Source organism: Peribacillus sp. NPDC097675, from assembly GCF_050277655.1.
In the GTDB taxonomy this organism is placed as follows: Bacteria; Bacillota; Bacilli; order Bacillales; family DSM-1321; genus Peribacillus.
Genome location: NZ_JBNNSK010000005.1, coordinates 209,347 through 267,017 on the forward strand (window position 1 = coordinate 209,347; position 57,671 = coordinate 267,017).

The 57,671-nt window shown below is 41.2% G+C and carries 56 protein-coding genes and 1 riboswitch (2 of these 57 only partly in view); of the genes, 16 read left to right on the plus strand and 40 right to left on the minus strand.

Features of this window, described 5'->3' with window-relative positions; all coding sequences use genetic code 11:
• The 3 genes in view from ACQKL5_RS09850 to ACQKL5_RS09860 are tightly spaced (at most 11 nt apart) and all read left to right on the plus strand, a layout consistent with a single transcriptional unit that may run on beyond the window.
• A protein-coding gene (locus ACQKL5_RS09850) for an iron-containing alcohol dehydrogenase (RefSeq protein ID WP_427608362.1) crosses the window boundary here: on the plus strand, positions 1-858 show its 3' portion. 291 nt of this gene lie to the left of the window's left edge; 858 of the gene's 1,149 nt are visible here — the last part of the coding sequence; the start codon falls outside the window, past its left edge; it ends in the stop codon at positions 856-858.
• An 11-nt stretch (positions 859-869) separates the two neighbouring features.
• Positions 870-2,468 (plus strand): GAF domain-containing sensor histidine kinase, encoded by a 1,599-nt coding sequence (locus ACQKL5_RS09855; protein ID WP_427608365.1) that lies wholly within the window; start codon positions 870-872, stop codon positions 2,466-2,468.
• A gap of 1 nt (position 2,469) precedes the next feature.
• The gene (locus ACQKL5_RS09860; RefSeq protein WP_427608367.1) at positions 2,470-3,897 is read left to right on the plus strand and encodes a sigma-54-dependent transcriptional regulator; all 1,428 of its coding nucleotides are present in this window, start codon (positions 2,470-2,472) and stop codon (positions 3,895-3,897) included.
• Positions 3,898-3,948: 51 nt separating this feature from the next.
• On the opposite strand, the gene adhP is transcribed toward ACQKL5_RS09860, so the two are convergent.
• The gene (gene adhP / locus ACQKL5_RS09865) at positions 3,949-4,962 is read right to left on the minus strand and encodes an alcohol dehydrogenase AdhP (RefSeq protein ID WP_427608491.1); all 1,014 of its coding nucleotides are present in this window, start codon (positions 4,960-4,962) and stop codon (positions 3,949-3,951) included.
• A gap of 273 nt (positions 4,963-5,235) precedes the next feature.
• Between adhP and ACQKL5_RS09870 the strand changes: the two genes are divergently transcribed.
• Positions 5,236-5,532, plus strand: coding sequence for a DUF3892 domain-containing protein (locus ACQKL5_RS09870; RefSeq protein ID WP_427608369.1), 297 nt, complete (start codon positions 5,236-5,238; stop codon positions 5,530-5,532).
• A gap of 118 nt (positions 5,533-5,650) precedes the next feature.
• Here ACQKL5_RS09870 and ACQKL5_RS09875 read toward each other — a convergent pair whose 3' ends face one another.
• Positions 5,651-6,466 (minus strand): hypothetical protein, encoded by an 816-nt coding sequence (locus tag ACQKL5_RS09875; protein WP_427608371.1) that lies wholly within the window; start codon positions 6,464-6,466, stop codon positions 5,651-5,653.
• A gap of 186 nt (positions 6,467-6,652) precedes the next feature.
• A riboswitch (PreQ1 riboswitch) is annotated at positions 6,653-6,697 on the plus strand.
• Positions 6,698-6,704: 7 nt separating this feature from the next.
• On the opposite strand from ACQKL5_RS09875, the gene ACQKL5_RS09880 reads away from it, so the two are divergent.
• From ACQKL5_RS09880 to ACQKL5_RS09900, 5 genes are all read left to right on the plus strand, one after another.
• Positions 6,705-7,190 carry a QueT transporter family protein gene (locus tag ACQKL5_RS09880; protein ID WP_427608373.1) on the plus strand — a complete coding sequence of 162 codons (486 nt, stop codon included), beginning with the start codon at positions 6,705-6,707 and terminating at the stop codon, positions 7,188-7,190.
• A 112-nt stretch (positions 7,191-7,302) separates the two neighbouring features.
• Positions 7,303-7,959: a TVP38/TMEM64 family protein gene (locus tag ACQKL5_RS09885; RefSeq protein WP_427608375.1), complete on the plus strand. Its 657-nt coding sequence runs from the start codon at positions 7,303-7,305 to the stop codon at positions 7,957-7,959.
• 106 nt (positions 7,960-8,065) lie between these two features.
• Positions 8,066-9,697 carry an ATP-binding protein gene (locus tag ACQKL5_RS09890; protein ID WP_427608377.1) on the plus strand — a complete coding sequence of 544 codons (1,632 nt, stop codon included), beginning with the start codon at positions 8,066-8,068 and terminating at the stop codon, positions 9,695-9,697.
• A gap of 340 nt (positions 9,698-10,037) precedes the next feature.
• The gene (locus ACQKL5_RS09895) at positions 10,038-11,666 is read left to right on the plus strand and encodes a copper resistance protein CopC (RefSeq protein WP_427608379.1); all 1,629 of its coding nucleotides are present in this window, start codon (positions 10,038-10,040) and stop codon (positions 11,664-11,666) included.
• Between the two features lie 19 nt (positions 11,667-11,685).
• Positions 11,686-12,342 carry a YcnI family protein gene (locus tag ACQKL5_RS09900; RefSeq protein WP_427608381.1) on the plus strand — a complete coding sequence of 219 codons (657 nt, stop codon included), beginning with the start codon at positions 11,686-11,688 and terminating at the stop codon, positions 12,340-12,342.
• 44 nt (positions 12,343-12,386) lie between these two features.
• Here ACQKL5_RS09900 and ACQKL5_RS09905 read toward each other — a convergent pair whose 3' ends face one another.
• From ACQKL5_RS09905 to ACQKL5_RS09930, 6 genes are all read right to left on the minus strand, one after another.
• Complete coding sequence (locus ACQKL5_RS09905; protein ID WP_427608383.1) at positions 12,387-13,388, minus strand: S8 family peptidase; 1,002 nt, start codon at positions 13,386-13,388, stop codon at positions 12,387-12,389.
• Positions 13,389-13,689: 301 nt separating this feature from the next.
• The gene (locus ACQKL5_RS09910) at positions 13,690-14,196 is read right to left on the minus strand and encodes an SEC-C metal-binding domain-containing protein (protein WP_427608385.1); all 507 of its coding nucleotides are present in this window, start codon (positions 14,194-14,196) and stop codon (positions 13,690-13,692) included.
• 180 nt (positions 14,197-14,376) lie between these two features.
• Entirely contained in the window at positions 14,377-14,988 is a 612-nt protein-coding gene (locus ACQKL5_RS09915; protein WP_427608387.1) for an AmiS/UreI family transporter, read from the minus strand.
• Between the two features lie 184 nt (positions 14,989-15,172).
• Positions 15,173-15,742, minus strand: coding sequence for a nitroreductase family protein (locus ACQKL5_RS09920; RefSeq protein ID WP_427608389.1), 570 nt, complete (start codon positions 15,740-15,742; stop codon positions 15,173-15,175).
• 12 nt (positions 15,743-15,754) lie between these two features.
• Positions 15,755-16,927 carry a toxic anion resistance protein gene (locus ACQKL5_RS09925; protein WP_427608391.1) on the minus strand — a complete coding sequence of 391 codons (1,173 nt, stop codon included), beginning with the start codon at positions 16,925-16,927 and terminating at the stop codon, positions 15,755-15,757.
• Positions 16,924-17,577, minus strand: coding sequence for a 5-bromo-4-chloroindolyl phosphate hydrolysis family protein (locus ACQKL5_RS09930; RefSeq protein WP_427608393.1), 654 nt, complete (start codon positions 17,575-17,577; stop codon positions 16,924-16,926). Before ACQKL5_RS09930 ends, ACQKL5_RS09925 begins: the two co-directional genes overlap by 4 nt.
• A 259-nt stretch (positions 17,578-17,836) precedes the next feature.
• Between ACQKL5_RS09930 and ACQKL5_RS09935 the strand changes: the two genes are divergently transcribed.
• Entirely contained in the window at positions 17,837-18,154 is a 318-nt protein-coding gene (locus ACQKL5_RS09935; protein ID WP_427608395.1) for a hypothetical protein, read from the plus strand.
• Between the two features lie 32 nt (positions 18,155-18,186).
• On the opposite strand, the gene ACQKL5_RS09940 is transcribed toward ACQKL5_RS09935, so the two are convergent.
• From ACQKL5_RS09940 to ACQKL5_RS09975, 8 genes are all read right to left on the minus strand, one after another.
• The gene (locus tag ACQKL5_RS09940) at positions 18,187-18,693 is read right to left on the minus strand and encodes a DUF6933 domain-containing protein (protein ID WP_427608397.1); all 507 of its coding nucleotides are present in this window, start codon (positions 18,691-18,693) and stop codon (positions 18,187-18,189) included.
• 104 nt (positions 18,694-18,797) lie between these two features.
• On the minus strand, positions 18,798-19,538 hold the full coding sequence (locus tag ACQKL5_RS09945) for an ABC transporter ATP-binding protein (protein ID WP_427608399.1): 741 nt from the start codon (positions 19,536-19,538) through the stop codon (positions 18,798-18,800).
• Positions 19,535-20,686 carry an ABC transporter permease gene (locus tag ACQKL5_RS09950; protein ID WP_427608401.1) on the minus strand — a complete coding sequence of 384 codons (1,152 nt, stop codon included), beginning with the start codon at positions 20,684-20,686 and terminating at the stop codon, positions 19,535-19,537. Before ACQKL5_RS09950 ends, ACQKL5_RS09945 begins: the two co-directional genes overlap by 4 nt.
• Positions 20,686-21,903 (minus strand): ABC transporter permease, encoded by a 1,218-nt coding sequence (locus ACQKL5_RS09955; protein WP_427608403.1) that lies wholly within the window; start codon positions 21,901-21,903, stop codon positions 20,686-20,688. Before ACQKL5_RS09955 ends, ACQKL5_RS09950 begins: the two co-directional genes overlap by 1 nt.
• 15 nt (positions 21,904-21,918) lie before the next feature.
• The gene (locus ACQKL5_RS09960; RefSeq protein WP_427608405.1) at positions 21,919-23,766 is read right to left on the minus strand and encodes a hypothetical protein; all 1,848 of its coding nucleotides are present in this window, start codon (positions 23,764-23,766) and stop codon (positions 21,919-21,921) included.
• 455 nt (positions 23,767-24,221) lie between these two features.
• Positions 24,222-24,449: a hypothetical protein gene (locus ACQKL5_RS09965; RefSeq protein ID WP_427608407.1), complete on the minus strand. Its 228-nt coding sequence runs from the start codon at positions 24,447-24,449 to the stop codon at positions 24,222-24,224.
• Between the two features lie 173 nt (positions 24,450-24,622).
• Complete coding sequence (locus tag ACQKL5_RS09970) at positions 24,623-25,333, minus strand: GDSL-type esterase/lipase family protein (protein WP_427608409.1); 711 nt, start codon at positions 25,331-25,333, stop codon at positions 24,623-24,625.
• Positions 25,334-25,481: 148 nt separating this feature from the next.
• Positions 25,482-27,173, minus strand: coding sequence for a methyl-accepting chemotaxis protein (locus ACQKL5_RS09975; protein WP_427608411.1), 1,692 nt, complete (start codon positions 27,171-27,173; stop codon positions 25,482-25,484).
• Positions 27,174-27,402: 229 nt separating this feature from the next.
• On the opposite strand from ACQKL5_RS09975, the gene ACQKL5_RS09980 reads away from it, so the two are divergent.
• The 4 genes from ACQKL5_RS09980 (at position 27,403) to ACQKL5_RS09995 (ending at position 29,880) form a co-directional block, all read left to right on the plus strand.
• Positions 27,403-27,606: a DUF1657 domain-containing protein gene (locus ACQKL5_RS09980; RefSeq protein WP_427608413.1), complete on the plus strand. Its 204-nt coding sequence runs from the start codon at positions 27,403-27,405 to the stop codon at positions 27,604-27,606.
• 101 nt (positions 27,607-27,707) lie between these two features.
• Positions 27,708-28,718, plus strand: a complete 1,011-nt coding sequence (gene spoVAD / locus ACQKL5_RS09985) for a stage V sporulation protein AD (RefSeq protein WP_427608415.1) — start codon at positions 27,708-27,710, stop codon at positions 28,716-28,718.
• A 78-nt stretch (positions 28,719-28,796) separates the two neighbouring features.
• Entirely contained in the window at positions 28,797-29,003 is a 207-nt protein-coding gene (locus tag ACQKL5_RS09990) for a DUF1657 domain-containing protein (protein ID WP_427608417.1), read from the plus strand.
• A 16-nt stretch (positions 29,004-29,019) separates the two neighbouring features.
• Positions 29,020-29,880, plus strand: coding sequence for a DUF421 domain-containing protein (locus ACQKL5_RS09995; RefSeq protein WP_427608418.1), 861 nt, complete (start codon positions 29,020-29,022; stop codon positions 29,878-29,880).
• A gap of 8 nt (positions 29,881-29,888) precedes the next feature.
• On the opposite strand, the gene ACQKL5_RS10000 is transcribed toward ACQKL5_RS09995, so the two are convergent.
• Positions 29,889-30,437 carry a YitT family protein gene (locus ACQKL5_RS10000; RefSeq protein ID WP_427608419.1) on the minus strand — a complete coding sequence of 183 codons (549 nt, stop codon included), beginning with the start codon at positions 30,435-30,437 and terminating at the stop codon, positions 29,889-29,891.
• A 167-nt stretch (positions 30,438-30,604) separates the two neighbouring features.
• Positions 30,605-31,978: a 23S rRNA (uracil(1939)-C(5))-methyltransferase RlmD gene (gene rlmD / locus ACQKL5_RS10005; RefSeq protein ID WP_427608421.1), complete on the minus strand. Its 1,374-nt coding sequence runs from the start codon at positions 31,976-31,978 to the stop codon at positions 30,605-30,607.
• A gap of 221 nt (positions 31,979-32,199) precedes the next feature.
• Here rlmD and ACQKL5_RS10010 point away from each other — a divergent pair, with 221 nt between their 5' ends.
• A complete protein-coding gene (locus ACQKL5_RS10010; protein WP_427608423.1) occupies positions 32,200-32,370 on the plus strand; it encodes a hypothetical protein in 171 nt (56 codons plus the stop codon).
• Between the two features lie 55 nt (positions 32,371-32,425).
• Here the strand turns inward: ACQKL5_RS10010 and ACQKL5_RS10015 are convergent, their stop codons facing one another.
• From ACQKL5_RS10015 to ACQKL5_RS10090, 16 genes are all read right to left on the minus strand, one after another.
• Positions 32,426-33,001 carry a GNAT family N-acetyltransferase gene (locus tag ACQKL5_RS10015; RefSeq protein ID WP_427608424.1) on the minus strand — a complete coding sequence of 192 codons (576 nt, stop codon included), beginning with the start codon at positions 32,999-33,001 and terminating at the stop codon, positions 32,426-32,428.
• 64 nt (positions 33,002-33,065) lie between these two features.
• Positions 33,066-33,980: a diacylglycerol kinase gene (locus tag ACQKL5_RS10020; protein ID WP_427608426.1), complete on the minus strand. Its 915-nt coding sequence runs from the start codon at positions 33,978-33,980 to the stop codon at positions 33,066-33,068.
• 181 nt (positions 33,981-34,161) lie between these two features.
• Positions 34,162-35,085 carry a hypothetical protein gene (locus ACQKL5_RS10025; RefSeq protein ID WP_427608428.1) on the minus strand — a complete coding sequence of 308 codons (924 nt, stop codon included), beginning with the start codon at positions 35,083-35,085 and terminating at the stop codon, positions 34,162-34,164.
• Positions 35,082-36,155 (minus strand): NINE protein, encoded by a 1,074-nt coding sequence (locus tag ACQKL5_RS10030; protein ID WP_427608429.1) that lies wholly within the window; start codon positions 36,153-36,155, stop codon positions 35,082-35,084. Before ACQKL5_RS10030 ends, ACQKL5_RS10025 begins: the two co-directional genes overlap by 4 nt.
• Positions 36,148-36,612 carry a hypothetical protein gene (locus ACQKL5_RS10035; protein WP_427608431.1) on the minus strand — a complete coding sequence of 155 codons (465 nt, stop codon included), beginning with the start codon at positions 36,610-36,612 and terminating at the stop codon, positions 36,148-36,150. Before ACQKL5_RS10035 ends, ACQKL5_RS10030 begins: the two co-directional genes overlap by 8 nt.
• Positions 36,609-37,151, minus strand: a complete 543-nt coding sequence (locus tag ACQKL5_RS10040; protein ID WP_427608433.1) for a sigma-70 family RNA polymerase sigma factor — start codon at positions 37,149-37,151, stop codon at positions 36,609-36,611. The genes ACQKL5_RS10035 and ACQKL5_RS10040 overlap by 4 nt, the downstream gene beginning before the upstream one ends.
• 148 nt (positions 37,152-37,299) lie before the next feature.
• Positions 37,300-38,727 (minus strand): Asp-tRNA(Asn)/Glu-tRNA(Gln) amidotransferase subunit GatB, encoded by a 1,428-nt coding sequence (gatB, locus tag ACQKL5_RS10045; protein ID WP_427608435.1) that lies wholly within the window; start codon positions 38,725-38,727, stop codon positions 37,300-37,302.
• A gap of 12 nt (positions 38,728-38,739) precedes the next feature.
• Positions 38,740-40,200: an Asp-tRNA(Asn)/Glu-tRNA(Gln) amidotransferase subunit GatA gene (gene gatA, locus ACQKL5_RS10050; RefSeq protein WP_427608436.1), complete on the minus strand. Its 1,461-nt coding sequence runs from the start codon at positions 40,198-40,200 to the stop codon at positions 38,740-38,742.
• A gap of 12 nt (positions 40,201-40,212) precedes the next feature.
• Entirely contained in the window at positions 40,213-40,503 is a 291-nt protein-coding gene (gene gatC / locus ACQKL5_RS10055) for an Asp-tRNA(Asn)/Glu-tRNA(Gln) amidotransferase subunit GatC (protein WP_427608438.1), read from the minus strand.
• A 257-nt stretch (positions 40,504-40,760) separates the two neighbouring features.
• Entirely contained in the window at positions 40,761-41,930 is a 1,170-nt protein-coding gene (locus ACQKL5_RS10060; protein WP_427608440.1) for a CamS family sex pheromone protein, read from the minus strand.
• Positions 41,931-41,942: 12 nt separating this feature from the next.
• On the minus strand, positions 41,943-43,949 hold the full coding sequence (gene ligA, locus ACQKL5_RS10065; protein ID WP_427608441.1) for an NAD-dependent DNA ligase LigA: 2,007 nt from the start codon (positions 43,947-43,949) through the stop codon (positions 41,943-41,945).
• A gap of 101 nt (positions 43,950-44,050) precedes the next feature.
• Positions 44,051-46,300 (minus strand): DNA helicase PcrA, encoded by a 2,250-nt coding sequence (gene pcrA, locus ACQKL5_RS10070; RefSeq protein WP_427608443.1) that lies wholly within the window; start codon positions 46,298-46,300, stop codon positions 44,051-44,053.
• Between the two features lie 69 nt (positions 46,301-46,369).
• On the minus strand, positions 46,370-47,053 hold the full coding sequence (locus ACQKL5_RS10075; RefSeq protein ID WP_427608444.1) for a heptaprenylglyceryl phosphate synthase: 684 nt from the start codon (positions 47,051-47,053) through the stop codon (positions 46,370-46,372).
• Positions 47,054-47,287: 234 nt separating this feature from the next.
• A complete protein-coding gene (locus ACQKL5_RS10080) occupies positions 47,288-47,602 on the minus strand; it encodes a YerC/YecD family TrpR-related protein (RefSeq protein WP_402971321.1) in 315 nt (104 codons plus the stop codon).
• Between the two features lie 12 nt (positions 47,603-47,614).
• Positions 47,615-48,646: a DUF3048 domain-containing protein gene (locus ACQKL5_RS10085; RefSeq protein ID WP_427608446.1), complete on the minus strand. Its 1,032-nt coding sequence runs from the start codon at positions 48,644-48,646 to the stop codon at positions 47,615-47,617.
• A gap of 53 nt (positions 48,647-48,699) precedes the next feature.
• Positions 48,700-50,445 (minus strand): adenine deaminase C-terminal domain-containing protein, encoded by a 1,746-nt coding sequence (locus tag ACQKL5_RS10090; protein WP_427608447.1) that lies wholly within the window; start codon positions 50,443-50,445, stop codon positions 48,700-48,702.
• A gap of 142 nt (positions 50,446-50,587) precedes the next feature.
• Between ACQKL5_RS10090 and ACQKL5_RS10095 the strand changes: the two genes are divergently transcribed.
• Positions 50,588-50,845: a YgaP-like transmembrane domain gene (locus ACQKL5_RS10095; protein WP_427608449.1), complete on the plus strand. Its 258-nt coding sequence runs from the start codon at positions 50,588-50,590 to the stop codon at positions 50,843-50,845.
• Positions 50,846-50,899: 54 nt separating this feature from the next.
• Here the strand turns inward: ACQKL5_RS10095 and purD are convergent, their stop codons facing one another.
• The 6 genes in view from purD to purL are tightly spaced (at most 27 nt apart) and all read right to left on the minus strand, a layout consistent with a single transcriptional unit that may run on beyond the window.
• A complete protein-coding gene (gene purD, locus ACQKL5_RS10100; protein WP_427608450.1) occupies positions 50,900-52,159 on the minus strand; it encodes a phosphoribosylamine--glycine ligase in 1,260 nt (419 codons plus the stop codon).
• A 19-nt stretch (positions 52,160-52,178) separates the two neighbouring features.
• Entirely contained in the window at positions 52,179-53,714 is a 1,536-nt protein-coding gene (gene purH, locus ACQKL5_RS10105) for a bifunctional phosphoribosylaminoimidazolecarboxamide formyltransferase/IMP cyclohydrolase (RefSeq protein WP_427608451.1), read from the minus strand.
• 19 nt (positions 53,715-53,733) lie between these two features.
• Complete coding sequence (purN, locus tag ACQKL5_RS10110; protein WP_427608453.1) at positions 53,734-54,312, minus strand: phosphoribosylglycinamide formyltransferase; 579 nt, start codon at positions 54,310-54,312, stop codon at positions 53,734-53,736.
• Positions 54,309-55,337, minus strand: a complete 1,029-nt coding sequence (gene purM / locus ACQKL5_RS10115) for a phosphoribosylformylglycinamidine cyclo-ligase (RefSeq protein WP_427608455.1) — start codon at positions 55,335-55,337, stop codon at positions 54,309-54,311. The genes purN and purM overlap by 4 nt, the downstream gene beginning before the upstream one ends.
• Positions 55,338-55,364: 27 nt before the next feature.
• Complete coding sequence (purF, locus tag ACQKL5_RS10120; RefSeq protein WP_427608457.1) at positions 55,365-56,780, minus strand: amidophosphoribosyltransferase; 1,416 nt, start codon at positions 56,778-56,780, stop codon at positions 55,365-55,367.
• Positions 56,765-57,671 carry the end of a phosphoribosylformylglycinamidine synthase subunit PurL gene (gene purL / locus ACQKL5_RS10125; protein WP_427608458.1) on the minus strand. 1,316 nt of this gene lie beyond the right edge of the window, so the window shows 907 of its 2,223 coding nt (coding positions 1,317-2,223); its start codon lies beyond the right edge, outside the window — the gene reads right to left on this strand; it ends in the stop codon at positions 56,765-56,767. Before purL ends, purF begins: the two co-directional genes overlap by 16 nt.

Sequence of the window (57,671 nt, forward strand, 5' to 3'; positions counted from 1 at the left end):
AGCGCACTGGATGTCGCCAAAGGAATTGCATTATTGGCATCGAATGGCGGAATCATCAGTGATTATGAAGGCGTCGACAAAGTACATTCCCCTCTTCCACCCATGGTCATGATCATGACTACTGCTGGATCGGGATCGGAAGTTTCTCAGTTTTCAGTGATTGTCGATTCGTTCCGCGAGAAAAAGATGACGATCATTTCAAAGTCACTTGTTCCCGATATTGCAATTGTCGACCCGTCTACATTAACAACATTGGATCCAGATATGACTGCGGCAACGGGAATGGACGTCCTGACTCATGCTATTGAATCCTATGTTTCTATCGCAGCCACACCACTCACCGATGTTCAAGCACAAAATGCCCTTTCCACCGTCTCCAGATATCTACGTCCATCCGTTGCTTCCAAGCACAATGAAGAAGCAAAAGAAGCGATGGCAATGGCTAGCCTGCAAGCCGGACTTGCCTTTTCCAATGCCATTTTAGGAGCTGCTCATGCGATTTCCCATGCCATTGGCGGCAAATATCTGCTCCCACATGGTGAAATCAATGCAATCCTCCTTCCACATGTCATGGATTTCAATCGGATTGCTTCCCCCAGGCGATTCAGCCAAATGGCAGATATCATGGGGATTGATACAAGGACTCTGTCAGAACTCCAAGCCGGCACAGCTGCCATATCCTTTGTAAGGGAGTTATCACAAGATATAGGCGCACCTAGAAATTTAGGTGACGTCGGTATTACACCTGACATGATAGAAACTATTGGAATGACTGCAATTGATGATGCCTGCATGATCACAAATCCTCGTGATATGTCCCTAGAACAGATTAAGCAATTGCTCCTTACAGCCCTATAGGAGGTGCCATCATGAACAAGAATGAAATGATAGATTTAATGACAGGTGTGAAATCTTCGAAAAAGACATATTACACGGAACTAAAGAAAACCGTCGATCAGTTAAAAAAGAAAAATCTACAACTGGAAATCATGAATGATATTACCAAAACCATGAATATAGACATGGACATTCAGGAGATTTTGCAACTTGTAATCGAAAAACTCAAACGACTGATATCATTTGATGACAGTCATTTTGTTGTTTTATATGAAGAAGAACCAACCCTGCTCCATATGTGCCCAACTGGCCGATGCGAAATGGAAGTGGTATCAAGAAGCCAATTTCCCTTAAAGGACATTCATCTTCTCCAGGTGGAAGACAACATACTTCCACCCTACCTAAAAAAGGAAAGACTGCTGTCGCTTCAGATTAAAACGCTCTTATTTGTTCCTTTGTGCGGAAAGAGTAAAGAAATCGGGATTTTAATCTTCGGTAGGAAGAATAACAAAGAATGGCTTGAAGAGGAGTTGGACTTTCTAGTGCAATTATCCAAACAGCTAGCACTAACGTTCGAGAATGCTCAGCTCTATAAGGAACTGCTTCATTCCAAGCAGGAATGGGAGGATACCTTCAAAGCGGTAGAAGATATGATCATCGTCTTTGATCGTGAGGGTCGAGTCCACAAATCCAATGACGCAGCCAAGGATTTTTTTGATTTAATTGCTTTGATGGAAGCCTCACAAGTTCTCATACAAGAAACCTTTTCACTAGATAAGCCGAGGTTTCAGGAAATTCACCTTCAGCATGGTGCCATTATGGAAATGCACGCTTACCCCATACTGAATAAGGAACGGCAAGTATACGGAGTCATTTCTTATTATAAAAACGTCACTGAAAGGAGGAAAATGGAGGCCCAACTACTGCATGCCGACAAGCTGGGAGCCATCGGCGAAATGGCGGCCGGAGTAGCCCATGAATTAAATAGTCCATTAACAGCCATCCTTGGAAATTCTCAGCTTTTATTGAGAGATACTCTTCCCGAACACCCTGATTATGGCCTTTTAACCGATATTCAAAATTGTGGAGACCGGTGCAGGCAAATTATTAAAAGCCTGCTTACCTTTTCACGGCAGGATGAATACAAGTTCCACTATTACTCCATTAATGAAGCAATCCATCAAGTTATGAACCTGTTGAAATTCCAACTCGAGAAGAAACAAATTTCCATTCACCTCTCGTTGCAGGAGGGTCTCCCCCATCTCATGGGAAGCCAACAACAAATTGAACAGATTATCATCAACTTGTTATTGAATGCCAAAGATGCCTTGGACGACAATAAAGGTGCAGCTAACAAATTAATAACCATCCATACTTATTTAGAGGAGAACTATATGGTGGTTCAGGTGGCTGATAATGGAACGGGAATGGAAACCGAGCGCCTCCCTCTCATTTTCCATCCTTTTCATACAACAAAAGACCGAGATAAAGGAACAGGATTGGGGTTGTCCGTTAGTCTTGGGATTGCGAAAGACCATGGAGGGAAAATTGACGTATGGAGTACTCCTGGACAAGGAAGCACATTTTTCCTAAAGCTTCCCTTGCCGACAGATACTGAGAGGAGATTATAGCATGTTTCATTTACTCGTTGTGGACGATGAGAAAGAAGTTGGTACTTTTTTATCCCGCCTTTTTACGATGAAAGGATACACGGTACACGTCGTAAACAGTGGAAAGGACTTTCATGCAATCGATTTTGACCAGCAACATTATGATGCGGCCATGATTGATTTAAAGCTTCCGGATTGTGACGGCCTATCCCTCTTGCAGCATCTCAAGTTAAAACAACCTCGTTGCAAGGCACTCATCATGACAGGTTACAGCACAGTCAAGACGGCTGTACGTGCAATGAAACTTGGGGCAAGCGATTATATGGAAAAACCCTTTGTTGACATTGATATATTGGAAAGGCAGCTCGACAACCTCTTGAACGAGAACACAGATTCAAATCAGCACTTCATTCAGAAACTGGCCCAGGACTCCGGTCTCATCGCAGGAGAAAGCTTATTAATGAAAGAACTGACTGAAGTGGCCTTCAAAGTCGCACAGAAACCGGTTAATGTCTTAATCGAAGGGGAAACGGGAACTGGTAAAGAGGTACTCTCCCGCTTCATTCACTCAGCAAGCCCACGTAACCACGAGCCATTTATCGCGATTAATTGTGGAGCGATTTCAGAATCCCTGCTTGAAAGCGAACTATTTGGCCATGAAAAAGGAGCCTTCACCGGTGCCACTCAAATGCGAAAAGGATTCTTTGAAATAGCTGGGAACGGAACCCTCTTCCTTGATGAAATTGCGGATGCCAGCCCGGCTATCCAAGTCAAGCTATTGCGGGTGTTGGAAACAAGGGAGTTTATGCGAGTCGGAAGCAGCGGGACATTACGGACAAACGCCCGATTGGTGGCCGCCACTAATGAAAACCTTCAGCAGGCAGTAGAGAATAATAGATTTCGGGAAGATCTATTTTATCGCCTGACTGTTGTCACTCTTGAAGTCCCGGCCTTACGTGATAGAAAAGAGGATATTCCCCTTCTCGTTGAACATTTGGTTGAAAGAAACGGTCAGCCGGCTATTACCTTTTCTCAAGGCGCCATCGAAAAATTACAGCTATACGACTGGCCCGGGAATATCCGTGAGCTATCTAATGTCATCACGAGAACCCTTACCCTCGCAGATCATGAACAGGAAATTACAGCAGAGGATATTGTTCTGCCTACCCAAGTTAATTCATCCAAGAAGCCAACACCAATGGAACATTCCTTACCTGAAAACCATCTTGAAGAATGGCGGAAGAAGCTGATAGCAGAATTCAACGAAAATGATGAACTGACGCTTGAAAATATTCTCTTGGAAATTAAGCAGCTCGAAACCACCATTGGAAAAGAACTCGTCCTGCAAACCCTGCAAAAAACGTATGGAAACCGGAATGAGGCAGCCAAGCGTCTGCAGATTTCCATGAGGAAATTACGTTATATCCTAAACGAAAAGAGTCATAGTTGACATTAAGTTTGAACAAGGGTGCCCCATTAATAGGACACCCTTCCTTAATATCTATTCTAATGTTAAAACGATGCGGCCGTTAATTTCACCCTTTTCCATCATTTTAAACACATCATTGATCTCATCAAGCGGTCTTGTTTCAATATTCGTCCGCACTTTACCATCTGCCGCAAATTGAAGCGATTCTTGTAAATCTTTTCTAGTACCAACAATTGACCCTCTAACCGTTACACCATTTAATACCGTATCAAAAATCGGAATTGGAAGTTCGTCATTCGGTAATCCGACTACAACGAGTGTCCCACCTCTTTTGACAGAACTGTAAGCCTGTTCAAAAGCCTTTTTCGTAACGGCAACCGAAATAGCTGCTTGTACTCCACCAACCTTATCCTTAATCGCTTGAACGGGATCGCCCTTCAAGCCATTCACCGTATAATCTGCTCCTAGTTCTTTTGCCAGCTCAAGCTTATCGTCTTGAATATCGACGGCAATTACATTAAAGCCCATCGCTTTCGCATATTGAAGCGCGACATGCCCAAGACCCCCAATTCCATAGATGGCCACCCAATCACCCGGTTTTGCTTCTGACACTTTTAGAGCTTTATATGTCGTCACACCTGCACAGAATATAGGGGATACTTCCGCAAAGTCCAGCCCCTCTGGAACCTTGACGACATACTTTGCCGGTGCCTTACAATACTCTGCATACCCACCATCAACTGAATACCCTGCATTTAATTGGTCCAAGCAGAGGGTTTCTCGGCCGGTCAAACAGTATTCACACTCGCCGCAAGCCGAATAAAGCCAAGGAATTCCGACTCGGTCACCCACTTTCAAGGTTGTAACACCTTCTGCTACCTTCTCGATAATACCTACCCCTTCATGTCCTGGAATAAGTGGTAGCTTCGGTTTCACTGGCCAGTCACCATGTGCGGCATGAAAATCTGTATGACATACGCCACAAGCTTTAATTTTAACTAAAATCTCACCATATTCTAATTCCGGAATGGGCACATCTTTAATCTCCAGCTCTTGATTAAATTCATTGACGACCGCTGCCTTCATTGTTTTAACATCCTTCAAAGTTTTAGTTGCCACTGTATTTGTCCCCTGGTTTTCATTCATGATTAATTTTCCTCCCTCAGCTAAATGTTTTATCACTTTCACTTATATATAATGCAAGTGCCATGCCAAGATTAAAAATGGATTAAATTAAGGTAAGAAATAAAAACGGGCCGAAAATACGGCCCATTTTGACAGAAAGACGGCTGAATTTTGACGTAATCCGGTTCGTATATTGCTGGAAAAATGGTTAACCCTATATAGAGGAGGTGTACAATGGACACATTTGAAGAAGCGTATGAATCCTATAAACAACAAGCCACACCACAAGCTAACAAACAAATTGGAAACGATAAAGAGGAAATTGTCGCCGTAAGGAAAAACGACGAAGACAATATTATCGCCATAAAGACAAGTACAGGGAGAGAACTTGATTATCCAACAGCACTTTCGGAAGCAAAAGCCGGGGCACTCGCCAATGTTGACGTCTTTCATAAATATGGTCGGGATATATTGCGAAGCGAGCCGGATGGCATAAAGGAAAATAACCTGGATGAACTGCCGGATTTTTGACGTCCATGAAATCTATATATATAAAAGAAGAACCTGCATAACGACGGGTTCTTCTTTAACTGCATGGAACTGCCTTCGCAAATATTCTAGTGAGTAGGTAGAGCATTATCCTATCGAACTAGTACCTTTCATAATGATAGGTTTCGGAAATTTCCAATAATTTACCACAAGTTTGGACCACTTCTATGATTTCAATCCAAGACATATCCAACCCGAGTTCATTGGCATGCGAAATCTTATCCCGTAACTTCCGAATGGCATTGGCATCTTTCTTCCCCTTACTCTTTGAAGGAATTTGAAAAAATGTTCTCAATTCTTTATCCTTGAGAATAATGTCAAATTTATCACTAATTTGCAGACATTCAATTAAGTTAATTTCCTCATTTTTCTCCACTCTTCTCTCATATAATTGTCTTGCTTTATGAAGACGATCGTCGCTGATCATCGGGTACCAGTTTGTCCCCCCAAATCGATGCAAGATAATATCACTAAGTCTCATTTCCAAAAGAGTGATATAACCAAATATCAACATTCTGATCGGTGGTTTTTGGAGGTCAGCATGCGTGATCAACTTTTTTATCGAATTATTCTCCAGCACAAATACCCGTGTCTTCTTCTTGAAAATATGTAATAGTTGAATCAAAGGCGTTGAATCTGATACAAGCTCCCTTGGAGAAAAAACCTTCATGTATTCCGAAATTCCCCCTTCACCAAGTTCATGTCTATCGATGTACCCAACGATCTCCCCCTCATCTTCTACCGCCAATGTATCAAAATGCTTTTCTACCATTTTATTTTTGATGGGAAGCGCCAGTTCATCTTTGTTGCAGAATTCCAATTCTTGAGCGATGCTCTTGACCGTTATATTTTCCTCGTACAGATTTTTGAGACTGTGATAACTACTATCGTTATGTGTAAACTTTACATTGAACATGAATGACCCTCCATCGTTGCATATATCCCTAATTTGCCTAATTCATCACTTGTATGAATAGTACCATTCTTTCACCACGTTAAAGCTAATCATCCTCCCTTTATCCTGAATATCCCACATTACGCATACCTTTTGAAATTGACGGAACTAGCCTTTATACGATACTATTAAACTTCGGACAAAAGCCTAAACGTGGTTCGTAACCATCCCACGATAAAAAACTAGGGAGAGAGAAAAAATGAATATTCGTACCCTTGCGATAAATGGTCTTTTAGCAGCCATATATATCGCTGTCTCATTCGTGTTTCAACCGATTATGTTTGGGGTGCTCCAATTTCGCATACCCGAAATGTTAAACCATCTTATTATCTTTAATAAAAAATATATATACGGCATAGTCGTCGGCGTGTTCATATCGAACTTGTTCTTTTCACAGCTAGGGGCATATGATTTAATTTTCGGGGTCGGACAATCTCTAATAGCCTTATTGCTTGTCATCTTTTCTTCCCGTTTCATAACGGGCATTAAGGGTCGAATGGCCATGACCATCTTCGTATTCACGTTAACGATGTTCCTGATAGCCATGGAATTGAATATAGTCTTAGGTGTACCATTCTTATGGACCTGGGCAATTACAGCTACCGGAGAGTTCCTCGTCCTACTGGTCGGTGCACCCATCATTTATATAATGAATAAAAGAATTCATTTTGGAAAGCTGCTTTGAAATCCCTGCATACAATGTAAAAGAACATTCATTTTCCAAAAGAGCTGTCTGCTAGATGCAGCGGCTCTTTTTTTCACCCATACCCGGAAAAATGATAAATGGTGGTGATATGTTGAAAAAAATATTAACTTTACTCGTCCTTTTGATTGTAATAACCTTCATCGGACTGAATTCGGAATTGTTCACAATGATCTGGAATAGCGATTTGGAATCCGTGATAGCCATATTGACAGAAAACCTTCTCCTTACCTTTATTGTGACGTTCATCTTGATGATTGTTCAGAACTCCTTTACTGTCATTCCCCTGATTTTACTCTTAACAATTAATGTTACAATTTTTGGCTTTACATTCGGATATTTATGGAGTTGGCTTACAAGCGTCGCCGCATCAGGGGTCATTTTCTATGGTGTCAGACACTGGTTCCAGGCATTGATTTTAAGAAAGATGGGAAATGATTGGCAGGAATCCGTTATGGATCATGGGTTCATGTACGTTTTTACAGGTCGAATTTTCCCATTCATTCCGACAAGTTTAATAAATCTGGCAGCGGGGGTTAGCTCCGTCACCTACAAAGATTTCTTAATGGCAACCGCATTAGGCAATCTCATTTACTTTTTCTTTCTATCTTTAATCCCATACGGACTACTCTCCATAGAAATGAATCAATATACATTAATTGTAATCGGTTTCCTGCTCTTAGTCTTTATCCTTCTCTTTAAACGCTTCAAGAAAAAAAAGAACCTAACATTCTTAAACAAAAACAGGTAAGCTTATACCTGTTTTTTATGAGGAATCATATATTTTTTCCCTAGAATTTGTTAAAATGTGTATGTATTTCATCTTTGTAAATGTCGGAAAATTCAGGGAGACCTATATGTCAAAACGCATCATATTAGTAACTTACATTCTTTCTGGAATGACCACATTAATTTTTTTCAATTACTACCTTACTAATACTTTACATGATAAAGAGGCATCCATTCTGCTCCAGAGGGTAGAGGGATTTGTATTTGTCCTATTAATCGGATTGATTTTATTTCTCTATCTATCTAAAAGAGAAGAGTTTAAGCAATTAAAAGAAGAGGAACAACTTCGAAGTACCCTCATTAACTCAATGGTTGACTTTGTTAACTTTAAAGATGGAGAGGGCAGATGGCTAGAATCAAATACCGTCGGGCTTCAATTATTCCAATTGGAGAATGTCGATTATAAAGGAAAAAAAGATAGCGAGCTTGCTGAATACTCCCATTTTTACAAAGAATCGTTGATTTACTGCGAAAACTCCGATCAAGAAACATGGGAAATGGGGGAAATTACGCGTTGCGAGGAGAATATCCCGCTTCCTAACGGTGATTTCAAGACCTTCGATACCATCAAAGTCCCATTGTTCTATGAGGATGGTTCCAGAAAAGGTCTGGTCGTCATAGGCAGGGATATTTCTGAAAGAATCGCCGCGGAAAATCAATTGCTCGCTAGTGAACAGCGCTATAAATCTTTATTTGAACACAATCCATACCCGGTGCTCATGCTTGACCTAAAAGGAACCATCACAACTGTCAATCCTAGGTTCGAAACCGTCACGGGGTTCCATAACGAAGAGGTTCAGGGCGCCCGATTTGCCGATTTTAATTTTTCCACCGAAGCTAAAGAACTTATCCATTCTTCCTGTGAATATGTAAGAGAAAAACAAAAAGGAATTAAAAAAGGAAAAGATATCGAGTTTGTTACCAAAAACGGGAATTCTATCTTACTTTCATGTACGTTTGTACCGATGTTGGTAGGGAACGAATTAGCGGGCATCATCACTTATGCAAAAGACGTTACACAAATTCGCGAAACAGAGAGACGTTTGCGAAGAACCGAGAAACTATCCATTGTCGGTGAACTAGCAGCAAGTGTCGCACATGAAGTGCGGAATCCGTTAACTTCATTAAAAGGTTTCGTTCAACTATTGAGTAGTAGCGATCATCCCCATGAACAATACTATACCATCATGCTTAGCGAGCTGGACCGCATAAACTTGATTGTTAGTGAATTGCTGGTTCTAGCGAAACCGCAAGAGCTCACATTCAGCGAAAATCAAATCGTTGAGTTGATGGGTGAAGTTAGAGACTTGCTTAAAATGGAGGCCAATTCTTCCTCCACACAAATTTCTATACAGGTTAAAAATGAAATACCGCTTATCTTATGTGAAGCAAACCAGCTTAAACAAGTATTCATAAACATGGTGAAAAATGCATTGGAAGCATCGGCATCCCATATCGCAATCGGAATTGAGAAAATCAAGGATTCAATTACCATCACCATCAAGGATAATGGCTGTGGAATAGAAAAAAACCGCATGAAACACCTCGGAGAACCGTTTTATTCATCAAAAGAAAAAGGAACAGGGCTCGGTTTGACCGTTAGTTGCCGTATTATTGAAGCACACCAAGGAAAGGTACACTTTAATAGCAAATCAGGCCATGGCACCGAAATCAAAATTGAATTACCCATGTACAAATAGGACAAGTACTTTTGTCCTTTTTTGCTTGAATAAAATAAACTAAAAGTTGAAAAATCTATTGATTTCCTCCCTAATAGTAGATTCTGTTAGTCCCTTCCCCCTTAATACAACGGCTGGAACCAACCTTTCAAAATGGAAATGGTGGTGTATTCTCACTCATAGATTAACTAAAAACCTTCAATTGATACTCTTAGTGATTAATGACCAACCTACGAGTAAATAATATAAATGATTACAAACAGAAAATGTAGCAAGATTCTCTTACTTTTTCATTGTTATTTCACAATTTCATTTTATACTAGTTCATAGAATCTTTACGAAAGGGTGATGGCACAACAAAATGAAGAATTCCATATGGCTGTTTGTCAGTATACTCGCCTTGTTTATCTTCCCAATAACGGTATTTGGGCACGCAACGGTTATAAGCTCTAACCCTAGTCCAAATGAGAGTTTAGACACTATTCCTGAAAAAATCAGCATTCAGTTCAGTGAAGACATACAATCTTCATTTTATTCATTAAAAGTTATCAGCAAAAACAAAAACGAAATACCACTTCAAGATATCCAAGTTTCTGAAAAGACTCTTGAAGCAACGTGGTCAAGTTCTTTGGATGAAGGAAGTTATATCATTAAATGGAGAGTGGTTTCTAGTGATGGCCACCCTATCGAAGGCACCATTCCCTTTCAGTATGGTAAGTCACATACCCCGTCGGATCAAGTGAATGCAGAAGAGGAAGCAGGTTTCCCCAGTTCCGTTCAAGTTTTTCTGCAAAGCATTCAATATCTTTGCTTTGCTGCTCTAACTGGTGTACCTTTTTTCTATTTATCGTTATCAAAAAGTCCTATTCCTAATCAAATCTGCAGGAGAGTCCGACGCTACATTTGGTTATCGTATTTTGGATTGGCGATTTCCATTCTGTTGAGCCTACCTTTAAAGGTTACGATTGATGCTCAGGTGGGTTGGCAGCACGCTTTCAATGGAACGTATCTAAGTGAAGTCCTCCAGTCTACCCAGTTTGGAGTTATATGGTTAATAGAAATGATGTTGCTACTCGTTTTATTTGTAGCCATTTTCTTCATGATTAGAAATCAACTCAACAAGCTTTCTCTCATGCTACCTTTGGTCTTTGTTTCCTCCATGATGGTTTGCAAAGCATGTATCGGACATACAACGGATACGAGTAATCAATATTGGGCTGTTTCTATGGACTTTTTACATATATTAGCCATGTCTTTATGGCTAGGCGGTTTATTGGCCATACTGGTGATTCTGCCAAAATCCTATAATCCCAAAGTGGCTGATGATAATAAAACATTTTATTGGTTGGTCATTCAGAAATTTTCCTCCTGGGCCATACTATTTGTGAGTGTTCTTATAGTCACCGGCCTTTATAGTAGCTTTCAACATGTCTCAACCTTATATTCCTTACTACATACAACCTACGGACAATTATTACTAAGTAAAATTGGACTTATGTTGATTATGATAGGGCTTGGCGCGTTGCATTTAGTCCGTGGGAAAAGAAAAACGAAGAAGAAGTTGGGCCTCACTACAGGAATAGAGTTTAGTGTGGGAATTATCGTTCTTATTATTGCTGCTCTTTTAACGAATGTACAGACAGCCAAATCTTCTCCTGGTCCCATAGAGCAAACGGAAATCACCGAAAATAATGTTCAGGTGACATTATCCGTAACCCCCAATAAAACCGGGGATAACTACATTCAAGTAGAATTAAAGAAGGATAAAAGCATTCCTTATACAAATATCGAACAGCTTACATTGACTATGGAATCTTTGGATGGAGACGTTGGAAAAATAAAATTGCAACTTCAAGAAGGAAATGAGGGTCTGTTCAAATCCAAATCAATTATACCCATGTCAGGAAAATGGAAGGTGCATGTTCATGGGTTAACGAAGGATCTCAGTTCTATTGATGCAGATTTTCTAATTTTAGTCGGGAATTCATAACAAGAAGGGAATTTTAAACATGAAAAATCGCACAAAGCTTTTTGCCTCTACATTAGCAGCCCTTTTCCTCTTTGCTGGATCAGCTCATGCCCATGTGACGGTCCAACCAAGCACGTCCGCACCTGAAGCTTGGGAAACCTATACACTGAAAGTGCCAGTTGAAAAAGATTCATCCACCAAGAAAGTCGCTTTAAAGGTTCCTGAAGGTACCGTATTTTCAAGTTACCAGCCAATACCCAATTGGAAGGTGACAACGGATAAAGACAAAGAAGGGCATGTCAAAACGGTAACCTGGGAAGCTACGGGTGATGGAATTACAGCAGGACAATTCCAACAATTCACGTTTGTCGCCCAGAATCCCGATGAGGAGACTCAGGTAGTTTGGGATGCCTTTCAATACTATGATGATGGGGAAATCGTCGAATGGAGCGGGGAAGAAGGTTCCGACCTGCCACATTCCATAACGGAAATTACAGCAACTTCCAAAGGCGGTAAGGAATCAGCAAGTCATGAACATGCCTCAGAAAGCAATCAAATGCATTCCGATTCTATAGACCAATCAAAGGAGTCCGCAGAAAAGGATAACAGCCAAACATTGGTCATCACTCTTGGGGTCATATCTTTGATTATCTCCATTTTGGCCCTTTTGGTGGCCTTGCGAAAGAATAAAAAATAATAGAGTTAGGAAGAGGCCTCCAGATATTTGGGGCCTCCTTTATTTTAATATTCGACGACCATTGTTTTACTTGGTAATTGAAGACTGTCAGATTCAATGGTAATTCTGATTTCATTCTTTGCACCGTGCTCGACCATCGCTAAATTCAGCAGTCCATTTCCTTGCGCTTTCTTATTGATCCCCAGGTCTTCCGTATTTTTCACCAGCTGGGCGTATAGTTCTGCTTCCGTTAACTTACGACCGAATTCTCTTTCCATAATAATTTTCAAGAGAGCCGCAGCCCCGCTCACATGTGGCGTGGCCATTGATGTCCCACTGAGCTTAGCATATTTACTTCCAGGGTATGTGGAGAGAATTTCAACCCCCGGAGCCACCAGGTCAATTTCGTCATTCGTATTCGAAAAGTCAGCCATGTTCCGGCTTAAATCCACAGCGCCCACTGCCACAACTTCTGGATAGGCTCCGGGATAGTCTAACTCATCCGTATCATGACGCCCATCTCCACTATTTCCTGCTGCACACACGACCAGAATATTGTTCTGTATCGCTTTTTGAATGAGTTCATGTTCCCTATCATCTGGAGGACCTCCAAGAGAAAGCGAGATGATGGAAACCTTTTCTCCCTGCGGCCCCTGCCAATTAATGGCATACTCTAATGCCCCGTTAATCCAATTGATATCTCCCTGACCTTTTCCATTTAAAGCCTTCAAGGCGAGAATACTCGCTTTAGGAGCCACACCTACGACACCCACATCATTATTAATGGTCGCTAAAACCGTTCCACTGACATGTGTCCCATGCCCGTTATCATCATGATAATCCCCGGTTTCGGTAAAATCCTTGCCATCAATGATTCTATCCTTTAAATCTGGATGCCCCTTATCTATACCTGTGTCGATGACAGCTATGACCACGCCTTCACCATAATTGCTCGGCTCCCAAATTTCCGGAGCTTTAATAAGGACCACACCTTCGGGTATTTTCTCTTTCGGCGTTTCCATCACTTCTAGAACTTTGTAAGGAATTAATCTTTTTTCTCTCGACATTTGACTACCCCTTCCTTCGTACAAATTTTGACTGTCCTCGGTGAGGGAGTTCTATCCCATCTGGTTGTCGCTAACCATTAAAGAGATGGAAAAATCTCTTCCACTAATATATACCAGATTTTTGGAAATAAAAAATAGTTTTTCAGAAAATTGAATCCAAATAACTACCTTTATTATCCATTTTTCATACCTGTTCCTTAATTATAGAACATATGTTCCTAAAATACCACTGTGATATCCAATTTATTCAAAAAAAAAAAAAAAAAGACTGACTTCTAATGAAGTCGGCCTCTTGGATGGTTTAAGCAACGCCACAGCATTTTTTATATTTTTTCCCGCTACCACATGGACAAGGATCGTTTCTACCTATGACAGGGTCTTTATGGACATGAGGCATTTTAGCCGCTTTTGCACTCTCGATAATAATCTCTGTCCCTTTTTTCTTCATTTTCTCGTAACGTTGTTTAAACAGTTCCATAACATCTTTGCTATATTTCAACGTATCTTCGGCGATATCCATCGCCTTTTGTTTGGAAATATTGTAATCCTCCAAAACAAATTGATTGTCACGGAAAGAAACCCGTATCCCAAAATGCTGTCCTGCTTGATTTTGGTCTTTCTTTTCCTCAACGAATTCTAGATACACTTCCTGGCAGTCACATGTCTGGTGCATGCAATAATAATCATATATCCAATACGTTTTATCTTCATATTTACTTTTTAGCGCGATACCATTTTCAACACCAAAGACATCCAGATATTTAATCGCTTTTCCATCAAGAATTTCAAATGGATCAATCGTCCTCATCTATAGACACATCCTAATTCATCAAAAATTTATTTACCTTATGTATTGTACAACCTAAATCCTAAACCGTCACTTGAAATGAAGCAGATAAAGCCACATCCTTACATGATAGTGAGGGCACACAAAAAGAGCAATACATCAGCTTTTTCAAACTAGCGCACCGCTCTATTAACTATACTGCTATATCTTTTGTAGGATCTTTTTTCTAGATAACGCTACATACCCCAAATACCCAATATATATAAAAGAAGCAATCAATACAAAGGACCAAGCTTTGTAGACCGTTAGATTATCAAAGACACCTGTAAGGGTCAATAATGATGGAATCGTCAACGTAACCCATGATAGAATCAACGATACTTTCCCAACAAAATCGGAAATGTGTAATTTTTTAGTATTGATCAGGTAGAACATTCCCCAAAGGAATGACCATAACAACCAGTTCAACCCCTTTACTATATCGCCGTTTTGAGAAAGTTCGACAGTTGCGTACACAAGTGACAAAATGGACACCCATAAGGAGAAGTACCCGAGACCACTACCATCCATCCCTTTTAAAATCGTTATTCCTAAATACAAGTAAGTGAAACCAAATAAGAAAATCGATGCATTGCCTAAAGACATTGCATTGCTTGGTTCGGAAACAATAATTAAATAAAAAGCTCCCAGTACTTGAAACGAGCCAACAAATAAATTAAATACCGCAACATTTTTGGCATCCGCTTTTCCTAAAGTCATCTTGCCATTCAAGAATAAAGTGGCCCCCGCAAGAAGTAATATTATATTTCCCATATCCATCCCCCCCTTCTTTTAAAAACACGCTTGTTAAACAGGATTATTTCATTTAATGAGAGTATGCTGTTTCGACCCTTTTAGGTTTTCTAATATAGTATCTAACCACTAACACGATATTACTATATGATTCAGTTTTAAAAACTAATTGGAAACAAAAAAAAGAAGCGTCTCCGCTTCTTTTTCAAACAATCCAAGTCGTCAATTGATCAATTGGTGTTTTTTTAGCTGGCTTCGGCTCCATATCCGGGTATCCTAAATAAATAAAAGCGACAATTTCTCCTTTTCCAGATAAACCGAAAAATTCCTTCACCTTATCATGATAGGCGATTTTACCCGTTCTCCACACCGCCCCCAATCCCAACGAATGTGCCGTTAAAAGCATATTCTGAACCGCACTGTTGACCGCTCCGTACTCTTCAGCTACGATAACATTTTTCTTATCAGTAGGTTCTATGCCTACTGCAATAATTACTGGGGCCCTTAGTGGATTTTTCTTGGCCTTTTCCATTTTACTTATCAAGTTTTCTGGCGTATCCTCCATATTTTCAAGTTTGGTTATATCCTCAAAAACCTGACCGAGCCTATTTCTTCCTTCACCCATCAGCACGAAGAATCGCCAAGGCTCCGTTCGAAAATGATTAGGTGCATACGTTCCCGCTTCAATGATTTGTTCGATAACTTCTTTAGGAATAGAATCTTGCTTAACCAACCCAATACTTCTTCTCGTTTTGATGGCTTCAAAAGCATCCATGAATATTCCCCCTTAGCCTTTTATCTCCAATAGCTTCTGTTTCAGTTCATTCTCCATCACTGCAAGTTCCTGCTCCGCATGACGGCGTTTATGTCTTCCTTCTTCTTGAATTCTAAGTGTTTCCTCAAGAGTGGAAATTAAATTGGCCTGTGTGTTCTTCAATGTCTCAATGTCTACAAGTCCCCGCTCATTTTCTTTCGCCGTTTCGATTGTATTGACTTTCAACATCTCCGAATTCTTCAAAAGCAAATCATTCGTCGTCTTGGATACCTGCTTTTGTGCTTCAACCGCGTGGCGCTGCCTTATCAAAGTCAATGCAATAGCCACCTGATTTTTCCAAAGTGGTATGGCCGTCATGATCGACGATTGTATTTTCTCGACAAGGGCCTGATTCGTATTTTGAATCAACCTGATTTGCGGTGCACTTTGAATCGTGATTTCACGGCTCAATTTCAAATCATGCAGTCTTTTATCCAGCCGTTCAGCGAATTGTCGCATATCATTGACTTCCTGAAACTTCATCTGATCATTGCTCAGTTCAGCAGATTTTTTTAGAGCTGGGATGGTTTGTTCATACAATTCTTCAAGCTTGATTTCCCCTGCTGCAATATAGACATTCAACGCTTGGAAATACTCCTTATTCGTTTCATAGAGCTTTTCCAGGATGACGATGTCCGATAGAAGGACATTCTTGCTACGGTCAAGCTTTACGCTGATTCGGTCGATTTGGGCTCCTGTTTTCTGGTACTTCGAAAGTGCTTCCTGTACCGACCCCGACAGTTTACCGAACATTCTTGCGAAAAATGAAGGTTTTTCAGTTTTAAGCTCATCTGGGCTTAGTTCGTTTAATTTCTTCATCAAATCACTGATGATGTCGCCTACTTCACCTACATCCTTCTTTTGCACGTGTTCAAGCATTGAATTGGAAAAGGTCAGTAACTTTGATTGAGCTGGCGTTCCATAAGAAATCATGGCCTGATGATTCGTAGGGTCAATCTGCTTGGCAAGCTGATAGGCCTTCTCCCTGTTCTCCTCCGGAATCACATCGATCAGTTTGACCGGCTTTACTTCCTGTGGAGATAACGTATCTGGCTGTTTTACCTCGGCAAAAGGATTGGCTAAAAGGTCATCCATTAAATTAGAGTTACTGGCATTATTCAACAAATCGGAATCCTTGTTATTCATTTTAGCCTCCTGCTTTCATCTATTTTTGATTCTTTTCGTGTTTGAATGGTCTGTTTTGCAACGTCCAATTCAAAATTGAGGATATCAATATCATCGGAAAGGACTTTATATAAATCTTTCTCTATCGTTTTATTTAATTCCTTTAACGTCTTTCTGGTTTCGCTTAAAGAGAGCTCAAGCTCCTTATTCTTTTTCGGTTGTTGTGCTAAGAAAACGTACTTCTCTGCCAATTCCGTAGCGGAATCCAAATGGGAATAATAAAAAGGCTCTGCCTTGTAAAATCGCTTTGGCTCTTTCTTAGTCAGACTATATATTCTCCTGATCATCTTGATCATATCGGTCCTCTGTTTGAAGGAAGAGAGGTGGCGAACGGAAATCAGGGCTTTTTGAACACGCCATATCTTTGGCTTTGCTTCCTCAATATTCTTCTTTATATATTGATACTCTTTTCTTGTAAGTTGATGTTTCTTCAAAAATCGTGAAGTGAAATAGAGTGAACCCAACCAGTATGTGAGGCCACCACCGACCAGTGAAAAGACTACCGAAAGCAAAAAGGATTGATCTAATGAAAAAAAGCTAATCAGTCCCACTAGCATGATCATCGGGATTGCAACCACTATCGGAACAACATCAGCAAGAAATCGATTCATTTATTATTATCCTCCTGACTTACACTCTTTTCTATATATACGGATGATTGCTATATTGGTTTCATAACGGAAGAAAGATTTTCAACTTACTCTAAACGATATAGGAACTTGGTGAGTTCTGCAAATTTATAGAAATGTAAATCTTCACCCAAGTATTTACTTTCCCTCAATACCCCTTAGGCATCCGCATTGTCATTTTGTTTTAATTTTCATACGATATTAGATATCGGTCTATCCAGCTTTAAAGGAGGGTAAAAAAATGAAACATCATGGTTTTTATCCAATCCCCCGACAAAACGGAAACCACCATAACCTGGAGTTGAACTTAGAAACTAAACTAGTCCAAACCCATAATATTGAAAGAAGAATTCAAGAACTTGAACAAAGAAATGAACGCCAACAGCTGAAAAAAATCAGCCAAGTCCATCATGATGTCTCACGCGTGAACTCTGCAGTGGAACGTGTGAATCAAATGGTAGATTCACTCAGTAAAAAAAATGACCAGCGTACGAGATCAATCAAGAAAAATCCGTGGGATGACGAGATTACTCCATTTAGCTATTCTAAGGACGACTAATGCAAAAACAGCAGGGTTCAACACCTGCTGTTTTACATTTTCTCTAATTGCTCTTTCATTAAGTTTATTGGATAGCCGGATGATCTTAAATAGATAAATCGATTATTGTAATGGTTAATTTCTTTAATGTCCGCAGCCGCTATGTCCCTTCCCAATGGATAGTCATACTGTATGCTTAGAATAACTTCTTTCAAGTATCCCAATGTACTACGATTATTTGTATTAGTTATGATCATTTCTTTACCCTTTTCCAAATAGGAATTGATTATCTCGGGGTCGATTTCTTCTGCGATTAAACTTTCCCGTACATGTTGTACCAATAATTCCTGGAAGTTCAGAAAGTCCTTCTTCTTTACACCCACGATGGTTACACAATAAAGAGTCAGGTCATTCATCATCGTGAGGCAAGTATATCTGCCAATCTTAAATGAATTGACATGCCATCTATCCATTTCCCCCTCCTCCATCCCTTCCCTAAAGGGCACTGCTTTTATATCCAGATTTTTGAGAACCTTTTGGGTTGCTCCTACTAGGAACATACTTCCCTCACCTGCCTTAATTGATTTATTTATCTATTAATCAAACGTTTGATTAATAGATGTAAACTTGCTACTGCTCCATTACATATTAACATCTCACATTTTCAAAACACATCATCTGTCTTCCTCAATAGCCTATACACCACTTCTTCTATCCCGATATTGTAGTACCCTTCTTCTCGGAACCTCCCGGCCGCTTGCTTCAAAGTCCCGGTGAATTTCATGACCCCTTTTTGTAACACGCCTATCCGATCACACAGCTTCACGATTTCACTCATATCATGGGTAATGTACACAATCGTCTTTCCTTGTTCTGCTAATCTCTTCACATATTGATTGATCTCAAGCTTAGATTGAAGGTCAATTCCCACAGTGGGTTCATCCATTAAGAGAATATCTGGATTGTGAATCAAAGAAACGGCAATGTTCAGTTTCCTTTTCATTCCTCCTGAAAGGCTCGATACCCTTTCATCCCACTTATCCTGAAGCTGTACGGCATCACATAGTTCCAATAGATGTTCTTCCGTTACTTTTCCCTTTACAAACTTACTCCAAAAGCGAAGATTTTCTTTGACCGTAAATTCTTCCCATAAGGCGATATCCTGTGGGACAAACCCGATAAGTTGGCGAATTTGCTTTTTCTGCTTTTTTAAATCCAGCCCATTTATCTCTATACTCCCACTTGAAGGCTGCAATACGGTAGCCAGAATGGAAATGAGCGTTGATTTCCCTGCCCCATTCGACCCTAAAAGTCCAAAGATTTCCCCTTTTCCTATTTGGAAGGACACATCATCGAGTAATATATTATCTCCATATCGCTTTACGATGTTCTTAATGATTATCATCTGACCTTCAGCCCCCCATTTGTCGTTTTCCAAAGAAACGCTATACAAACACCTGAAAATATGACTGTCATTCCAATCTCGCTAAACGACGTATGTGCGGGATAGGCTGTAGCCCACAAAATTTTCTGGGGAAGCCCAAGGGACAAAAATTCAAACACTGGGGAAATATCACCTATCGGAAAAAAACTTCCTCCAGCAATAGCTAGTATGAAGGCCACTAATGAGCCAACCACATAATAACTCCCCAGATGGCGCATCCGACTCGCTATCCACATGCTGATGCTAGTTGTAAACAGGATAAAAAAAATCACTCCAAAAAACAGAAGAAAATGGACCTCCATAAGTTGAAAATACCTTAAGGCGTATAAACTGCAAGCAGCCTGAAGAACGTGAAAAAGAATATAGGCTCCTGACGTCTGTCTTAAATAAGAAGCGAGTCCTATATTCGTCGTCATCATTCTAGGGAATAAAATAGATCGTTCTTTCACAACCCAATCTGAAGTAATGAAGCAGGAAAGCATTGTAAAAAAACTCCAAACCCCTAGGTAGGAGGTAAATATAACATCTTTATTTTCTGTTCCAGGTATATTATCTTCACGGACATAGTTTATGGTCATCAATGGATTTGGATCCAACTGATTTTTTGTATACTCAAATGCTTCATCCCATACTTCCGACTCTATGCCTTTTTCTTGCTGATAGAGTTTTTCGACTCGATTGGCAGCTTTCACAGAACTTGTCAGCTTCGTAACCTCACTTGCTACAATTTCACGGATAATCCCAGAAGCAATAGAAGATGGCGAGGTCCACAGTTCGATGGTCTCTTTTCTTTCATCATTTATAATATGGGTCTGAAACCCTTTTTTAAAGACGAATATACTATCCACCTCATTGCGGGAAAGAAGAGTATCCGCGTCATCGAAAGAAGTCTCTTTCACGACGATTCGTTCCTGTACCTCCATTTGTCTGATGATGTTTCTCGAAAAATTGGTTTGATCTTCATCTACGATAGCAATTGGCACGACCAATTCCTTTTGCTGCTTCTCAAGCAATGAACCCATCCCGATTGCCGCCACGATAGGTAGCACAAATAATAAGAGGGTAATAGGCTTGAACATATGCTTAAACTTCTCCATCATTAATCCCATTACCTACTCCTCCTTATTTGTAAAATACCCTTTGTTATGAATACACAACACAGAGATAAAACCAGCAGCCACAAACCGATTTCAGTAGCTGAATAGACTGCCTCCTCCTGTTGCAGGGCGAACATGAATTTGAGAACCCAACCATTTAAAGAAAATAGATTCAGGCTTTGTAACCACTCGGGAAAATATATGGCAGGTATGAAGTGTTCACCGATGATGGCCCCTAAAAGAATAAGGCCCATACCAGCAAACTGATAAAATCTTTCATTCCATACCATTGCTTCCACCAATACAAAAACTGATATAAATACAAATACAGCCACTAATGTACCGCAGAGCCATAAACCAACCTCCGCCGGATCAATCTTCCCCTTCCAAAGCAAATAGGAAAGCGCAATGAACATGGAACTGACGGAAACCATGATGTATGTCGCAAGCATTCTTGATAACGTCGATTGAAAATAAGAAAAACCCATTCCCAAAAGCCGGTTTTCAATGGCTTCATTTCCATTGCTTTTCAATAGTAGAAGACCCAAAAAACTCCATATCATGATGAGCAGGACATAAAGAGAGATAGCATAATAGTGTAGTAGACTCTCTTGAAAGAGATTGTTCTGCTTTTTCTCCTCAAAGATTTCCCCACGGCTCAATACATGAAGGGAAAAGGATAGGATATCCCTTTTGAACTGTTTCTTTTGACTGCTCTCAGGAAATTCTGCCTCTTCCATGAAATAATCAATCGTATTGATCCCGCCTTGTGCAGCTGAAGTAAAGTCAGCCGCACTTTCCATCACATGACGGACAAGCTCGGACTGAAGCGGTCTTTGGCTGTTTCCTGTAACCTTCACAGGTGTATGGATGCCCCGTGCTACATCTCGGCTAAATCCTTTTGGAATGTAGATAACTGCCGCTACTTTATTATTTTGGAGAAGTTCATATCCTTTTTGTTGATTAACTTCCATGGTGGACATGATCCCGTTCAAATGTGGACTATCCGTGAGCTGCTTGATGACTAGCTTTGTTTCTACGGTAGGATCTTCATTTATCACCGCAACCTGAAATGCTTGGACTCGGCTCTCTTCTTTTAAAAATTGATTTCCAATCACAGCCGCACCCAATAAAAAGAAAATAGGAGTCAGCCACAATGCTGCGGCCGCTTTCCTATTTTTCAACACTACCTTTACATAAAACGAAGTAAAAACAAATGTGTTCCTCATTAAAACTCACCCTACTTACATTGCATCATCGGAATCTTCATCTTCAAAATTATAATAACCGTCATAACTCGTTTCATCGATATTACCGTAATCATACATGTCTTCCGAAATGAGACCATATTTAATACCAAGCTCCATTAGATTTGTTCCAACCTCTTGTTGAATGGCATACATCTCATCAGGGGTGATGTTCACAATACTTAACCCCTCACCAGAATCAAGCTTTAAGTCTGGGAAATCCGCTTCATCTTTTAGCTTCGTCTTAAAATCCATGTTGACTGTAACACTGCCTGACTCTGAAGCATCTTCTAATCCGACTGTTGCCTCAAATTTCGAATGAGAATAATCATCCTTTACGTTTAGGTCGTTCATCTGATTAACCGTACCCTTCAGTGCAGATGGAAAATCCGAGAACTCCTCGCCGTCAAAAGCCAAATTAAATTTCCTGGTGATGTCCTGTTTCTCTCCAACTTCTCCATTGATATCGCTATCCATTGTGAACTTGATTTCTTCTGCCTCCCCAAACTCTTTAAACGTAAATCTAGCTTTGAGAGTTTCAGTCCGCTTCTCTTTTTTTACGGCCACATCATTTGTTACATTGAGCTTTATGGCTGTATCCTGATCACCATGAGGAGCTAAATCAATGCTGAATGCTTTGAACTTCTGATGGTTCCCATAGGGAATGTTTTTGCTTTTCATTACTATATTGACTTGCTCAGAGCTATCCCCGATTGACGTCGTTACTTTGCGGTCAATGATTTGCTCTTTCTTATCTATTAATATGGTCGAAGTGAACCCTTTAGCAAAGCTGATGTTCTTCAACTCACTCTTTGTGTCATTCAAGCCATCAACCAATTGTTGCTTCATATTTTTTGTATCTAGCATCTCTTCTTCTATTTGTTCGGCTACGGCAGCAGCACTTGCCACTTTTTGTGCACGTTTCACCAGCATGCTATGAAGCTCTTTATCTTTGATTAACTCATCCATAAAATCATTGGTTAATTTTTTTGTTTCCGAGGCTGATAGTTTAAGAGTGATCTCCCTTACCTTCAATGTCTCACCTTCGTGCTTATATTCCACACCTTTTTCCACCTTGAAATTTTCATTATCCAATCGGTCCATCAGGAAAATACCATAACGTTTTTGTAAATGTTCCTGTTCCTTATCCGACAATTTCAGATCCTGCCATTCAAGTTCAGATACTTCCAATGTTTCCGGTCCATCATATAACGGGTCCATCATCCGCATGAATTTCCCATATTCATTGAAGTTCAAGAAAAAGAACTTATCATAAAGCATAGGAACCTTTATTCCCGCTTGTTCCTTTGATTGGAACATTTCCATTTCCATCGCTTTTTCTTTATCGAAATTTAATGCCATTGTGTAATGGCCTTTGTTCTTTTTGGGATCTTGTTCCGTTTTGGCGGATATTGATGCCTGGCTCAATAATTCCTTCACCATCTCGAAGTCTGGATCACTTCCTAGTGAATCCATGTTAACATCCCCACTAAGTGTCATTTCTGAACTGGAAGGTTGCTGCATAGTTTTCTCTTGGAATTCCATTGAATCGCCGTACTGATCCATCCACTCATCTTTCGCGTGTTGGTACGTTTTATATTCTGAAAGTAGATATAATTCTTTCGGGGATTTATGAAGAATAATTGCTGTAGCAGCACTAGAAATAAGAATGATTGTTATAATGGCTGTAATGATCAACGTTCTTTTTTTAAATCGATTCTTGGAGGGCTCTGCCTCCGGTTGTTCTTGTCTCATTTCTGAAGCGGCTATTTCTTTTTCCGTGAGTTGTTCCTCTCCAGCTACTAACGCACCACATGATGGACAAACCTTTGATTCTGCATTCACCGGTCTACCACATGATTTACAATTTCTCATTATCTATTCCGCTCTCCCTTTTCTTGCTTTCGACTCCATATATTCCTAAATATTTAGTCCTTTATCATCATAAACAAGATATTTCTATAATTCTATGTTTTCGACAAAAGAAGACAAATCTTATAGGAATAACGGGTATGAGTACCTATTTATTTTTCATATCACCTTCTTTCAAAAATATCCTCGCAAGATTACGCTAGCTAGCCACATAACCTGCTACACTACCTCTTATACTTATGTAAATACTCCCTGACATTATCACTGCAAATCACATATATAAAGAATATTTTACCAGTTATATATCCATATTTTTACATAGTCAAACCTATTTCTTTGGGTCAGGTTCAATAACTATGTTGCTATGCATTCAGTGAAAAAAAACCATAAAAAAAACAGGAGTACATAACACTCCCATTTTTCCTCATTCAGATTATAAGCTGCTTTAATTTTTGGTTTCTTACTTCTTGTTCTTCTTCAGAAGATAAATCATACTTTTTTAAGAGGTGAAAGATTTCATTCAAGGTTTCTTGCTTCTGTTCTTCTTCAAGTAACCCCTTCAATGCTTCACCTATCGATTTTGGTAAAAACTCTTGTTGACTTTCAAGCTTCATCCTGACATCTTGCCGGGAATGGTTAAGATTACATGCTCCCATTTATCACTCACTCCTTACTGCTTTATTGTCCTATGATACCCAAGCATACTACCGTTTCACCTCATTAATCAAACGTTTGATTAAATTAGAGATCCCACTCTATCCTTTATTCCTTCAACAAAAAAGCCAACATTAGGCATGCTGACTTTAACGTCTTTGGAATTGCTAAACTTTTACTTCTTTTTAGTTATTCCTTTCCAAAACTCTTTGGCAATCACCTTGTATCCTGATTTACTCAGATGGATATCCTGCTTATTGGGGATATACTCTTTATATTTTTTATTAATTTGGGTTTCTGTCGATATGTAGGTATCCCCATTTTTATTTGCCACTGTTTTGATTTGTTCATTTAATCCTTTCAATAATGGTAGGAGCAATTCTTGTTGTTCTTTCGGATAATAAGGGAAGGGATTATAATAGCCCATCACATATACCTTGGCCTTAGGGTTCAATTTATCAATCGTGCTAAGAATGATTTGCATATTGGCACTGACCGTACCTATCGCGTCTGATGCATTGAAAGGGTCAGTTTTAATTTTACCAAGAAGATCATTTGCACCGATATCAATGGTGATATGGGTAGCTTCTTTAATTTCTTTGCGAACTTTACTGCTCTTAACTAAATCATTCTTCAATTTTTCGGAGGTATATCCCGGCACACCAAAATTATCAAAATCCGCTAGCTTATATTTATTCTTAACAAAGGTATCTGCGATATAATCGGCATATCCATAATCAATGATTCCATCAGGCGTTTGTCCTGCTGCCAATGAATCTCCTAAAGCAACATACTCCACCGTAGATTGTTTGGCAGTTGCACTCAATGGTGTGGCCACAAGAGCAACTGATAATAAAATACTTCCCGCTATCCCCTTATTATTCATTTTCGACTCCCCCTTTTCCTAACCGTTATTTGTCTCACTACACTAGTTCTTTTTTATATTGACGATACCTTCACGTTCAAATGGATAATTTTTTGACAAAAAGCTACAAAAAAAATGCCCGGTTTTCCGGACATCTCTCTGCTTCACTTTAAATTTTGAATGCAACGACCTTCTCTTTCAATTCCTCAGCCATTTTCGCAAGCGATGAGGCAGAGGCAGTGATTTCTTCCATAGAAGCTAGTTGTTCCTCTGAAGCTGACGCAATTTCCGCTGTACTTGTAACGGACCCCTCGGTAATGCGGGTTACTTCTTCTATTGCGGCGCTCACCTGATCTACGCTCGCAGCCATTTCTTCCGATACCGCCGACGCCTCTTGTATTTCGGAACTTACTGTTTCAATTGATTCGAGGATGAAATCGAATGTTTTCCCCGTCTCTTCGACCAGTTTCATTCCTTCTGTTACTTCTTCGGTTCCATGATTCATCGTCTTAACAACGTGTACCGTATCATCCTGGATATCCTGAATTAGGTCTGCAATCTGATTAGCTGACTGTCGGGATTGTTCAGCCAATTTCTTTACTTCATCAGCTACCACCGCGAACCCTTTACCATGTTCACCAGCTCTTGCCGATTCTATTGCAGCATTAAGGGCTAAAAGATTCGTCTGGTCGGTTATTCCAGTGATCACTTCAATGATCTTACCAATCTCATTGGAGCGATCATTCAGTTTTTTGACCATATCATTTGAATCATTTGTTGAAACTGCGATTGATTTCATTTGTTCAATAACTTTATTCAAATACTCACTGCCGATATTGGCATGTTTAGCAGCTTCCATAGCCGATTCAGTAACAGTAGACGTTGTTAAGGCCACTTTTTTTGTACCAACGGCCATTACCTTTACTCCATTCGAGCTCTCTTCTACGTAATTATTTTGAATTTCTGCCCCACTGGCCACTTCTTGAATGGCAGTAACTACTTGTGTGGTTGCAGAATTCGTTTGTTCCGCACTTGCCATAAGTTCCTCAGAGGAAGCAGCCACTTGTTCAGTTGCTACATTCACCGTGCCAATCAAACTTCGCAAATTACCTTTCATCTCATTAAAGGAACTTGCCAATTCTCCGATTTCATCTTTATTCGTCACTTGTATATCTTCAATCGTCAAATTTCCAGCAGCGATTTCTTTAGCTGCAGCAGAAACGAGCAAGACGGGTTTTGAAATAATCCGATTTATAATTAAAGCAATGGCAAACCCTGTAATCATTGCAACGACACTTATGATAAGAATTACCCTTTTCGTACCATTCACCTCATTGGATAATGCATCACTCTTTTCTAAAAGAGCCGTCTGTTGGTAATTGAGTGCCTCCTCACTAGCCTCATTCAACTTCACTGTAAGGGGGTCTCCTTGCTTATTCATTAAGTCAATGTACGCTTTTTCGTCATCCTGGTCCTTTAATGCAATAAGCTTTCCAGCAAGCGTTTCATATTCAGCTGCATAGCCATTTAGCTCATCAAAAATATCTTTTGCCTCAGCGTCCAGACTTAACTTACTATATTTATCCCTTGCTTGTTCGAACGAATCCTTCGATTCCTGAAATGCTGATAGGTATTTATCCGTGTCATTGACCAAATAACCTCGGAGGGCCACTTGCTCCTTTCGAATGGAGTCAACCATTTTTGTAGATAGAACGATTTTTTCGACACGATTCTCTATTACATTCGAATAACTGTCATCCACGCTATTGAACTGAAAAAAAGTAATGGCAGTAATGATAGCTAAAAGAGCCAATACTACGGAAAAACTCGTTAATAATTTTCTCTTCACGGTCATCTTCATCTATTCCCATCTCCCATTAATGTAAGTTTAACGCTTTTTCCTTCCTAAATAATTAAGTAGCTGATCTTGCTAGTTATATCGGTGACAACACACCAGATTTCAAGTTGGAAAATAAATCAAAAAGCCCTTATTCACCACTCTAAGTCAATGAGAAGAAAAAAATGGCAGGAATATTATAAATAATCTTTTAGCAATCTATAAAGGAAAGCAGACACAGGAGGAATTAACCATGACAGTAATCAGTGATGTAAAAACTACCTTAGCCGGGCTAAAAAGTGCCCAAGCTAGCTTCGAAACCTTCGCCCTTTCGACAGATAACGAACAAGCGAAGCAACTCTATCAGCAAGCAGCACAACAAACACAGGTAATTGTCGACAATATCACTCCACGCATCAATGAAATTGAACAAGAAGAACCACAATATAAACAATAGAAATGTAAAGAGGTTGGTTGAAACAACCAGCCTCTTTACATTTCTTGTTAAGGCTTGTAAGAAGTCTCATAGAAGATTTTCACAAATCGAGGTGATTTATCATGCTGACGGGGCATCGCACATGGGTTTTTGATCAAAAGCCAGTCATACTCTCCACCGGAACGGTCGGTGGTCCATTCGAAGCGAACGGAATGCTATCGGATGATTTTGATACTCTTCATTCCGACTTATGGTTAAATCAGGATTCCTATGAAAAAGCTCATAAAGTTCTTCTAGAAGAAGCAAATACAAAAGCGATTGAAAAGGCTGGCTTACAAAAAGAACAGATACAGTTTTTCCTTGGAGGTGACCTGATCAATCAAATAACACCGACAAGTTTTGCCTGTCGGACGCTTGGTACACCCTACCTTGGTTTATTTGGGGCATGCTCAACCTCAATGGAGGGACTTGCTCTTGGTGCTTACCTGATCAATACAAAGGGCGCGGATTATGTATTGACTGGCGCTTCTAGTCACAACGCCGCGGTTGAAAAGCAATTTCGTTACCCCACTGAATATGGCGGTCAAAAACCACCCACTGCACAATGGACCGTGACCGGTGCAGGGGTCGCTTTATTAAGCAGTACCGGTCACGGACCTCAGGTCACATCGGCAACGATTGGGCGCGTCATTGATATGGGTTTAACGGATCCATTCAACATGGGGGGAGCTATGGCTCCAGCTGCGGTTGATACAATCGAAACTCATTTAAAGGAACGGAATCTCGATCCTTCCTATTATGATTTAATCGTGACGGGGGATTTGGGGAAAATCGGGCAGCAGGTCTCGCTTGAGATATTCAAGAAAAACGGTACTCCTATCAAGGAGAACCAGTATGTTGATTGTGGACTACTGATTTATAGAGATGACCAGCCAGTATTGGCAGGAGCCAGCGGAGCCGGATGTTCGGCAACTGTCGTATATGGGCATCTATTAAATCGAATGAAAAAAGGAGAAATCAAAAGGATGCTTGTTGTCGCTACAGGTGCCTTATTATCTCCTCTATCCTTTCAACAAAATGAATCCATTCCTTGTATTGCCCATGCCGTTTCGATTGAATATGACGCTCAATAACATCCATTAAAAGTTTGGGCCCGGCAGTAAACTCATAGCAGTCGAACTTTTCACCAAAAGAATAAGGAGAGATTCAGGATGACTATAGCATCTGACGTTAAAAAATGTGCCGCCAGTCTTAAAGGATTGGAAGCTGGACTATCTAACCTAGCTCTCCGAACTCAGGATGATGAATCGAAGCGGATCTTACATGAAACGATGATGAAAGTGAGTGAAGTAACGAAAGATATTCAAGAGAGGGTCGGAGAGTTAGAAAGAGAAGAACCGCAATATAGGGGGTTCTGACAGGAGGTACTGAAGAATGCCTGATTGGTTACAGATCGTTTTACGATCCCTATTTTTTTTAGTTGTCCTTTTTTTAATTACCAAATGGTTAGGAAAAAAACAAATATCCCAGCTTTCCTTTTTTGAATATGTCACCGGTATAACAATCGGAAATGTCGGGGCAGAATTAGCCACAAAGGTAGAAGGGAACATAGTGCATGGCGTCCTCTCCATTCTCGTTTTCGCATTGGCTCCCTTTTTAGCTGGATTGATTTCGATGAAAAGTAAGATTTTCCGTGACTTGGTGGAAGGAAAGGCAACGGTATTCATTAAAGACGGAAAAATCATGGAAGACAATTTAAAGAAAGAAAAGTATACAACCGATGAATTACTATGGTTACTCAGAAGCAAGGATGTCTTTGATTTGTCTACAGTCGAGTTTGCCTTATTAGAGGCAAACGGCGATTTTTCCGTATTACTCAAGAAAGAAAATCAACCGCTCACACCAAAGGATTTAAATATGCCAATGCCTTCCGTCAAGGAAGCACAGATGGTGATCATGGATGGGAAAATCTTAGATGAACCACTCGCCACCATTGGGCTGAATCGGTACTGGTTAAAAACCGAACTAGAAAAACTAGGGATACTTCTTGAAAATGTCTTTCTGGGCCAAGCGAATTCAAACGGGGAGTTATCGGTTGACTTATACGACGATAAACTCAAGGTCCCTTCTCCACAAGAGAAACCCTTATTGCTCGCGACTTTAAAAAAGTGCCAAGCAGACTTGGAGCTTTTTGCTCTCTCTACCGATTCGCCGGAATCCAAAGAAATGTATAGTAAAAATAGCAAGAAGCTCCAACAAGCCATTGATGAAGTAGCTTTCATATTGAGAAATTAATATACTGTTCATCTTCGAATTTCCATAAAGGACGTTATGATACCAATGATGATGATTGTCAGACATGAAAACAGAAAGATTTCTATGCCTAAGATAAATAAGCCCGCTAAGATGATGGCTGTATCGATGATGATAATGATTAAAGCAATATCCATGGTGGAGGATTTAGAAATGATTTTCGCCAATAAATCCGTTCCTCCACTACTTGTTTCATATCTTAGCATGAGTCCTATCCCCACTCCTATAATCACTCCACCAATCAATGAACTTGTCAAAATAGAAAACGCAAATTCTCTTTTTAATGGACTTAACCAATCCATGAAAAGGGAGGTCAAAAGTAACCCATGGATGCTGCTATAGAAAAGGGGCCGCTCATAACACCAAGCATATATAAATAAAGGTATGCTAAGAACAATCATGCAAAGTCCTGTCTGGAAATCAAAGAAATAATGAAGGACGAGTGCGATTCCGATAATCCCACCATCTATTAAGTGATAGGGCACCAAGAACCCATTGATCCCAACGCCAATCAAAAAGCTCCCAACAATTACTGCCATTACTTTTTGGAAATTTATAGAATCACCTTGCTCCCTATTCGATATTCCTTAATATATGTCCAAATCCTTGGGACAAGAATATAAGTGAAAAAAAATAATGAAAAACAAAAAAGCGGGACCCTTATTGGATCCCGCTTCCTTTATTTTCATAGAAATATCGTTCACACTTATTTCAATTCTAATAATACAACATTCTCAACATGTGTAGTCATAGGGAACATATCTACTGGTTGGATTTTCATAGCTTGATATCCGCCTTCTTCCAAAATATGAAGGTCACGGGCTAACGTTCCTGGGTTACAAGATACATAAACCACTTTCTTCGGTTTCATCTCAATGATCGTATTTAGAAGAGATTCTTCACAGCCCTTGCGTGGTGGATCCATAACGATCACGTCAGCAGTATTACCTTTTTGGTAGTATTCAGCAATCACGTTTCCTGCATCACCTACAACGAATTCCGCATTCGTAATTTCATTCAGTTCAGCATTTCGGCGTGCATCTTCTATGGCTTCTTCTACAACTTCTACACCAATGACTTTCTTCGCTTTTTGTGCCAAGAATAAGGAAATGGTACCAATGCCGCAATATGCATCGATCACCGTTTCTTCGCCTGTTAAGCCGGCATACTCAAGTGCCTTGTCATAAAGGACCTTTGTTTGATCTGGGTTGATTTGGTAGAAGGATTTGGCAGAAATCGCAAATTTAACGTCACCAATCGTATCATAAATCACTTCGTTGCCCCAAAGCAAAGTCATCTTGTCTCCCAAGATTACATTCGTTTTCTTCGTATTCACGTTTTGAACGATCGATTTGACTTGTGGAAGGCGATCGGTGATTTCCTTCACGATGGTTTCGATGAATGGAATGCTGCTAGTCCGCGTAACAAGCACAATCATTAACTCGCCTGTTTGCTTACCATAACGAGCCATGATGTGACGCAATACTCCTTTATGGGTTTCCTCATTGTATGCAGGGATACCCAGGTGACTGAAGACTTCCTTCACAACTTGAACGGCTTCGCTTATTACTTCATTCTGAATGATGCTTTCTTTCGTCTCGACGATTTCATGTGTGCGTGGTTTAAAGAATCCTGCAATCATCTTGCCATCTTTTTCCCCTACAGGCACTTGGGCCTTATTACGGTAATGAGTCGGATCATCCATACCAATAACCGGGTAAACCGCCACATCTTCAAGTTTCCCAATGCGAGTCATCACGTCACGCACTTGCTTTTCTTTGAACTCCAATTGGCCTTCATAGCTCATATGTTGGAGCTGGCAGCCACCATATTTATTATAGTCTTCTGTAGTAATCTCCACGCGATATGGACTATTTTCGATAATTTCCATCAAACGTCCGAACCCATACCCCTTATTAGCTTTCAAGACTTTAATTTTCGCTTTTTCACCAGGAAGAGCATTCTGAACGAAGATCGGATAGCCATCTACCTTGGCTACGCCAGCACCTTCATGGGTTAAATCTTCGAATAAAACCTCTATAATATCATTCTTATTAACAGGTGTTGTTGTTTTTTTCATATCATCTTCTCTTTTCTTTTTTAAGCTAACCTGTATTTTACCACAAACATAGCGTTGCCACAAAATGACTCACCAATTCATGTCTTTTCTCATAAAATATAGAAAGAGGAATTCTTAATATTTTCATCATTTCTATGCATAAAAAGACACTATATAAAGAAAAATAAGGAAAAGTAAACGAGGTGAGGAAATGGGTTTGTTTAACTCCATATCAGACTGGAATGCAAACAGGTTGGAAAAGCATCGTGCAAGCATGGAAGAAAAAGGCCTTTGTCCGGATTGTTACGGGCGAGGATACAGTTCTTTCGTACCAACGGAATATCACTTTTCGGATATTCATGACTGTCCCGGCTGCAATGGGTCTGGCTCTTATGCCGACTGGGCTGCTATGAATGGACAACAAACATAGATCACCATTTGGTGCTAGTACAATATAAAAACCTCAGCTTACACTGAGGTTTTTTTCAATTCCTTTACCATATAGGCAAATTCTCCACCACTAACTGTTATCATTTTGGTCTTTTTGTAGCCCAACCGTACATAAAGACGACCTGCATCAGGATTAACGTCTTCAACGATTAAAGATATCCTATGATACCCTCTTTCCATCGCTAGGTCTTCCATATGATGAATGAGTGAAGTCCCAATCCCCTTGCCCCTATACTGTGAATCCACACATATTGTGTCCAGATAGAAGTCTTCTATTTCCGCTTCCTTGTCGATCTTAATGCTTGAGTCTTTCATTTTCCTTCTTAACCGCTCTGCAATTGGTTCATCCAAGGCCTCTGCATCTTTTCCATGATAGGCAATGATCAATCCAGCCATTTGTCCATCATGCTCACAGACCATCGTATTTTCAAAGCTCATTCTGTTTCCACTGCTTCTGAAAAGATCGCCTAGAGCGGCTAGAATTCTATCTTCTTTCGTTTCACCGGTTAGAGCTTCGGCAATTTCCTTGATGGCAAGCCTTATTAATATTGCGGCCTTTTCTGCATCTTCTACTGTTGCTTTTCTGATATTCACGTTTCTCAATCTCCCTACTAGAATAAAATGAAAAGGCCACTCGATGTGAAGTGACCTTTGGCGATTATTTATTATCCGGATCATCCGCCAAAATTCCTTGTGGGATGAACACATTGAAATGACGATATTGATTTACGAATTCAGCTGGCGCCATACCACCGAATTCTCCATCTAAATTAAGCATCATTTCTTTTTTTGCTGTAATTTTAATCCTATTGGCTTTTACATAGATGACATTTTTATCGTGGATATGTTCGCCTCGCATCGCCAATGTTGCAATTCGAACGATATCAGCGAGATTCGCTTTTTTCAATATTAACAGCGTGAACATCCCATCATTGAGCGATGCGTCAGGTGCCAATTTTTCAAACCCACCTACAGAATTCGTGTTCGCTACCAAAAACAGCATGATTTCGCCTTCAAAAAGCTTTCCATCATATTCTATCGCTACTTCAGTTGGTTTGATAGAAGGCAGCATTTCGATTCCTTTGATATAGTAAGCCAGCTGTCCAAGCATCGTTTTGAGCTTAATTGGTACATCATAAGTTAATTCGGTCAATCGTCCTCCGCCTGCAATATTGATGAAATACTTCTCGTTCATCTTTCCAATATCGATTGGCATCGTATGCCCATTAGCAATGATATCAGCTGCTCCCTCAATGGATTTCGGCAAATGCAACGCCCGTGCGAAATCATTCGTCGTGCCTGTCGGAATAATTCCCAATTTCGGACGTTTTTCAGCATCGGCAAGCCCGTTGACGACCTCATAGATTGTTCCATCTCCACCAGCTGCAATAACGATATCATAACCGCGTTCGATGGCGATTTTGGCTGCGTTCGTTGCATCACCAGCACCGGTTGTTGCATGTGCAGAAGCCTCGTATCCAGCTGCTTCAAGCTTTGCAAGCACCGCTGGTAAACTCTTCTTAATGGCTTCCCGGCCTGACGTCGGGTTATAAATTAACCTTGCTCTTTTCATTTCCCATCATCCTTATACGTATTGATTCCATAAGTAACATATTAATCCTTCATTACATGAAAAGCAATTTCTCGCAAAAAAGAGGACCGTCATTTCGGTCCAACCCTTCATATTCCTATCAGCTATCATATCAGAGAAATTATATAGCTTTTCATGAATTTATTCTAGTATCTAGTCTTATTTAATGATAGCGAACATTCACGTTATAAGAATTGGAAATCGTCAAGGTGTGACTTCCTTTGCCAGATATCAACGTACCATTTTTTTTGTCGCTATCTTCTTCATTTTCCGTCTTCACGCTGACAGATTTCCAGCTATCTTTTGGCCCCTTCAGCTCCTCGACTCCAAATGCATGTATCGAAATATCACTTTTTTCCTGTAGATATACACTAAGAGAACCTGCATCATCTACATTCCAATCGTTAACTAGCTCTCTCGGCTTTAAAGTGAGGTCCGTGTCTTTTCCCTCGACTTCCAAAGCCAGGTTGGTAGGTATGATGAGCGTTGCTTTAAGGTCCATCCTATCTCTATCCAGCAATCCATCTTGAACGGGGAGATTCTTCAATCGAATATAAAGCGTGTCCCCTTTTCTTTCCACCATTAAATAGTCTTCTGCCTTTTTTAATAGTGAATCATCGTTTTCCATAACACGTTCATCATATGTGCCAAAAACGGATACTTCCTCGTTGTTTCCACCCTCAACCGTTAAGGGGTAATATCCGGGATCCAAAACGACCCTCTGGATTTCTTTCCCGGCTTTTTGATTGAATCCGGGCAAATCTAAGGTTCTTTCCTCGCTGTTTATGGTTACCTTAACCTGCTCCATTATTCCACTCGATGTGAGCAGTAGTAAAACAATCCCCACCATCCCAAGCAGGCCTACAAAAATGATGCTTAGAAAATCATATTTCACAAAAGTACTCTCGTTCCTCGAAAAGTAGATATAAAAGAGAATTTCCCCTCCTAAAATGATGAAAAGAATCGGCCACCATGATAAAAGAATCGTCGTCAGACTCATGTCTGAAATCTGGGAACCCAGCAATAGGGCACCTAGACCGATTAGGGTAACTCCCATTGAGATAGTCCCGACTCTCCAAGTTCTCATTTTGTCTCCTCCCTTACTTTCTCTTTTTTACTTCCGGATAGCAATTTGATTCCTCCACCTATCAGAAGGATACATACAAGCCCTTTTTGAAAATAATCCCTAAACCAATACTCCAGGTCATACCCAATCCATCGCTGTATATAAGGAGTTGTTGCCGGCACCACGATATTGCTTGCGAAGAAATAAATCCCGATGGCCAACAACCCAAAGCCAAACCATTTCTGTTGATGTGCAATGCCTGTAATGATAGGCGTATCTTCCATTGGTCCTTCATCCATTTTCGACGCTTTTTGCAAGCCATCAAAAAAGCTATAAAACCAGATGATGGGAATGAGAAAGAAGAAAAAACCTAATCGAAGTAAATCTAGGATATAGATGGCGAACAAGAATCCCGCCATTAATTGTATTCCACGTTTTTGCATTCCTAGATATAAATGCCCTGCACCAGGAAATACAGATAATAACGTTGCAACCGATTTGCTCTTCCTTCCCGATTCGCGCCTCTCCTCAAAATCTTCTAGAACCGAACGATCAATCATTTCGAGCCCTTTTTGCTTTTTATTTAGTTGTTGGATGCTATCAAAGAAACTGTACACCCAAATCACCGGTAATAGGGCCATGAATATCAACAGGCCATCTATATGGGTCATGACCGTTATGAAAAACACCATGACTCCAAGGCCAAGAAATCCAACTAAAAATGTAAGCCCGCGGTTCATGAGTCCAAGCTGAAAATGCCCGAGTCCTGGTACGAATGATAAGACGATCACATAGAATCGCTCTGCCTCAGGCTGGACTATACTACTGCCATCTGAACTCATTTTACCGTTTGCCCCTCTTAAAGAGGTGACCACCAAGTCAAAAATGCTGATGAGGTAAACAAAGACTCCTAGAATAGAGAAAGAAAGGAACACGTCTTCTTGACTTACCACAGCAAGGAGGACTCCAATAGCTCCTAATCCAACCGTAGTCAGAAAATAAAATAACCCTTTGAAAATCTTACCCAAATAGAAATGGCCGGCTCCTGGTATAAACGATAGTAAAAAGGCTAATACCGGACTTTTATTCATATTTAAACCCCTCCTTATTTTTCTTTTCGATATCATCCATCCAGTTAAATGTTTTATCTATAAGTCCTTCGGTTATAGGTGCCTTTTCCTTTAAAGAAGCCGACTCCACATTATCGACGTATTTAGCCAATGATTGGAAGGCTCCACTCGCCATCAGTAAAATGGTAAAACCGGCGGCAATCAAATAATGTTTTGTAATGGTACGCATTGATTTCGTTTTCTTTGGCCTTTCTTCCAAGGCCGGTCCGGCATTTATTTGAGCAATCGAACGCATCACGGAATCTGCGATATCCAATGCTTCGGTTGGTTGAATAAACTCTTTTCTTTCCATCGCTTCCATGTAAACCGTCAAACAATCGTCACAGGAGTACAGATGATCTTCATATTCTATTTTTATGGCATCGGGAACCTCATCCGCTATGTATGCGGTCCACTCTGCTAAAGAAACGTGTTTCATGAAAAATCCTCCTCTTTCCAATGTTTTTTCATCCAATTTCTTGCCCGGTACAGCTTTACCTCGACCGATTTCACTTGTATCTGCTGTTCCTCGGCAATTTGTTGATGGGTTTTTTCGTTTATGTAATAGTCATGCACCACTTCACGATATCCCGCTGGCAGATCATCAAGTTTTTGCAAGACCAATTTCCTTCTTTCGTTCCTGAAGAATAAGGCCTCGACATCATCGGATAGCCCTAGATGTGACTCTGTTGGCTGATCCTCGTGCGACTCTTCCTTTTTCCGGTCTCTTTTCCGCTTCAAGTCTATCGCATGATTGACTGCTATACGCGTCATCCACGTTTTGAATCCTTGATTTTTATATTGAGGAAGAGAAGTGTAGATTTTGATGAAGACTTCCTGTGTGGCATCCTCTGCATCCCTTTGATGGCGCAAAACGGAAAAGACCGTCCTGAAAACCGTTTCTTTATGCGTTTCAATCAAAATACGGAAGGCATGCTCATTCCCAGCTCTTACCCTATCCACTAACTCATCTGTCACTTCTCTCCCCCCTTTCATTTATGCTCTCATGTAATAGACGAGGCAAAAAGGAGTTACCCCTACAGATAACTCCTAAAAAAATTTAATGCCCACCAATACCTGTCGATAACCATGAGAAAACCGTACCACGAAGTGATACGGCCATCTATTAGCGTTTATTGATTTCTTCAATCAAGATCTTATTAACAAGTTGTGGATTGGCTTGTCCTTTAGTCGCTTTCATGATTTGTCCGACAAGGAATCCGATTGCTTTCTGCTTACCGGCTTTAAAGTCTTCAATAGACTGCGGGTTATTATTCAAGGCTTCCTCAACGGCTGTCTTTAACGCACCTTCGTCGGAAATTTGGACAAGTCCTTTTTCCTTAACGATTGTTTCTGCGTCACCGCCATTTTCAATCAGCTCTTTGAAAACTTTTTTCGCAATTTTGGAAGAAATCGTACCATCTTTGATAAGTTTGATCATGCCTGCCAATGATTCAGCAGTCAATGCCACATCATGAAGCTCTTTGCCTTCAGCATTTAAAAAGGCAGAAACCTCACCCATGATCCAGTTCGATGCTAATTTTGCATCTGCGCCTGCTGCAACCGTGGATTCAAAGAAATCAGCCATTTCTTTTGTTACGGTTAACACTGCTGCATCATACTCAGGTAAGCCAAACTCTTCTGCATACCGTTTTTTCCGTGCATCTGGTAGCTCAGGTATTTCTGCGGCAATGCGCGCTTTCCATTCTTCATCAATATGGATCGTCAATAAATCCGGTTCCGGGAAGTAACGGTAATCGTCAGAACCCTCTTTGACACGCATTAGAATCGTTCTACCAGTAGCCTCATCGAAACGGCGTGTTTCTTGTTCGATAACGCCGCCTTCATTCAATATTTCTGCTTGGCGGATTTCTTCATGCTCAAGCCCTTTACGAACGAAGTTGAACGAGTTCAAGTTTTTCAGTTCCGTTTTCGTACCGAATTCCTTTTGGCCGACCGGTTTCAAGGAGATATTGGCATCACAACGAAGCGAGCCTTCTTCCATTTTACAATCGGAGACGCCCGTATATTGAATGATGGATTTCAATTTCTCAAGATATGCATAGGCTTCTTCAGGAGACGTGATATCCGGTTCGGATACGATCTCAACAAGTGGCGTACCTTGACGGTTGTAGTCACATAGTGAATAGTTCCCTTTATGTGTCAGCTTACCGGCATCTTCTTCCATATGGATACGGGTAATGCCGATTTTCTTTTTCTTTCCGCCGACTTCGATTTCAATCCAGCCATGTTCCCCGATTGGCTGATCAAATTGTGAAATTTGATAGGCTTTCGGATTATCCGGATAAAAATAGTTTTTACGGTCGAATTTCGTAATCTCTGCTATTTCACAATTCAGAGCAATCGCTGCCTTCATTGCAAAATCAACAGCCTTTTTATTGACGACTGGCAGCACCCCAGGATAACCAAGATCGATTACAGTCGTATTGCTATTTGGAGAGGCACCGAAATGATTCGGGCTGCTCGAGAAAATTTTTGAATCCGTTTTTAATTCTACGTGTACTTCTAGACCAATTACCGTTTCAAAGTCCATTTATTTCACCCCTTACAGCTTAGGAAATTGTTTATGAAAATCAGTTGCTTGCTCAAAAGCGTGAGCTGCGCGATAAATCGTGCTTTCATCAAAATGCTTTCCGATCATTTGCAGACCTAGTGGAAGCCCGTTGGCTGCGAAGCCACATGGTACCGAAATACCCGGTACACCCGCAAGATTGACTGGAATCGTCAAGATATCATTGGCATACATCGTTAACGGATCGTCCACTTTTTCACCGATTTTGAATGCCGGTGTAGGTGTCGTTGGTCCAACGATGACATCGTACTTTTCGAACACATCTTCAAAGTCTTTTTTGATTAATGTACGTACTTTTTGAGCTTTCTTATAATAAGCATCATAATAACCCGAGCTCAAGGAGAATGTTCCGAGCATGATACGGCGCTTTACTTCATCACCGAAACCTTCAGCACGAGACTGTTTGTACATCTCGATTAGCGTTTCGGCATTATCCGTACGATGACCATAACGGACTCCATCAAAACGAGAAAGGTTGGCAGACGCTTCCGATGAAGATAGCAAGTAGTAGGCTGCTAGAGCATATTTAGAATGCGGCAATGAAACCTCTTCCCATTCTGCTCCAAGTCCTTCTAACACTTTTAAGGCTTCAAGCACGGAATTACGCGCTTCTTCTCCGACACCTTCACCAAGATATTCTTTAGGCACAGCAATTTTCAGGCCTCTAACATCGCCTGTTAATGAATTCACAAAACTCGGCACGTCCACATTAGCGGATGTAGAATCCATTGGGTCGACACCTGAAATGGCTTCAAGTAAATAGGCATTATCTTCAACAGTACGAGTAATAGGACCAATTTGATCTAATGAGGAAGCAAATGCCACAAGTCCGAAACGGGATACCCGTCCATATGTAGGTTTTAATCCGACTACCCCGCAGTAAGCTGCCGGTTGGCGAATAGAACCGCCTGTATCTGAACCTAATGAGAATAATACTTCACCAGATGCGACAGATGCAGCTGAACCGCCTGAAGAGCCACCTGGCACATAATCTGTATTCCACGGATTGCGTGTCGCCTTGTAGGCAGAGTTCTCGTTTGAAGAACCCATCGCAAATTCATCCATATTCAACTTACCGATTGTTACCGTTTCAGCACTTTGTAACTTTTGAACGGCAGTTGCATCATAAATCGGATCGAAATTCTCCAGAATTTTGCTTGCACAAGTTGTCCGTAAATTTTTTGTGACAATATTATCTTTCACACCAATTGGCATACCGAACAAGACGCCTTGATTTTCGCCTTTGCCTAATTGATCATCCATTTTTTTTGCTTGGTTGCGGGCATTCTCTTCATCTAATGTCAAAAACGCCTGTACCTTGTCTTCTACCTGCCCGATTCGTTCATACGATTCGTTAACAAGATCAGTAACACTGATTTCTTTATTATGTAAACGTTCATGCAGTTCGGAAACCTTTTGTTCGAACAACGACATCATTGTCCCTCCTTATTCCATAATAGATGGTACACGGATATATCCATCTTTGCTATCTGGTGCATTTTTGACTACCTCTTCAACCGGCAGTCCTGGTTTCGAAACATCTTCACGCATTACATTTTTCATATCCAAAACGTGAGAAGTCGGTTTTACTTCGTCTGTATCTAGTTCATTCAGTTGCTCTGCAAATGAAATCATTTGATCAAGCTGTTGTTGGAATTTCTCTGCTTCTTCTTCCGTAATTGCCAAACGTGCCAAATGGGCAACGTGCTTAACTTGGTCCATAGAAATACGTGACATTCTCTTCACCTCCAAAATATACAAAGCCACTGAATCTAGTCGCTTTTATCCAGAAAATCATCGTTTAAATCATATCAAACTATTACACAGTAAAGCAACAAGAGTTGTCATGTCGAATTTTAAATTTTTTAGTGGAAAAAGGAGTATTTTCCGGGAAATATGAATATGCCGTCGGAATTCCCCATGGCAATACCGAGGTTCCTGTTAAATCCCCAAACGTTGAAAGAAGATGGAGCTTTTTAGCCCCATCTTCTTCATTACTCGTAGATATGCACAGTCGGTTCGTCTTGATTTGCTTTTCGGACAATGAGTGCCTCTGGCCCGTTAACCGAAGTGATGGATACTTGCACAGAAATATATTTTGGAAACCGCTCCATTATGAGCCCTGCTACATATTGCGTGAATCCGATAGCTTCTGAATTGCCATAGAATTGGATGGGAATATCGATGTTCAACTTTTGTAATTGGTCATCCATGTAAAAGGCCCGACCGATGACTCCATTGAAATTAGGGAAATATTCTTCAACATCCTCTTTGAAATTGGTGAAGGTATTGACGCTGTCCCTATCCTTTTTTTCTGCCGCTGAAGAAGGGAATAGGTAGTATTTTTCGTTTACGTCATTCCACTTGCCAATTTCATTAGAGTTTTTCCCGATATCCGTATAGGAAATGAAGTTCCCCGGAACAACGGAAGATTTTTCGTTCTGTTCAAAAAGGGCAATCGTAATCGGAACATTTTTTAATTTGTCCATTTGACGTAATCTCTTCAGGACTTCCTGTGCGATTTTTTCGCCTTCTTTTTGCAGTTCCTTACTATCTATTTTGGTTTCATATGTGGCACCATATGCTTCTTTTTGATAATAATGGACTGAATTCAAGGCAAGGCCGATGACGACACCACCAAGGCTCACTTTATTATCCTTCGTTTTGGCCAAATAATTATGTTCCAAAATATGAGCCAAATAGATTGGGTTTTCTTCATTCCTTTTATCAATGTCTCCCTTGCCGGGATCTATCGGATTTAAACCCAGATTCTCACTGGCTTTCAATTCTTTTTCTTTCAACTGACTTTTTGTATACTTTCTGTTCAGCCAGGATGAAATCGTCGAACTGTCGAGTATTTGCCCTTCTTGGAATAAATAATCGTCTGGGTCAAATTGATTTTGCGCCAACCGCATCATCCCATTTTCGAATTCTTCTATATCATACCGAGTGTTTAAATTCGATACGACCAAACCACGAGCTTTTGATGGTTCAAATGGAAGAATCGTTTGATAATATTCATCCGAAATTTTATATTTCGGAATGATTGCTGTCTCCTCTTTGTCCTTGGAATCTTTAACTACCTCTTGCTTATCATCGAAACTTGGTGCACAACCAGCAAGTAATAGTATAAGAAGCATTCCCAAAATGGAGTGTTTCCTCATAGCCTACACCTCTTATTTATTAAATTCCTCAATCAGTCTCTCTTCATCCCATACTAGGACGCCTAAGCTTTCTGCCTTTTCAAGTTTCGATCCAGCATCTTCGCCTGCCACAACCAAATCGGTCTTCTTGCTGACACTTCCAGCGACGTTGGCACCTAGCGCTTCTAATTTCTCTTTTGCTTCTATACGTGTAAGCTGATGTAGTTTACCGGTCAAAACAACGGTTTTTCCTGCAAAAACAGAATCGATTTCTTCTACAGGAACGGCTCTTGCCCCTTTATAGGTTAGATTAACACCTGCAGTTTCCAACTCCTGTAGCAACGCATGAACTTCTTCTAGTTCAAAGTATGCCACGATTGAATCGGCCATTTTGTCCCCGATTTCATTGATGGCCGTAAGTTGTTCGCGACTTGCCTTGCTCAATGCCTCCATAGTGCCGAACTCGCGTGCTAGCGTCTTCGCAGCTTTTGAACCGACATGCCTGATACCAAGACCAAATAACAATTTTTCAAGTGAATTGCTTTTAGATGCCTCTATCGCTTGAAGCAGTTTATTGACGGATTTTTCCCCCATCCGCTCCAATTCAATGACTTGTTCATAAGTAAGTTTATAGATATCGGCCACATCATGCACTAGTTCTTCCTTAAATAGCTGGCTGATGACCTTTTCACCCAGACTGTCAATATTCATTGCTGTACGTGATACGAAGTGAATTAACCCTTCCCGAATTTGAGCCGGACATTTCGGATTGATGCAGCGTAAAGCCACTTCCCCCTCTAATCTCACGAGCTCGCTTTCACATTCTGGACATTCAGTCGGCATCTGGAATTCTATTTCTTCACCTGAACGGCGCTCTACAAGTACATTAACTACCTCAGGGATAATATCGCCAGCCTTTTTCACGACCACTTGGTCTCCAATCCGGATATCTTTCTCTCGGATTAAATCTTCATTATGTAGCGAAGCCCGTTGTACAGTAGTACCCGCCACTCTTACAGGGTCCAATACAGCAGTTGGAGTCAGTACACCGGTACGTCCAACATTCAGTTCGATAGAACGTAATGTGGTGACAACCTCTTCTGCAGGAAATTTGTAGGCAATTGCCCATCTTGGGCTTTTGGCGGTGAATCCCAATTCATCCTGCTGTTCAAGTGAATCGACTTTTACGACAATCCCATCGATATCATACGCCAAGTTTGGACGCTGTTCGGTCCATTCCTCGATATAAGCAAGAACCTCTTCTATATCCGAACAAGTTTTTCTTTCTTTATTCGTCTTAAAACCAAGCTCGTCCAGTAAATCGAGCCCTTCGCTATGGGAACCAACCCCCGTTTCACCTAAATCAGCAATGGCGTAAAGGAAGATATCCAAGTTCCGTTTTGCGGCAAGCTTTGGATCAAGCTGTCTTAACGAACCCGCTGCTGCATTACGAGGGTTTGCAAACGGTTCTTCCCCGCGTTCCTCTTTCGCCTTATTCAATCCTTCGAAAGAGCGCTTTGGCATGAACGCTTCTCCCCGCACTTCGATTCCGATTGGCTTCCTGATCTTCAATGGAATGGATTTGATGGTTTTCAGATTCTCCGTAATATCCTCGCCAATCGTTCCATCTCCCCGGGTCGCCCCTTTTATGAAATATCCATTTTCATATTGAAGAGTGACTGCCAAGCCATCGATCTTCAACTCACACACGTAGGAATAGTTATCTCCTACAGCCTGGCGAACCTTTCTATCAAAATCACGTAAATCATCTTCATTGAATGCATTCCCTAGGCTAAGCATCGGTGTTGAATGCTCTACTTTTTCAAACATATCCAAGATAGCCCCTCCGACACGCTGCGTGGGTGAGTCAGGGGTTTTCAACTCAGGGAACTTTTCCTCTAATTCAATGAGATCACGTAAAAGACGGTCATATTCGGCATCAGGGACAGATGGCTGATCAAGCACATAATACTCATAACTGTATTGATTTAATAGAGTTTGTAACTCAAGGGCATTTTTCTTTGCAGCTTGTATATCCATACCTTCAATCCTTTCTAAAGCAACCCAGCCGCCTTCTTCAAGAGAAAGCGACAGTAAGGTCAGGTACCATTATCCTTTGCCAGTAGGCGAATATTCATAGCTTAAACTTTTTCAATAGGCGCAAATTTCGCCAACAAACGTTTAATTCCGGTCGGACTAGGAAACGCGATATCCAATTCTTTTCCTTCGCCTTCCCCTTTAACACTGACCACCGTACCGACACCCCATTTTTTATGGGATGCCTTATCACCGACAGCCCAGCCTATCTCTTCACCGCCTGTTGCAGATGGAGCAGAAACGGCACGTCCAAAGCTAGGTGTTGTTCTTGCATGGGTCGGTGCAGTCGAACGTGTTCTCGCTGACGAACCGAATGAAGTTTGCTTAGGCTTAGGAGCAGGCTTCGGTTTTAAATCTTCCAGAAGCTCCTCCGGGATTTCCGCAATGAATCGGGAAACTGGATTCATGTTTGTCCGTCCGTAAAGTGTCCGCATTTGAGCATTACTTAAGAACAATTCGTTTTCAGCTCTGGTAATCCCAACATAGGCAAGACGGCGTTCTTCTTCCATCTCTTCCTCATCCATAAGTGAACGGCTATGGGGGAATACACCTTCTTCAAGGCCAAGTAAAAAGACGACCGGGTATTCGAGACCCTTCGCAGAATGGAGCGTCATCAGGGTTACCGCATCGTTAGATTCTTCAGGATTTTCATCCAATTTATCGATATCTGCCACCAGCGCCAGATCAGTTAAAAAGCCTACTAAAGATTTATCTTCACTATTGCTTTCAAACGATTTTGTAACGGATAGAAACTCATCAATATTCTCTAGACGACTTTGGGCTTCAATCGTTTTTTCGGCCTTTAACATCTCACGGTATCCTGTTTTTTCAACAACCTCTTCGACCAATTCCGTAACCGATAAATATTCTTGCTGATTCGTATAATTCGTGATCAATGTATGGAATTCACGGGCCGCTTTCGTTGCCTTCCCACTGATCCCAATCATTTCAACGGACTCGAGCGCTTTATATATGGAAATGTCATATTGATTCGCATAATCCGCGACCTTGTCCATGGAAGTAGCGCCAATACCCCGTTTAGGGACATTGATTACGCGACGTAGGCTTATATCATCATCCGGATTGGCGATGAGTCGAAGATAAGCTAGCAAATCCTTAATCTCTTTACGATCATAGAACTTGGTTCCGCCGACGATTGCATAGTTAATGTTCGACTTAAGCAACACTTCCTCCATAACCCGGGATTGTGCGTTTGTCCGGTACAGGATAGCGATATCAGAGTATTTTCTTTCTCCTTTTAATGTTAATTCATTTATCTTCCCGGCTACGAACTGTGCTTCACCTTGTTCATTATCTGCCCTGAAATAAGACAACTTATTTCCAGCAACGTTCTCTGTCCAAAGATTTTTCGGTTTCCGGTTCTGGTTATTATCAATGACCTTATTGGCCGCTTCAAGTATTTTCTTCGTTGAACGATAATTCTGTTCAAGGAAGATCATGGTCGCATTCGGATAATCCTTTTCAAAGGAAAGGATATTCGCAATATCCGCTCCACGCCACCGATAGATGGACTGATCGGAATCCCCTACAACACATAGATTACGAAAACGAGAGGCAAGTAGCTTCACAAGCATATATTGGGCTCGGTTTGTATCTTGATACTCATCCACATGAATAAATTGGAACTTGCGCTGATAGTATTCTAAAACTTCCGGCACGAGCTGGAATAACTGGATCGTCATCATGATCAGATCATCAAAATCAAGTGCAGAGTTTTTCCGTAGTCTTTTTTGATATTCTGTATAAACATCCGCCGTTATTTTTGTGAAGAAATCCGAAGCCGTTTTTTGGTATTCTTCTGGACTGACCAATTCATTCTTCGCCGAACTGATGCTTCCCAAAATGGCCCGGTAATCATATTTCTTCGGATCCAAATTGCGGTCTTTCAGAATTTGCTTAACGACGGACTGTTGGTCTGTCGTATCTAAAATGGAGAAGTTTCGATTGAACCCCATCCGGTCGATATCTCTGCGTAATATGCGGACACACATGGAGTGAAACGTCGAAATCCAAATGTCCTCCGAAGCACCACCTAGAATCGCACGGATCCTCTCCTTCATTTCCCGTGCCGCTTTATTAGTGAACGTAATGGCCAGGATATTCCAAGGTGCAATCTCCTTCTCCACCATCAAGTAAGCAATCCGGTGGGTAAGCACACGTGTCTTGCCACTACCTGCACCAGCCATGATCAATAGGGGTCCATCCGTTGCTTTTACCGCTTTTTGTTGTTGTTCATTCAAACCTGTTAGTAATTTTTCCGCTAAATATTGCATCATTACACCGCCTGTACGAACATTTGTTCTTTTATTATACAACATTTTATATATCGTATGATTTTTTATTTATTTAACAGCAGCGACCGTTTCAAGCGCCGCCTTCAAATCTTCATATATAACATTTCCAACAACGATTACGTCCGCAAACTCAGCCATTTCTTTGGCCTGCTCAACAGATTTAATGCCGCCTCCATAGAATAGCACGGTATTTTCCATACTCTCTTTAGCCGCTTCTAACATCCGGACGTCTCCATACATGCCGCTATATTCTAGGTAAAAAATAGGCAGGTTAAACATCTTTTCTGCCATCATCGCATAGGCACCCACATCATCACTATCCAAGCCAGTGTTGGCCTTTGTCAATTGAGCTACCTTGCAATCAGGGTTGAGGATACAATATCCCTCCACGAAAATTTCATCCCAATTCATTAGGTACCCATATTCCTTGACCGCCTGTTGATGCAATTTCATCATCCAATCCGGATCGGTGCTATTTAATACACTTGGAATGAAATATAAGTCGAATCCAGGCGTCACCGTTTCTACGGATGAGATTTCCATCACGCAAGGAACGGTATAACGCCGTACCCTAGCCATTAAATGCAGCACATTCTCAAGCGTAATTCCATCCGTGCCGCCTACCATAATGGCATCTGTTCCAGATTCACAGATTCTTTCCAATGTTTCGTCGCTTATTTCTTTATTTGGATCGAGTTTGAAAACATGTTTCCACTCGCGAAAATCATACATAATAATCCTCCATTCACACTTCCCATTACACCATTATAGCATTAAGATTTTTTATAAAAAAAGAGAAGTGCCGATAAAAAGTTTACCAGAAAAAAACCCGTGAATCTAAAATTCGTTACATCAGGGCAACCCCTATTATAAAGCTACCACTTACCCGGATAAACTCAAAATAAAAAACCAAGAAAACGAGTTCCTCGGCTTTTTCAATTTATCCCATATATAAAATCGTTCCCATTAAGTTTCGGTTGTTTCCTCTACGTCTTCTTTAATGCGATTGATTGCCATTGAATAAGCGTCATTCCCATAGTTCAAACACCGTTTGACCCTGGAAATCGTAGCCGTGCTAGCTCCTGTTTCCGTTTCAATCTTATGATAAGTTTTACCTTCTTCAAGCATGCGAGCCACTTCAAGACGTTGTGCCAATGATGAAATTTCATTGACGGTGCATAAATCATCAAAAAATCGATAACACTCGTCTAAATCACGCAAGGAAAGAATCGACTTAAACAATTGGTCCGTCGCTTTCCCTCTTAACTTGTCAATTTGCATACATACTCCCCCTTATTGTTCTTGGCTAAATGACACGCTCTTATTTATACCTGGTTGGTCCGGAATAACATTGACCCAGGTTTTCCCTGTCACCAATCCTACTTCTTTCCCATCTTTTACAGGTATAATCCGATCATCTTTATTAACCCAATCCACTTCATTGATTTTCCCTTTTTGAAGTAGGTAACCTTTTCCGCCGCTTTTCAAATCGATCTTTCGACGTCCTTTATTGTCAACCACCTGATGAACAGTCTCGATGATAAATATGTTATCTAACAGGACCGGTTTCCCTGAATGATTTTCAACGGTTTGCTCACCATCTGAATAACGTGTGTATTTCTCTTCTGTTTTTTCATATTTATATTGAACATTGGACGAGGCTTCTCCATAGATTACCTCGATTTTCGAGGCTGCCTCTCCTTGCAGACCTTTTACCTCTTCCTCCGTCAAGAATGTAAACGGTTCAGGGGCACCTGTCATATCATAGCCTTTTTCCTCTGCACCTTTTTCGATACTATCGAAAGAGGTATAGGAATTATGCGGGGCTTTTCTATCTGAAGTCCGCTGAAATAGAGTACCATCATAATATAAGCCATTCAAGTTATCAATATATCCCTTGTCGAGCATCGTTTTTGCCTCTGGACTATTACCATGGCAGACATAGAGACAATCCAAACCTTTGGCCAACTCGATATAATAATCCCTCGCACTTCGAACCGGACCGATTTGATCTGGCCTTTCACTCTGGAAAACGGCTAAAAATCTTGTAATGTCCCCTTCTGCCAGCAATTCATACACGATGTCTGCTTCAGAAAGACCCGATTGTGGTCGCGCCTGCGGGTGATTATTAATCATCACAGCTACAGCTCTACGTGCATTTTCTTCCTTTGTACTCATTCCCGTTAGCGGGAAAACTTCAGAAGATGCATCAGTATCTTTCATGACCGTTTCGTCATCTTGCTTGTCTTCTGTCTTATCTTTTGTTGAACAGCCTGCTAAAAGTAAAATAGCTATAATGATGAAAATAAACTTCTTCATATACATCATTTCACACTCCTGTTTACTCAACCGTGTCGTTTGCTGCGTTCTTTTATATTTTAACGCATTATAGTAGGAAAGAGTATAGTTTTATTCATTACATCATATACCCCGCGCTGGGTAAGCCTGATATATGGCAGATGCGTCGTAGAAAAAAAAGACAGGGTATAAACGGGGTCATCGAAGCGGTAGCCCCGTTCACGCAACAACTTTTTCAATTCATTTTCTTCTATAATCAATTCAGGAAGTTCCTTAGTGGACATGACGCCTTTTAACGTCAATGGAACTTCATGAATCACCTCTCCCTGCTCTGTCAAAACTATTCCGCCTCCAATTTCCTTCAAGCGGTTAAAAGCCAGATGCATGTCCTTCTTTCGTTTCCCAATCAAGATAATGTCCCCAGTGTTCGTATATGAACCTGCAAAACCACATAATTTATCGGCAAATCCCTTCAGTATCGTATTGATACGCCATTTTCCTTCCTTATCAAGGAGCATGAAGAAACATTCATCATCTTGAAAATTAAGTTCTTCATATCCCACGTCGTTAGAAAGAGAATAGGGTTTGGTAATTACATTATTGACCAGTTCTATCCCAAATGGCATCGAAAATTCGAAGTCTTCCTTTAAACTAAGATCCCAGTCCATTTCCATCGGTTTAAAATCAAAATCGCTCCAGTTGATTTCCTGTGAATCCGGAATGATTTCCCCATCTCGCTTAACCCATTTCCCCTTGGCCATGACCGAAACCGGGGCGGGCTCCTCGATATCCGCTAGAAAATTGATATTGGCGACTCTACCCGTAGCGATATTGCCATGTAAATATTCGATATTATAGTAGCGTGCAATATTTATAGTTGCCATATTATAAGCATCAATGACAGGGACACCCTGTTCGATCGCTATTTTAATCAAGCAATCTATAAATCCACTTTCATAAAAAGATGGAGGTGAACCATCCGTCGTATAAAACAACTTATCATATTGATCGATACCCATTTCGTGAATTTCTTGGAGCATTTTAGGTAGATCCGGACGGATGGATGAGTGTCTTAAAGAAACAAAATACCCCTGAAGCAGTCGTGACATAACTTCCTCACCCGTCATCGCTTCGTGATCACAGTCCGCTCCAAACAGCGTCATCTTAGCTAGCGTTTTCTCAGAAGCCCCCGGGAAGTGTCCTTCAATCTTCTTTCTCATCCGCTTGGCTTCCTGAATCCAATGTAGCATCAAGTCGTCTCCATCCAGAAGCTTTGGCCATCCTGTTAATTCACCGCCCTGTAAAACAGCATCGTGCTCAAGCCATGATTTAACGGCACCATGAGAAAATACGGTATCCTCATCGATGAGTTCCGTTTGCCCATCAAAACGACTCCACCAATACATCGTAACAGGAATATTACGAAGTTCCTTCAAAAGAGAAAACGCTTTCTTTTTTTCTAACTGCAAAAGGAATGGCAAGTTATCATTAATAAGTGTCGTTGTCCCAAAGTGGGATGCATAGCGTGAGAAAGACAGGGGATTATACAATTGAGAAGGATGTGAATGCGGCTCAATATATCCCGGGACCAGGTACTGATCTGAACAGTCAACCATTTCACAGCGGTCTATATTTTCAGGGAGGTTTTTACCCACATAGATAATACGATCATCATAAATCCATATATTCGCTTTCACCCATTTTCGTAAAGCTTGGTTTAAATAAGTCGCATCCTTTAATAAGATGTGTGGAGATCTCTTTCCATCCAGCACATCAATATGTTCTCGAAGATGCTTGTTTTTCCATCTATAGCGTTGTTCCAGCATATACATTCCTCCATGAATTGTAAGACAAAGGATTACGAATCCCATTTCAATCCAATTTTATCTTATAGTAACATATTTATTTCATTAACACAGTAAAGTTAAGCAGAATACTATGAAATTTTTGTGAAAGGATGAACTTATCATGAAATTCAATCAAAATATTAGTATCATCAACGCTCTTATGCGAATCACCTGTGGCTTCACTTTTCTTACTTGGGCAACAGCGAAAATGGTTAAAAAACCTTGGAAAAATCAATCTTACTTAATGGTGGTCATACTCTCTGCCATGAAGATTGGAGAAGGTATATTGCGTTACTGTCCCATTGTCGATGTGATGGAAAATGGGCAATCCATGATGAAGGGGAAAGAAAAAAAAGATGAATTCCCTGATACTTATTGATTTTCGTGTAAAAAGAAGCTGACTCATTATTTGAGCCAGCTTCTTACATGAAATCTATTCTACGGCACGATATCCGATATCCGTACGCCAAAACAGCCCATTCTTTTCAATATGTCCTAGCTCTTTATATACTTGCCTTTGGGCAGAAGCAAGATCGGTCCCTTTTGCTGCCACCAGCAATACCCTACCACCATTGGTAACAAAAGCTCCCTCGCTGTTTTTTGCCGTACCGGCATGGTACGTATGGGTTTCAGGTTGAATACCGTCCAACCCCTTAATTACAGAACCCTTTTGATATACACCAGGATAGCCTTCCGCCGCCACGACTACACCGAGAACGGCTTCATCATGCCATTCAAGATTTAAATCATCACCAGCTAGGACCGCCTCAAGTGTATCGACGAAATCCGTTTTCAAGCGTGGCAATACCACTTGAGTTTCCGGGTCTCCAAAACGGGCGTTGAATTCAATCACTTTTGTACCTTTTTCAGTCGCAATTAATCCTGCGTATAATATGCCTGTAAACTGGCGATCTTCTGAGATCATCGCATGTACAGTCGGTTGCAAGATGGTCTCAACCGCCGTTTGAACCATGGCATCTGAAATTTGAGGAACAGGGGAGTAGGCGCCCATTCCGCCTGTATTCGGACCATTATCACCATCAAAGACACGTTTATGATCCTGGGCGATGACCATTGGATACACCTTATCCCCGTTCACGAAGGCCATCAATGAAAACTCCTCGCCGTCCAAGTATTCCTCGATGACTACCTTGGCCGACGCTTCCCCGAACTTAGCACCTACAAGCATGTCATGAATGGCCTCCAATGCCTCTTGCATCGTCATGGCCACTACCACACCTTTTCCCGCAGCCAGCCCATCAGCCTTGATGACAATAGGCGCGCCCATTTTCTCAATATAAGCCTTTGCCTGTTCATAATCGGAAAACGTCTCATACTCCGCTGTCGGAATGCTATAATTCTTCATCAAATCTTTCGCGAAGGATTTACTGCCTTCGATGACTGCAGCCCTACTGTTGGGGCCGAACACCTGTAGATCCTCTTTAGCAAAATCATCCGCCAACCCATTTAGCAATGGCGTTTCCGGCCCTATTACCGTCAATGCAATGGCATTTTCTTTTGCAAAAGCAACCAAATCTTCATGATTGGTTTCTTCGATTGATACAAGTTCGGCAACATCGGTCATACCAGGATTCCCTGGCGCCGCGAAGACTTTTTCAACCCGTTCGCTTTCATACAGTTTACGGGCGATAGCATGCTCCCTGCCGCCCCGACCAATCACTAGTACATTCATTACCGCACCTCATCTTCGATTAGTGTTTAAAGTGGCGAACTCCTGTGAATACCATGGCAATTCCATATTCATCGGCTTTGTTGATTGAATCTTGATCTTTTTTAGAACCGCCTGGTTGGATAATCGCCGTTACGCCTGCTTTCGCTGCTGCCTCAACGGTATCGTCCATCGGGAAAAAGGCATCTGATGCCAAGGCACTTCCAACCACTCTTTCACCGGCTTGTTCAAGGGCTATTTTTGCCGCTCCGACACGGTTCATTTGACCAGCACCAACACCTAATGTCATTTGGTCATTACAAACAACGATTGCATTCGATTTGACATGTTTAACGATTTTCCAGCCAAGTTCAAGAGCTTTCCACTCCTCAGCTGTAGGTTCGCGTTTTGTTGCCACTTTTACTTCCGCATCCTTCAAGCTGTAGGCATCACGGTCTTGTACAAGTAAACCGCCTTCGATCGAAGTTAATTTGCGTTCTTGTTTTTTAGCCGCATCGAAATCGATCGTTAAGAGACGTAAATTCTTCTTACTAGTCAACACTTCCAATGCATCCTTCGTGAATCCGGGAGCGATGATGATTTCAAGGAAAATTTCATGAAGTTTTTCCGCGGTCGCTTTATCCACTTCACGATTCAAGGCGATGATGCCTCCGAATATGGAAGTGGAATCCGCTTCATAGGCTTTATCAAATGCTTCTAAAACCGTTGCACCAACACCGACTCCACAAGGATTCATATGTTTCACGGCCACGGCTGCCGGCTCATTGAATTCCTTGACGATTTGAAGGGCTGCATCTGCATCATTGATGTTATTGTAAGATAGCTCTTTCCCATGCAATTGTTTCGCTTCGGCAATCGAGAAGACAGAGCCAAGCGGTTTTTTATAGAACGCCGCTTTTTGATGAGGATTTTCCCCATAACGAAGCGACTGTTTCAATTCATAGGTAACAGTCAGTGATTCTGGATTTTCTTCTTCAGCAAGATCCGTCATATATTCCGATATCACTGCATCGTACGCCGCTGTATGGCGGAAAACTTTAGCTGCCAGACGACGATTCGTCGTTTTAGAAACACCGCCGTTTTCTTTCAGTTCAGCCAATACGTTCGGATAATCCTCACTATCCACGACAACCGTCACATACTCATGGTTTTTCGCAGACGAACGAAGCATGGTCGGTCCCCCAATATCGATGTTTTCAATCGCATCCTCCACCGTCACATCCGGCTTCGATATCGTGGATTGAAAAGGATAAAGGTTCACACAGACCAATTGGATTGGTTCAATATGATGCTCTGCTAGCTGAGCCTTATGCCCTTCATCCCCGTGTTTGGCTAAAACTGCTGCATGGACATTCGGATGAAGCGTCTTTACGCGTCCGTCCAATATTTCCGGGAAACCAGTGACTTCACTGATTCCGATAACGTCCACGCCATTATCCTGTAACGTTTTACTCGTACCGCCAGTAGAAATGATCTCGAATCCGGCTTCTTTCAGACCTTTTGCAAATTCTACGATACCTGTTTTATCCGATACACTAATTAACGCACGTTTCTTCATGGTATGGTGTTCCCTCCATTTATGTATGTTGTCTCTCTTGACTTAGCTGTTGCAAAACTTTCGGAAACAGTTCATGCTCCGTTTCCTGAATTCTTCCTTGCAGGATATCTTTCGTATCTCCTGCAAGAACCGGTACCGCCTTTTGGGCGATGACGGGTCCTGTATCCATTCCTTCATCGACATAATGAATCGTGACCCCGGTTTCCTTCACTTTTTCATTAATAGCCTGACCAATTGCATCCTTACCCGGAAAAGCAGGCAATAGAGAAGGGTGAATATTCACAATTCGGTGTGAATAAATCCCTAATATCGTCGGACCTATTAATCTCATATATCCAGCAAGAACAATAAACTCGACTTTATGACTGTGAAGTTCATCTACTATCTCCCGTTCATATGCCGTCTTATTTTTGTACTTTTTCGAAGAAAACGAGAATACGGGAATGTCTTCAAATTTAGCCCTCTCCATGACATATGCATCTTCCCGGTCACACACAACTAGGCGGATTTCCGCATCTAGATTTCCTTCTTTTATTGCATCAGCAATTGCTTGAAAATTACTTCCATTCCCCGATGCGAAGATAGCGAGGCGCATCATCGTTTGAATGACACTCCTTCTCCCTCAACAATCGTTCCAATGACGGAAACTTGTTCACCACAGGACTGTAAGTGCGCAATTATCGCCGGAGCATCGGATTTTTTCACGACGGCCGTCATACCAATGCCCATATTGAATATATTGAACATCTCTTCCTGAACCAGATTTCCCTTCTCTTCAAGATACGAGAATACTGGGGGAATCATCCAGCTACCCAACTCAATTTGGACACCGCAGTTTTCAGGGAGGATACGTGGAATATTTTCGATGAACCCGCCACCTGTAATATGTGCTAGTCCCTTCACTTCGAATTTTTCAAGGGTCGACAATATCGACTGGACATAGATTTTTGTCGGTTTCAACAATTCTTCACCCAATTGGCAACCGAACTCCGGCACGAATTCATGTAGGTCCATTCCTGCATCTTCAAGTAGGACTTTACGGACAAGTGAATATCCATTACTGTGGATCCCGCTAGAAGCAAGACCAATGACAACATCGCCATTTGAAATGGCCTGACCCGTAATTAAACGTGATTTTTCAGCCGCTCCAACAGTGAACCCTGCCACGTCATACTCCTCGATTTCGTACATCCCTGGCATTTCCGCTGTTTCACCACCGATTAATGCACAGCCTGCTTGCTCACAACCGTCTGCAATCCCTTTGACAATCATTTCGATTCGCTCGGGATCGGCTTTACCGCAAGCTATATAATCTAAAAAGTATAAAGGCGCAGCTCCTTGCACGACCACATCATTGACGCACATTGCTACACAATCTATTCCAATTGTATCATGTTTATCCATCATGAACGCGAGTAAAAGCTTTGTCCCGACTCCATCCGTTCCTGAAATGAGGACAGGCTCTTTAAGGTGTAACGAAGACAAATCGAACATCCCTCCGAAGCCACCTAGTCCATTCATTACTTCAGGACGAAATGTACGCTTTACATGTTTCTTCATCCGATTTACCGCTTCATAACCAGCTTCGATATCGACACCAGCCTGCTTATATGCATTAGCCATTTGAGATCCCCCTCCGAAAATCAATCATTAGCATTTAGTTTTTTCACGTTCGTAATCGAAAATTTCCGTTGGATAATTCCCTGTGAAACAAGCTAGACATGAACCGCGTGTTTCACCAGCAAACGGACGCCCAATTGCTTCGACCATCCCTTCAACGCTTAAAAAGGTCAGAGAATCGGCTTCAATGATTTCCCGGATTTCCTCCACTGATTTGGAGTTGGCAATCAATTCATCCTTTTTCGATGTATCAATTCCGTAAAAACAAGGGTTTTTGATAGGTGGCGAACTGATGACGACATGGACCTCTTTTGCACCTGCATCTTTCAGCATGCGGACAATCCTTCTGCTAGTCGTACCACGGACGATGGAATCGTCCACCATGATCACACGCTTTCCTTCTACGACTCCTCTTACCGGTGAAAGCTTCATCTTCACCCCTTGTTCTCGAAGGCTTTGTGACGGTTGGATAAATGTCCTTCCGACATAGCGGTTCTTTATTAAGCCCAATTCATAAGGAATACCTGCCGCTTCGGCATAGCCAATGGCCGCCGAAATACTTGAGTCAGGAACACCTGTGACAACATCCGCTTCGATTTTCGCTTCAAGTGCCATTTGCTTACCAAGATTTTTCCTGGCCGTATGTACATTGATCCCATCAATATTGCTATCCGGACGGGAGAAATACACATATTCCATCGTGCACATGGCCTGTTGACTAGAAAGGGAAAAGTATTCTGAATGGATCCCCTCATTATTGATGACGACAAGCTCACCCGGTTCAATATCACGGATGAATTCTGCCCCGACAATATCAAGGGCGCATGTTTCAGAAGCAGCATAATATGCGTCTCCTATCTTTCCTAAGGAAAGGGGGCGGAAACCATGTGGGTCCCGAGCCAATATCATTTGATTTTCCGTCATGATAACAAATGCATAGGCTCCCTTAAGCATGCTTAAGCTATTTTTAACCGAGTCTTTAATATCAGAATAGCCTGATCGCTTGATTAAATGTGCAAGTACTTCCGTATCCGACGTCGTTTGGAATATACTCCCTTGTCCCTCTAACTGTGCTTTCAACTGACTCGCATTGACGATATTCCCATTATGGGCAAGCGCCAGCCCTCCAGTATGAGAGTTGAATAAGAAAGGTTGGACATTTTGATATCCGCCGCCGCCTGCTGTCGTATATCGAACATGACCTATTGCTGATTTCCCCGTACCGGAGAGTGCCTCCATTTTTTCTGCCGTGAAAATTTCGGTTACAAGCCCTTCACCCTTCGTGATGGACATTTGTATGCCGTCCGTCACGACAATACCTGCACCTTCCTGGCCCCGATGCTGTAAGCTATGCAATCCGTAATAGGCAAGTTGTGCTGCGTCCTGATGTCCCCAAATCCCTACTACGCCGCATTCCTCGTTAAGGCTTCTTATTTCAGCAAGCATGGAATGGCCCCTTTCCAAACTGATTGTAATTCTTCCACATTCGCTTCAAAGACCAAGTTATTACCTTCATCCGTCACGACTAATTTTGAATCACCTGATACTGTACCTATAAGGGTTGCATCATCTACAATCGATTCAAACGCGGTCTGATTTTCAGGACTTACAGATAGTAAGAACCGGGACTGTGTTTCACAGAACAATTCGGAAACCACTTCTCCAGACAGTTGTACTTTTGCTCCAAGGATTTTTGATCCGAATAGAGACTCGGCTAAGGCAACAGCCAAACCGCCTTCTGAAAGATCGTGTGCCGAGCTGACATGGTCTGCTTGGATGGCTTCAAGGATTTGTGCTTGGCGTTTTTGTTCAACAGCTAAGTCCAAAGCCGGCGCGGGGCCAAAGATTTTCCCTTCTATCATCTTTTGAAGTTCACTGCCCCCAAATTCCCCTTTTGCTTCACCGACTAGATATATTAAGTCAGATTTATGCTTGAACGTTTGAGTGGTGATATGTTGAAGATCATGTACTAGACCGACCATTCCCACCACAGGCGTAGGATAAATCGCTTCACCATTCGTCTCGTTGTAAAGGGATACGTTTCCGCCAATGACAGGCGTACTTAAGCTGCGACATGCTTCACTCATACCATCAGCCGCTTTTTCCAGTTGCCAGAAAATTTCTGGTTTTTCCGGATTCCCGAAATTTAAGCAATCTGTAATCGCCAAAGGTTCCCCACCCGAACAGATGATGTTACGAGCGGCCTCGGCTACGGCAATCTTCCCACCCGTTTCAGGATCTAGATAGAGATAACGGGAGTTGCAATCCGTTGTCATTGCAAGGGCCTTATTCGTTCCTCGAACGCGTATGACCGCTGCATCAGATCCAGGTGATACG

Excerpts from the sequence above, each read along its gene's own strand:
- ACQKL5_RS09855 (WP_427608365.1), top strand. The coding sequence starts at position 870 with ATGAACAAGAATGAAATGATAGATTTAATGACAGGTGTGAAATCTTCG.
- ACQKL5_RS09860 (WP_427608367.1), top strand. The coding sequence starts at position 2,470 with ATGTTTCATTTACTCGTTGTGGACGATGAGAAAGAAGTTGGTACTTTT.
- adhP (WP_427608491.1), bottom strand. The coding sequence starts at position 4,962 with ATGAAGGCAGCGGTCGTCAATGAATTTAATCAAGAGCTGGAGATTAAA.
- ACQKL5_RS09870 (WP_427608369.1), top strand. The coding sequence starts at position 5,236 with ATGGACACATTTGAAGAAGCGTATGAATCCTATAAACAACAAGCCACA.
- ACQKL5_RS09875 (WP_427608371.1), bottom strand. The coding sequence starts at position 6,466 with ATGTTCAATGTAAAGTTTACACATAACGATAGTAGTTATCACAGTCTC.
- ACQKL5_RS09880 (WP_427608373.1), top strand. The coding sequence starts at position 6,705 with ATGAATATTCGTACCCTTGCGATAAATGGTCTTTTAGCAGCCATATAT.
- ACQKL5_RS09890 (WP_427608377.1), top strand. The coding sequence starts at position 8,066 with ATGTCAAAACGCATCATATTAGTAACTTACATTCTTTCTGGAATGACC.
- ACQKL5_RS09895 (WP_427608379.1), top strand. The coding sequence starts at position 10,038 with ATGAAGAATTCCATATGGCTGTTTGTCAGTATACTCGCCTTGTTTATC.
- ACQKL5_RS09900 (WP_427608381.1), top strand. The coding sequence starts at position 11,686 with ATGAAAAATCGCACAAAGCTTTTTGCCTCTACATTAGCAGCCCTTTTC.
- ACQKL5_RS09905 (WP_427608383.1), bottom strand. The coding sequence starts at position 13,388 with ATGTCGAGAGAAAAAAGATTAATTCCTTACAAAGTTCTAGAAGTGATG.
- ACQKL5_RS09910 (WP_427608385.1), bottom strand. The coding sequence starts at position 14,196 with ATGAGGACGATTGATCCATTTGAAATTCTTGATGGAAAAGCGATTAAA.
- ACQKL5_RS09915 (WP_427608387.1), bottom strand. The coding sequence starts at position 14,988 with ATGGGAAATATAATATTACTTCTTGCGGGGGCCACTTTATTCTTGAAT.
- ACQKL5_RS09920 (WP_427608389.1), bottom strand. The coding sequence starts at position 15,742 with ATGGATGCTTTTGAAGCCATCAAAACGAGAAGAAGTATTGGGTTGGTT.
- ACQKL5_RS09925 (WP_427608391.1), bottom strand. The coding sequence starts at position 16,927 with ATGAATAACAAGGATTCCGATTTGTTGAATAATGCCAGTAACTCTAAT.
- ACQKL5_RS09930 (WP_427608393.1), bottom strand. The coding sequence starts at position 17,577 with ATGAATCGATTTCTTGCTGATGTTGTTCCGATAGTGGTTGCAATCCCG.
- ACQKL5_RS09935 (WP_427608395.1), top strand. The coding sequence starts at position 17,837 with ATGAAACATCATGGTTTTTATCCAATCCCCCGACAAAACGGAAACCAC.
- ACQKL5_RS09940 (WP_427608397.1), bottom strand. The coding sequence starts at position 18,693 with ATGTTCCTAGTAGGAGCAACCCAAAAGGTTCTCAAAAATCTGGATATA.
- ACQKL5_RS09945 (WP_427608399.1), bottom strand. The coding sequence starts at position 19,538 with ATGATAATCATTAAGAACATCGTAAAGCGATATGGAGATAATATATTA.
- ACQKL5_RS09950 (WP_427608401.1), bottom strand. The coding sequence starts at position 20,686 with ATGGGATTAATGATGGAGAAGTTTAAGCATATGTTCAAGCCTATTACC.
- ACQKL5_RS09955 (WP_427608403.1), bottom strand. The coding sequence starts at position 21,903 with ATGAGGAACACATTTGTTTTTACTTCGTTTTATGTAAAGGTAGTGTTG.
- ACQKL5_RS09965 (WP_427608407.1), bottom strand. The coding sequence starts at position 24,449 with ATGGGAGCATGTAATCTTAACCATTCCCGGCAAGATGTCAGGATGAAG.
- ACQKL5_RS09970 (WP_427608409.1), bottom strand. The coding sequence starts at position 25,333 with ATGAATAATAAGGGGATAGCGGGAAGTATTTTATTATCAGTTGCTCTT.
- ACQKL5_RS09975 (WP_427608411.1), bottom strand. The coding sequence starts at position 27,173 with ATGAAGATGACCGTGAAGAGAAAATTATTAACGAGTTTTTCCGTAGTA.
- ACQKL5_RS09980 (WP_427608413.1), top strand. The coding sequence starts at position 27,403 with ATGACAGTAATCAGTGATGTAAAAACTACCTTAGCCGGGCTAAAAAGT.
- spoVAD (WP_427608415.1), top strand. The coding sequence starts at position 27,708 with ATGCTGACGGGGCATCGCACATGGGTTTTTGATCAAAAGCCAGTCATA.
- ACQKL5_RS09990 (WP_427608417.1), top strand. The coding sequence starts at position 28,797 with ATGACTATAGCATCTGACGTTAAAAAATGTGCCGCCAGTCTTAAAGGA.
- ACQKL5_RS09995 (WP_427608418.1), top strand. The coding sequence starts at position 29,020 with ATGCCTGATTGGTTACAGATCGTTTTACGATCCCTATTTTTTTTAGTT.
- ACQKL5_RS10000 (WP_427608419.1), bottom strand. The coding sequence starts at position 30,437 with ATGGCAGTAATTGTTGGGAGCTTTTTGATTGGCGTTGGGATCAATGGG.
- rlmD (WP_427608421.1), bottom strand. The coding sequence starts at position 31,978 with ATGAAAAAAACAACAACACCTGTTAATAAGAATGATATTATAGAGGTT.
- ACQKL5_RS10010 (WP_427608423.1), top strand. The coding sequence starts at position 32,200 with ATGCAAACAGGTTGGAAAAGCATCGTGCAAGCATGGAAGAAAAAGGCC.
- ACQKL5_RS10020 (WP_427608426.1), bottom strand. The coding sequence starts at position 33,980 with ATGAAAAGAGCAAGGTTAATTTATAACCCGACGTCAGGCCGGGAAGCC.
- ACQKL5_RS10025 (WP_427608428.1), bottom strand. The coding sequence starts at position 35,085 with ATGAGAACTTGGAGAGTCGGGACTATCTCAATGGGAGTTACCCTAATC.
- ACQKL5_RS10030 (WP_427608429.1), bottom strand. The coding sequence starts at position 36,155 with ATGAATAAAAGTCCGGTATTAGCCTTTTTACTATCGTTTATACCAGGA.
- ACQKL5_RS10035 (WP_427608431.1), bottom strand. The coding sequence starts at position 36,612 with ATGAAACACGTTTCTTTAGCAGAGTGGACCGCATACATAGCGGATGAG.
- gatB (WP_427608435.1), bottom strand. The coding sequence starts at position 38,727 with ATGGACTTTGAAACGGTAATTGGTCTAGAAGTACACGTAGAATTAAAA.
- gatA (WP_427608436.1), bottom strand. The coding sequence starts at position 40,200 with ATGTCGTTGTTCGAACAAAAGGTTTCCGAACTGCATGAACGTTTACAT.
- gatC (WP_427608438.1), bottom strand. The coding sequence starts at position 40,503 with ATGTCACGTATTTCTATGGACCAAGTTAAGCACGTTGCCCATTTGGCA.
- ACQKL5_RS10060 (WP_427608440.1), bottom strand. The coding sequence starts at position 41,930 with ATGAGGAAACACTCCATTTTGGGAATGCTTCTTATACTATTACTTGCT.
- ligA (WP_427608441.1), bottom strand. The coding sequence starts at position 43,949 with ATGGATATACAAGCTGCAAAGAAAAATGCCCTTGAGTTACAAACTCTA.
- pcrA (WP_427608443.1), bottom strand. The coding sequence starts at position 46,300 with ATGCAATATTTAGCGGAAAAATTACTAACAGGTTTGAATGAACAACAA.
- ACQKL5_RS10075 (WP_427608444.1), bottom strand. The coding sequence starts at position 47,053 with ATGTATGATTTTCGCGAGTGGAAACATGTTTTCAAACTCGATCCAAAT.
- ACQKL5_RS10080 (WP_402971321.1), bottom strand. The coding sequence starts at position 47,602 with ATGCAAATTGACAAGTTAAGAGGGAAAGCGACGGACCAATTGTTTAAG.
- ACQKL5_RS10085 (WP_427608446.1), bottom strand. The coding sequence starts at position 48,646 with ATGTATATGAAGAAGTTTATTTTCATCATTATAGCTATTTTACTTTTA.
- ACQKL5_RS10090 (WP_427608447.1), bottom strand. The coding sequence starts at position 50,445 with ATGCTGGAACAACGCTATAGATGGAAAAACAAGCATCTTCGAGAACAT.
- ACQKL5_RS10095 (WP_427608449.1), top strand. The coding sequence starts at position 50,588 with ATGAAATTCAATCAAAATATTAGTATCATCAACGCTCTTATGCGAATC.
- purD (WP_427608450.1), bottom strand. The coding sequence starts at position 52,159 with ATGAATGTACTAGTGATTGGTCGGGGCGGCAGGGAGCATGCTATCGCC.
- purH (WP_427608451.1), bottom strand. The coding sequence starts at position 53,714 with ATGAAGAAACGTGCGTTAATTAGTGTATCGGATAAAACAGGTATCGTA.
- purN (WP_427608453.1), bottom strand. The coding sequence starts at position 54,312 with ATGATGCGCCTCGCTATCTTCGCATCGGGGAATGGAAGTAATTTTCAA.
- purM (WP_427608455.1), bottom strand. The coding sequence starts at position 55,337 with ATGGCTAATGCATATAAGCAGGCTGGTGTCGATATCGAAGCTGGTTAT.
- purF (WP_427608457.1), bottom strand. The coding sequence starts at position 56,780 with ATGCTTGCTGAAATAAGAAGCCTTAACGAGGAATGCGGCGTAGTAGGG.